The sequence below is a fragment of the Paenibacillus sp. Y916 genome (assembly GCF_056786435.1).
On record NZ_JBXCJA010000014.1, the window covers coordinates 57,672 to 115,342 of the forward strand.

Sequence of the window (57,671 nt, forward strand, 5' to 3'; positions counted from 1 at the left end):
TGAAGGTGATCAAGAGACCGCTTTTGGAAATCTACTTGCCCAATCAATACGTCAGTTTACAAAAAGTGAACTATCGATGGTTAATACAGGCCAATTGTTAGGATCTCTACCGACAGGTAATATTACGGTAGGTATGCTACACGGATTATGTCCTTCCCCGATTAATCCATGTACCCTCAAATTAAAGGGAAGCGACATACGATATACATTCGAACAAAGTCTACTATCTGAGTATAAAGAAAAGAAAATCATGGGCTACGGATTTCGCGGAAAAGTGTTAGGTAGTATTGCGATAGATGGTGCAGATATTTTCTATGATCCCAATAAGGATCCCTTTGATAGAATTACCAATATTTATATAAATGGGTACCCGTTGTCGGAGGATCAGGACTACAGAGTAGGTACTATAGACATGTTTATTTTTGGAGTAGGTTATGACAGAATAGCTACAGGCAGCGAAATAAAGTTTATTTTACCAGAATTTCTGAGAGATCTATTAAGTGATGAGCTTCAAAGACCAGGTAGTTTTAATGAAAGTCATGTAGTAAGATGGAATAAGTTAGTATAAAAACTACCAACAACACATAACAATAGTCAGTTCAATGGAAACCAAATTGGGAGGGTATTATGGATATTATTACGGCAATTATTCTTGCGATTGTAGAAGGGATCACGGAGTTCATACCTGTCTCTTCAACCGGTCACATGATTTTAACAGCTAAATTAATGGGCTACAACGATCAATCAGATATTATGAAAACATTTGAAATTGTAATTCAATTGGGTGCCATCCTTGCCATCGCTATAGTATACTGGAAACGCTTATTAAGCCTTATCGGATTGAATAATAAGCCAAAGGCATCGTCTAATGGGATGCAGTCAAGTAAGAGATTAGATTTAATTCATGTTATTTTGGGGATTACACCTGCACTCATTGTCGCTTTTTTTGCAAGGGATTTTATCAAAAGCTTATTTAACGCTAATACGGTGGTATGGGCATTGGTAGCTGGTGGTATATTTATGATTTTTGCAGAATGGTTCAATAAATCCAAGTTGACTATAACTGCTCATGAGCTGGACGATTTGACTTACAAACAGGCATTCATGATCGGGATTTACCAGATTATATCTGTTCTATGGCCGGGATTCTCTCGTTCAGGTTCCACGATCTCAGGCGGAATGTTGAGTGGAGTTAGTTATAAAGCATCTGCAGATTTCTCCTTTTTGATAGCCATTCCAATCATGTGTGCTGCTTCGGGTTATGAATTACTTGATTCATACCGATATTTTAATAGAGAGACTATTGGTGCCTTTGTTATAGGCTTTTTAATATCATTTATTGTTGCATATTTCGTAGTATTAGCTTTTATGAAACTAATACAGCGAATTAGTCTTACTCATTTTGCTATTTACCGATTTATACTTGCAGCTATATTCTGGATATTTATATTGAATTAATCTCAATGAAGTGTATATTCTTGAATGGATTCAATTATAACTACCGAGATTAGATTGTCAGGACGATTCTTCATGTAGGAGGATACACATTGCGACTAGTACCTGTACCGATGCTTCAAAATGGAATGAAAATAGGTAAAAAGATATTCAGTATGGAAGGCGTTACTCTATTGGCAGAAGGTGTAGAGTTAACGGATAAGCTGATTCGTAGATTGAAAGAAATAGATATTGGATACGTATATATTCAAGATAAGTGGACTGAGGACATCATTATCCCCGATGTTCTACACGAGGAGACACGTCGTAAAGCAATGCGTGCGATTACTTCAAACTTTCAAAGAATATCGGAAACCTCAAATTCCGCTCCTATCACAGGAGGATACCGTCATTTAGGTAGAGAGTTCTCTGCGGTGATGGATTCTATTCTAGAAGATCTCGGAAGCCAAGAGTTACCAATGATTATGCTTATGGATATGAATACTACGGATCATTTCTTATATAAACATTCTTTAAATGTATGTATATATACCTTAATACTTGGTGCTGCTAGTGGGATGACTCAAGATCAGCTGAAGGTATTGGGAATAGGATCACTTTTACATGACATAGGGAAAACTCAGATTCCTGTTAAAGTCTTGATGAAACCTGGTAAACTTGATGATGATGAATTCAAACAGATGCAGAATCATACGAATATTGGATATCAAATATTAAAAGCGGAATCCGATATTCCATTACTCGCTGCTCACTGTGCGTTACAACATCATGAACGATTAAATGGTACAGGGTATCCCCGTGGGCTTAAAGGTTCTGAAATACATGAGTTCGCGCAATATTTGGGAATGGCGGACTCATTTGACGCGATGACATCGCACCGGGTATATAAGCCTGCGATGCTTCCTCATCAGGCTATGGAAGTGCTGTATACGGGTTCTGGTACACTGTTTGATCAGCATAAGTTGGAAATATTCCGTGATAAGGTAGCTATATATCCACCAGGGTTGAGTGTTAGATTGAGTACAGGTGAATCTGGTGTTATTTGCAAGATACATCCTATGATGCCACAACGACCGGTCGTTCGTGTTATGACTGGCTGTAATGGGGAAGTATTGAGGGCCCCTTATGATCTCGACTTAACAAAAGTTCTGTCTACTGTCATTACACATGTTGAAGGGTTGGAAGCAACGGAATTGGTAGTACAATGAACCGTAATGAAGAAATCGGTGAAATCGCGATATTGAGAAGATCCTTACGATAATGGAACAGTATGATGTGTTTCGTTATCGTTGGACAATTGATATTACGCGGTTTTTTTGTGATGAGAAGTAAGGTAATGTATGAATACGGTGAACTACTCTTCATGATATGATATTAATTATTAAATGAAATAAGGTGGTAAATATGATTACAGACAATGCGAAGAAAGCACAATTACAACAGATATCACCAAGTTATGATCCATGGGAACCTATAAATTCACTTCGGAAGCATGGTAGACATGTCCTGACTAGCGTAGAGATGACAGTTACCCACTTATGTAATATGCGCTGCGAACATTGCGCAGTGGGTGATATGCTTGTTATGAAAGAGTCGGATTCCTTATCATTGGATATAATGTTAAGAAGATTAGACGAGGTGGAGCATCTAGAAACGATAAGCATGACAGGCGGAGAACCTCTATTTCGTAAGCAGACCGTTGATGAAATTATCGTACCTCTACTGAAATATGCTAAAGATCGTGGGATCAAAACCCAGATAAACTCTAATTTGACGATGGGGATGGATCGCTATGAGAAGCTACTCCCCTATCTAGATGTTATGCATATGTCATTCAACTACTTGAATGGTGATGATTTTCATGAGATTGGTTTTGCGAATAGCGCACGTCCTGTAAGCAAGGCGGCTGCGTATCGTCTATATGATACGATGATCGAGAATACTCGTGTGCTTAGTGATGCAGGGATGTATATATCAGCTGAATCTATGATTAATTATCGAACACATACGAACTTGGATAAGATTCATCAACTGATTGTTGAAATGGGCTGTCAACGTCATGAAGTACATCCAATGTATGCATCGAATTTTGCCTCAAGCTTACCTGTATTATCTTTAGATGATATGCGTAAAGCTATATCCCTTGTACTTGATACGCGCGATGAGAATATATGGATGTTGTTCGGGACACTTCCATTCTATGCATGTAGTCATTCTGAGGAGGATATGAATCTTCTTCGTCGTTTAAAAGAATCAAAGAATGTAACGGTTCGAAATGATCCGGATGGTCGAAATAGGGTCAATGTGAATTTATTCTCCGGTGATGTCTATGTCACTGATTTTGCAGAAATCCCGCCGTTTGGTAATATTAAAAACGAAGCGCTTGATGACGTTTTCGATAAATGGGTGAATGGTCATCCTTTGAATCAAAAGATAAATTGTCATTGTGATGCCGTAAGTTGCTGTGGGCCTAATCTTCTTGTGGCAGATATGTACTATAAAGACGTGGACTTTAAACAAAGAACAGCGAACAGTCTATAGAAATGGGGGATTCATATTGCCTACTGAGTTTGCAATTGGGCAACTTATTGTGAATATAGCTCTAGTATTGCTTCTTGTATTGTTAAATGGAGTGTTCGTTGCGGCGGAGTTCTCACTTGTGAAGATGCGTCAAACACGTATTACACAATTGGTCAGTGAAGGGAATAAATTAGCTGGGTTCGCTCTTAAAGTAAATAACAAACTCGATTCATACTTATCAGCAACTCAGTTAGGGATTACTTTGACATCATTGGGGCTTGGTTGGATAGGAGAACCAGCTATTTCAGAGCTTCTTGTTAAGCCAATCATGTTTAAATTAGGTGTTACAGATCAGGCACTGATCACAACAGTAGGAGTTACAGTAGGATTTAGTATGATAACGTTCTTACACATCGTATTGGGAGAATTAGCACCGAAGTCGATTGCTATTCAGAGAACGGAAGGAACGGCACTCGCACTTTCCGCACCCCTGATCTTCTTTTATAAAGTATTCTTTCCTGTAATCTGGGTGTTGAATGCTACTGCAAATGCTCTTCTGCGTATGATTGGGATTCAACCAGCAAGTGAGTCAGAAGCGGCTCACTCGGAAGAGGAAATTCGAATCCTGATGAGTCAAAGTGCTCGAAGTGGTGTGATTGATAAAGACGAAATGAAGCTAATGGACAATATTTTTGAGTTCTCAGATCTATTAGCACGTGAGGTCATGTTGCCTCGAACAGATATGGTCTGCTTGTATGCAAATTTATCTTTTGAAGATAACATCAAGATCATAAGTGAGACCAAGCATTCGCGATATCCTGTTGCATTGGAAGATAAAGATCAAATTTTAGGATTTATTCATATTACAGATCTTCTACTTGCAGATAAGGAGCAACAAGAGGACTTCACATCCATGGTTCGTCCGATTTTAAATGTCCCTGAGTCTATGGAGATAAGTCATGTGCTTCGTCTGATGCAGAAGAAGCATTCGCAATTGACACTTGTTGTAGACGAGTATGGAGGAACGGCAGGGATGTTGACTGCCGAAGAAATCCTCGAGGAGATTGTAGGGGAATTGTATGATGAGTTTGAGGATGAACGTGAAAGTGTTGAGGTTGATGGGGACTCTATTTCCGTTGAAGGTAGGATGCTGATTGAGGCCGTACATGATCTTACGGGTGTTGTGATTGAGGATGATGAGGTAGATACTATTGGTGGATGGTTGTTTAAAGAACTTGAAGGTAGTCCTACCAAAGGTGAAAAAGTACAGGTAGGAAATTTTATATTTCAAGTCGAGGAATCAACCCGATTGCGTATTACGAGAGTTATGATACAGCGAGTGGATCATCAGGAGAACATGAAGGAACAATTAGAAGAAGATCTGTCATGAGATATGGTTTGATCATCGGTTCTATATGAGCGCCTAGGCTTGACTGAAGATAGATCTTCGGTCAAGCTTAGGCACTTTTTTATTATATTTTAGTTCATTTTCTAGGCTGGTGTCATATGCTATTTACTAAGAGATGATCAAGATAATTAATATGAATCTAAAGGAGGAGACTTTTATTGAACTCACAAATACGCAGTTACACACCATTTGTTGGACCATTTGATCCTTGTCCACCCTTGCTCTGTAGGACATATGTAGTACCACCTAATCAATTTATTAATTTCCAACCAACGGGTTGGCCGCAGTTCAGCCTTCCGGAAGCGTTGAGACGGGGGACGCTCTGGCCTGCACTTTATAGCCCATATACTTCTGGACAATCACAAGGGGGGGCTTCTTGATGGAGGGAACACCTGTAGCATGTGATCAACAATTTTATGAATGGCTTGAAGAACTGCAAATTGTAGATTTTGCGCTTGTAGAGCTAAACCTATTTCTCGATACGCATCCTGAGGATCTACAAAGCATTCAACAATACAACCAGCTTTCCCAAGAAAGAATGCGGCTTGCGAAGCAATTCCAAGAAGTATACGGACCTCTTATGAATTTCGGTCATGCTTTTTCAAAGTTTCCATGGCAATGGTCACAGTCCCCTTGGCCTTGGCAAGTATAGAATCTAGCGGAGGTGAGGTTTATTTATGTGGGTTTATGAGAAAAAGTTACAATATCCTGTAAGGGTTAGTAAGTGTGATCCCCAAATGGCCAAATACTTGTCTGAACAATATGGTGGTGCAGATGGCGAGTTGGCGGCAGCGCTTCGTTATTTAAATCAACGTTATACGATACCCGAAAAGGTTATTGGTCTATTGACGGATATTGGAACAGAAGAATTCGCTCACCTTGAGATGATCGCGACGATGATATATAAACTAACTAAGGATGCGACTGTGGATCAACTTAAAGCCGCGGGACTCGGTGCCCATTACGCCGCTCATGATAGTGCACTGTTCTATGAGAACGCCAGTGGAGTTCCATTCACCGCGGCTTACATTCAAGCGAAGGGTGACCCATTAGCTGATCTGTATGAAGACATTGCTGCTGAAGAGAAAGCACGGGCTACATACCAGTGGCTAATTGACATGACCGATGATGTTGATCTTCAGGATAGCTTGAAGTATTTACGAGAGCGTGAAATTGTGCATTCATTACGGTTTAAGGAAGCGGTTGAGATGATTAAGGGGGATCGGGAGCAGCAGAAGGTATTTTAAGGACAGAGACGGATAAAATTAGGCTGATCAGGTCCGATTAAATAACGAATTAATTTAGAAGCTGGTGCCAATAATGATATGGCATCAGCTTCTTTTTGACATATTAAGAAAGTATAAATTTCTTGGAGGACTTCCCGCTCTACGCATAAAGGTGGGACTAGAGCAGATGCATAAACTGCATTTAATTAGCAGGAAAAGTGGTGGAAGAGAGAGTTAGTTGTCTAAATTGCAGTTAAAAATGGCGATAACGCGGAAAAGTGGAGTTTCCAGTAATCTAGATGTACTCCATGCAACTAAAGTTAGCTTCAGAGGAAATAAGCTGAATGATAGAGACTAAGTATTGGACAAAGAAAAGGCCCCGAGATGTTATATCCGGGCCCTCTTTGTTGTAATCATCGCTCTTTTACCTCTACTTGCACGCGATTTACTTTTGTTCGGTAAACCCAAAGAGCATACTCTAAGGGTTTTACGATAGATTGACGATAAATATCCCTTTGACCACTTCTTGCGAATACTTCCCTTGCCGGTTTGGGGTTAACCTCTAGAAGGAAGACCTCACCTTTTTTGTTGATGGCTAAATCAAGAGCTAGTTCGCATAAAGCCCCATAGGACTTTTCTAGATAGGCCGCGGTTTCAAGCCCTAACTTTACTGATGTTTTCTTGACATGTTCCTGGGTTTCTTTATTGGTAATCCACTGTGGGAGTAAGGTATCCATTGGGATGGCTTGCCCCCCGCCATGGAGATTAGAGGTGACACTTCTCATAGCCCCCACTCTGCCAACGATTCCAGTTAGCTCCCAATGACCTTCCCGGTTTTTCTGTACCAGCATACGATAGTCATGTACGCGTCCATTAGGTAGTATTACTGGAATCCCTTCCTGTACAATATAACAGTTATTAATATTCCAAGTTCTTAGAATGCCTCCTAAAGTTGCGGCATGTATTCTTTGTGGTGTAATTATTTTACGTTGTTGATTGCGTCCTTGAATATAATATTGATGCTTACTATTCTTCATCTGCTCAATACGAAGAATTCCACGTCCACCCGTTCCATTAATCGGCTTTAAGTAGATGACAGATTTACTTTTAAGCATTCGTTTAATATCGGATAATTGGTTTACTAGCTTCGTTTCTGGTAAGTGTAGGCGGAAGCTTTCCTTATTAGAAAGTATTTCGTGAATCGTCCACTTGTTACGAAGCGGACGATTCAGAAAAAGGTGATGCCCATATTTTTTTCGGAAGGACAGTAGCTGTTCAAAACGAATGCCTTTTTGAATTCGACAGCGATCATAGATCATATCGGGGAATTCACGTAATCGGCGGGTCCACTTTTTTTTTGATGGATCATATTCCATAGCCATGATCTTCTGATTTCTTACATCCATTGGGGTGAATACGAAGATGTCAAGTCCAAGTTTTCTTCCCTCGATAATCATTTTTTGATAAATCATTCGTTCTTCAAGTTGTTTTCGGTCATTGAGGTAAAGTGTCAGAATACCTAAGACGGGAAGTGCCATATCGATTCACCTCCTCAGTGGTGTTTGTTATGACGTATGAGATATTGGCTGTATTCAAATATCCGTTCTAATGATTTTTTGCGAATATGTGATTCATCAAATTTCATTGGCCGTGCGTTCGCTTCGAAGAACCAGACTTTTCCGAAGCGGTCGAGTCCGAGATCCATGGACATTTCTCCAAGGTTGAATTGAGATGCTCTTTCAATCTGCCGAGCAATAATGAGAGCAGTTGTTTTTATTTGACTTATTTTCATAGACGACATATCCGATCCAAAGAGTGTAGAGATCAGTTTAGTAGGACTTTCAATCGTTCCACCACGCGGCACATGAGTCGTTATACTTTTTAATCCAGCCATTCTAGCTCCAACACCTGTAACTCCCCATTGACCTTTGCCTGTCTTTTGTAGCAAAATTCGTAAATCGAAGGGGCGATTATCTACCGTTGCCAGTTGGATTCCCTGCTGAACAATATAAGGAGAACTACCTGTTTCTTTCTTAAGACGAACCCAGAGCCTTCTCATGCTAGCCGTTTTATAGGTGATACTTGATCTACTATTTTGGATTTTTAGCCTATATGGCAATGATTTTTCTTTTTGGATTTTCAACATCATAATGCCCTTACCAGCTTTTCCGCTTTCAGGTTTCAAATATAAATAGGGTTGTTTATCAATAATACTGGAAAGTGATACCTCTCCAACTAAGCGTTTCGTCTTGGGCACTAAATAATCAGTGGACTTAGAAACCTTGAGCCATTCGAATAGATCCCATTTATTAAAGAAATAAGGATTGTAGAAATGAATACTCGGATGCTCTAAATAGCTTTTTATTTTACTTTGTACCCAAGGCTTCTCCTCATCTTCACGCATAGGAATTCGGTTGTAGATGACCTGTGGTAGGGGGAACTGTTGTGCCTCCCAATCTTTGTTATTGGCCTTTAGTGTATATCCTTTAACTGTGGGTGAGGTTAACTTTAAATCACGCAGTGTAACCACATAGACAGGGAAGCCCATTTCTTTCCCTGTCCGGACGATATCCATAAAATTAGCATGATTGCCCCGGAAACCTCTTATGGAATCGGGCATGGTCAGTATGGCAACAACCGGTTTAATATCTTCAGAATTCCGGCTGTTCACTGGCTTATCCTCCTACGAAACTTACTGAGATACAGACAATGCTCCAAGATATGCTCGATCGAGGCTTTCCCTTCATTCTTTAGTGACGGATGATGGAATATGGATCTACCTGGTTTAGCGTTCGCTTCGAACATCCAAATCTTCTCATCTTGATCAATTCCTATATCGAATCCAATTTCACCAAGCAGATGTTGATGGTGGAATTCAATAGCCTCGGCAAGCGCTATAGCAACTTGTTTTGCTTGCTTGAGCACTTCGTCTGAACGTGACCCAAAGCTACGGCTTAGTGCCTGTTCCGGAGTCAAGAGAGAGCCACCACTTTTCAAATGTGTGGTCACGCTACCCCGACCAGCCTTTTTGGCACCAATGCCGACAACAACCCATTGGTTATTACCGTTTTTATGCATGTGGAAACGGAAATCAATAGGACAATTGTCGATCTCTATTAAACGAATCCCTTGTTGAATAACATAACCTTGTAGTATTCGACCATGTTTTGAGTTCAGCATACGCATGAGACTATTGAAATTACTGAAACGAAGGAGAACATTTTCTTTGTTCTTGCGATAGCGTACGAAATAGCCACGTTTGGGTAAATAAGTAATCCGATAGATTCCATTACCCAGACTCCCACCGGAAGGTTTGTAATATACAAATTGATGACGCTGCAACATATCTTTCAACATCTCAGTACTTGGGTTCATATGGGATTCAGGAACGTAACGGTTAACTGTATTATCATTTTCAAGAAGAGTATATATGTCTGATTTATTAAAAAAGCTCCAGTTAAAGAAAGGAATTCTTTTGCGACCGAAACGATCTCTCAATTGGCTGATGGATGCTGAGGTTTCTGCCTTACGACTCGGTAGTCTATTGTAGACCACATCCGGAAGGGGGACCGTTTTACGGGTGAACACGCCAGCATCTGAAAGAAAGTATCCGCGAACGGTCTCCTGCTGCCAATTAATATCTTTAGGAGTGAATGCAAAAACATAGGCTTTCTTACTTCCTTCCCTAAGCAGTTGTTTGATGAAACCTGTTCTAGAACTAAAAGGTCGCGTGATTGAGTTGCTAGGTCCGTCCGAAAGAATACCAATTAAGGGTCCAAGTTGAAATTCGTTTTCTTGAAGATTACGAAGAAATACTCCCCCTGATTTGGGGATGTGAATAACATTTCGAATTCCAGATCCTAAATAGAGATGGTTACCATCTTTCTTTATAGATCTGACGCGTGCAGGAACAACCTCTTTCCCCAAGCGAAGCTGTATACTTTTTTTGTTGGAGAGTTTGAGGCTTTTCATTAAATTATTTGAAATGTAGACGACTTTCTCGGGTTGTTGTGAAAAGTGGACATTGCAAAAAGTCAAACTCATGAATTTACCCTCCTAAGTTGTCGAAGCAATAAATAACGAGCGTAGCGGATTGGATTCTCAGTAGCGAGAATTGCGATTGTCTGATCCTCGACGTGTTCAAAAGAGGAGCGACCTGGTTTAGAGTTGGCTTCAATAATCCAAACATTTCCTTTTGGATCGATACCGAAATCGATACCAAGCTCACCCAATCGACCGAAATTGCTCTCAAGGATTGGCGGAATATCATTCGACAGTTTATGAAGAATAGTCATGATATGCTCAGCTAAAGTCGCTCCATATTCCCGATCCAAGAATGGAGGGACTGGTCTAGCCGTCCCACCTCCGTGTAGATTGGAAGTGACTCCGCCAAGTTGGCCTTGTCGTACTGCCATGCCTGTGAGCATCCATCGTCCTGCACCATTTTTTTGCATGAGTGCTCGTATATCAAAAGGATGACCTTGTTTATTGGATAAATGTAAATAAGGCTGAATGATATATGGACGATGATGAATGAATTGGTGAATCCATGCTAGGGCTTCAGTGACATGATCAAAGATTTGGATAAGTTCTTTATTATAGCGATCGCGCCCTCTAATCATTAATCTGTCTTTACCAGGGGATATTTGTACATGTAGAGTTCGTTTCCCTTGTGAACCTGCTTGTGGCTTTAGAAACACCTGGCCTTGATACGATTCTAAGCAGGTGATCAGAGATTTAGGACCTGAGTAATAAGTGGTGGGTGGAAGATAGGGAATTAAAGTAGAGCTAGCTTTCAACTTGTTGTATACTTGCCATTTCCCAGGTAATCCTCTGGCCCACAATAGCGATTGATTCTGTGTTCCAGATAAGGTAAGTAGCTTAGATATCATTCTTTTTTCTGTTCCTTGTTTATGAAAGCAACGATCGTATAACAAATCAGGGATAGGAACAATGACTTTCTTCCAACCTCCACTCCCATAAACATAGCCACTCACTTGATGATGAAAAAGTTTCATCGTCCCAGGGATCAAGACAACGACGGATAATCCGTATTTGGCACCTGCCTGACTTAAGCGACGGCAGTAATGTTGTTCTGAGAAAGGCTGGTGTCCTGATCTGTCGCTACATAGAATGCCAAGTGAACCAATGTGTTGAGGAGTCATGATTAACAGCTCCTTAAAATCCAGATAAAAAACAACAATATTGTATGAGTTGTTTGACAGATGGTCGAACTTTTTGTTCATTAAGTGGTGTATTATCATTTTTGGAAGGCTTAGAATTGACTTCGAGCAGCCAGATACGCCCTGAAGTATCCATGGCTAGGTCAATTCCCAACTCACCAAAATGGGCAGGTATGCTGTTATCAAGACTTTTAGCTATTTGCATAGCGGCTAATTTCAGATTCGCGTGAGCTGAATTTTTGGCGGTCAGTGGCATATTGCTTTTCATAACAGCTTCTTTCACATGGCTAAGGCTGCCACCCCTAGCTAAATTGGATACAAAGTGATTTCCTCCAGCTATGCGTGCCACAATAGATGTAATACTCCATTGGCCGCTACCATTTTTTTGTACTAATGCACGAAAGTCTACTGGGTGTTTACCATGGTCAATCAGAGTTAATCCTTGTTGAATTTGATAACGTGTGCTTTTCATTTTCCCTGAAATACTATTGAATAGCTTAGGAAGAGTGGGATACACATTTTTGTGAGTACCGCCTAATGTAGTGGATAATGTTTGGAATGTACCGTCAGATTGCTTAGAGACACGTATAATACCCTTACCTAGACTGCCTCTAACGGGTTTGAGAAACACGACTGGATACTGCGTACACATTTTCTTCAGAATATTATATCCATTTAATAAATAAGATTCAGGCATGTAGCGTTTGAGATTTGACTCTTTTTTTAATGCATCGAAAACTTCGGTTTTGTCTAGAAATTTTTCGTTGAAAATGTGACCACCATGTAAGGATTTTACTTCCCTCATAAAATGCTGTACGCTTGGTTTATTCTCCAATTTTCGCGAAGTCAGACGATTGTTCACGACATCAGGGATTGGCATTTGAGTCATGCGCCAGCCATCATCATAAGACCAGCCTTCCATGCTGCTGGAATTGGATGTGATATGATTTGGGGTGAAGAAGTAAACATATGCTCCTTGCTTTTGGCAGGCATTGACTAGCTCACGACAGAACATTGAGATAGAACCAAAGGGGTTATTAGGCGTATTCGGGAAATCACGACTGATCATGATACCGATGAGCGGACCTAATCGTAGCGTTCGGCTCCCAGCATGATAATTGATTCTTAAAACCGGTCGAGATGATAACCCCATTTGCTTAGATAACGCTGCACTGATTCGTAGGCCGCTATACTTTGGTATCGAGATGACGATAATCTCCTGTTTAAAGGAACCGAATACCAATTGTAAAGGGCGATCTGTGGGTATTTTCCACAGTTTGATTAACCTCTCACCCAACATGATTGCGTTCGCCTGCACAATGCCTGGTTTGAATAGTTGGATCGATATCTTTTTTGTGGACATCGTGAGTCTCCTTCCAACAACAACTTGATGTCATAAGTCATATTTGGACTGTGCATATTGCATGTAATTCATCATATGAGGACATATATCCCTTGGTGATTGACCATTTCTCAGAATTGGAGAGTAATTTTAAAGGAGGAACAAATAATGAACATTTATGACAAGGCCCATGATTTAGCAAAAGCACTTAAGGATAGCCAAGAGGTACAGGAGATCAATTCGGCTATGAGTTTGATTGACAAGGATCCAGAAGGGAAAGACATGCTTGAAGATTTCCGTAAGCGTCAAATGGAACTTCAGCAACAGATGATGACTGGTGAGATGCCTGCTCCAGAAGAAATGGAGAAAATGGAGAAGGAGTTCGAAGTGCTTAGCTTGAACTTAAATATCCGTCGTTTATTTGAAGCAGAACGTCGGTTGAGCGTTATTATTGAAGATGTGAACAAGATTATTACAGATAGCCTTCAGCATTTATATGGCGGATCAAATATATAATATCAGCTTCTCTTAAATTCTATTCATATTGTATTTGCTATCTTCATAGACTAGATATATAGATTTAGAAATGAAGGAGTTGCATATGGATGAAGAAGGGAAGAAAGTTCGTGCATGTCCTGTACATGCTACTTGCTTTAGCGATGTTATTGTATGCTTTACCTATGATTACGTTCAGTAGTGGGGATGTTTGGATATCTGCGTTCGGAGTAGTGTGGGTTTTATTCGCATTCCTAGTCATTGCTGCCCATTGGCATGTTATTCTCGGCGTAGATGAAGAGAAGAAGAAAGCACTTGAGCGGATAAGACAAGCTAAGTTTCAACAATGGCAAATGAAGTGGTCACAAGAGACCGAGAGAAACGAGAGTATGTAGTTGTTATGCGCTAATAATACTAAGTATTTAATAGAGCGGGGTTGTCCAAAGTCATTGAAATGGCTTTGGACAACCCCGTTATTTTAACAAAAGAGAAAGTATAATTTTCTATGGGAAACACCTCGTGTAGTGGCATCATGGAGAGTAACCGCGTACAATTCCTAACAGAAATAGCAGCCTCTATTCTGCCTAAATCGTCACTTTTGGAATTCTAACGGAAGTGAGTGACCTTATTTGGCCTTTTTCTTGGGATTTGAGCTGTTAATACGCATATAGAGGTCTGTATTTCCGTTAAATTTTCATTTCAGTGTTTTTTCGTGGAATAAGGTCTCTGGCTTCCGTTAGAAAGGTTAGAAAGTCTACCGCCGGCGAATAAGTGTCTAAACAACACTTAAATTAGCGGAACAGGTTGGCTAGCAAAAATAGGTGCACGAATGACATCTAATTTCCTCGAAAACTCGGATTTTCCCCATTTTCCTACTTTTAACTACCACTTTTACATCTATTTCCTCACCTTTCGCCCTTTCCGACCTAATAGATACATGTTATGTAGCTATTTGATGAACCTACCATAGAAACTGCTTATTTCTTCATTTTTCATAGTTCACGATGCATGATATAATAGGTACAGAATAGTACAGATTATAGTGCGGGGGTGTAACAGTTGGAGAGTCGAGACGATACGATCACGAAACATGAACAGTTGCTCCAATACATTGAGAGATTAAAGGTAGGAACGAAGATATCGGTACGTAAACTGGCTAAAGAAATGGGGGTCAGCGAGGGAACCGCTTATCGTGCCGTGAAGGAAGCTGAGAATCTCGGAATAGTTATTACTAAGGAAAGGATAGGTACCATTCGGGTTGAGAAAAAGCCACGTAACATATCTGAACAGTTAACCTTTTCTGATGTGGTGGAAATTGTAGAAGGCCAAATGTTAGGTGGAGCAGATGGACTTCATAAAAATCTTCACAAGTATGTTATTGGTGCGATGAAGATTGATGCGATGGCAAAGTATATAGACGCAGGGAGTCTTTTAATTGTTGGAAACCGTGACAATGCACATTTGCTGGCACTTAAGCAGGGGGCGGGTGTACTCATAACTGGAGGATTCGGAATTAGCCGTGAAGTAAAGGTATTAGCTGATCAGCTCAATCTACCTATTTTCTCTTCACGTCATGATACATTTACTGTTGCTTCAATGATAAATAGAGCTATTTTTGATAGAATAATAAAGAAGAAAATAATGATTGTTGAAGATATTGTGGTCAATAAACCCAAAATTAGCGCCCTCAAAATATCAAGTACTCCCGAGGAATGGAGAGCACTTGCTAAGCAAGTTGGAGAAGAGAGGTATGCAGTCACAGATGAATGGAATAGGGTGATCGGTATCGTGAACCTGAGGGATATTGAATGCTTAACGGAAGGGCAATCGATCGAAAAGGTACTCATTCGAAATCCTATTACAACTAGTTTGCAGACATCTCTTGCATCCGCAGCACAACTAATGATGTGGGAAGGGATTGATTTCTTACCTGTTGTCGATCGCAATCGGAAGCTGATCACAACCATTAGACGTAAGGAAGTTCTACAAGCGATGAGAGATGCGCAGCAGCATTCGCAGCTAGGTGAGACGTTTGATCAATTAATCTGGAATGGAATTGCTGAGGAGCGGGATCAGGAAGGACGATTGTATTTCCACGGCTTTATTACTCCTCAAATGGCGACTGACCTGGGTACTATTTCGGAAGGCGTATTAGCTACAGTGATGACCCAAGCCGCATTTAAATACACGAAAGATATTTCGGGAAATGATTATGTGTTAGATAATATGTCTACTTATTTCTTGCGACCGGTTCAGATAGAAGATCAGATTGTTATCGTTTCTAAGTTATTAGAGATGAGTCGGAGAACATGCAAAATAGAAATTGAAATGTCTCATGATGACACATTAGTCTGTAAAGGCGTCATGACGCTTCAATCGATTGAACATGGCTAAAATTATTTTTGAACAGGTACTCTTACTTAGATAGGTTGAGCTTTGGATTTCTGCTGCACATAATGTTTGCGATTCCGTATGCCTGCGAATAAATTGAATACACCGAGGACCATGAATAATGCCTCTACAATGACTGCGGGTGTAGATCCCTGGAATACAAACATAAAGGTGATGGATAATATGATGAGCATGAATCCCATCAATATATTGGTAATAGCGCCAAAGAGTCCGCGATCGATTGGATCAGAGGAACGGTGTGAACGTAGGCTGTAATATGCTGAAGTAATGCATGTTGCGACCAATAATATCATGAGAATAGTCTTAATTATAGAAATCATTACCTTCTATTCACTCCTTAACAAATGATAATTTTGCTTGTATTGTACCATAAATGAGAGACTAACGGACAGGAATACTAATACTAATCCATATTTGCAACACACTATCTGCGAGTAGCATCGTTTTGATCTGAATGACGTAATCTTTCTCACGAACAAAGTAGGATTTACGATCGAGAAGTGCTCTAGTTAGTTTACTATCGGTGTCGATCTCATACACACTTCTACCACGTAACACCTCTACATCTTTTCCAACTTTAAGTAAGATCTCCTTCACAATCAAGGAATCGAGAGGGGGGTCTTGTTGCTCAGCACGTATCTTTATTTCTTTGATCACCGTCTGCTGAGTACTATATTTTTTTAATGTTTTGTTATCCTCTTCGAATTGCTTCTTCTGTATAAGTAAGTCTTGATTCTCAAGCCAAAGCTGATTATAGCTCGCATGAAAAATAGCATTATATAGGATACTACCAATGACTATTCCAAGTACGAGAAAAGCAGTTAGTTTTGAACGAAACATAAGAGTTGGAGGGATTCGCATCGTTATCGCCTACCGTTGCATATCCATTTGACTAATTCGCTGCCGGCGTGAGCACCTAGAAAAGCGAATAGAAGAAAGAGAATCTGTTTGATTGCAGGTGATAGATTACCGATGAAGAAGTTGCTTTCGATGACGCGCATAGGATCGATCGTTCCACCTACAGCCGCTGCTAATGCCCAAATCTTAATTCGATCAGCAATATCAAGCATAGTTTGAGTGGGAGGTTGTAAGGAAATGACAGCCCCCATGCCTCCAACCAAGGCACCCCCGAGCACAATACCGAAGGCGATGAAGAAGTCTAAAATCGCTTTTGATAAAAAAGTACTCATAAACCCGTCCCCTCTCTTGAACAATGGTTCGTATAGCGCTTGTCCTTTTTATTTCAATATAAATATCGTTTATACTTGCTGTTACCCATTCTATGGGCGTTCCCTATAGGAATATGATAAAATAAGAGAAAGTCTTTTAAAAAAATATTGAACTAGCGATGAAAGGGAGGGCGAACATGGCTTCATTTGTACATCTACATGTTCATAGTGAATTTAGCCTCCTGGACGGAGCCGCACGTATTACGGATCTCGTGCAACAGGCTGCTGATTTAGGAATGAAGTCGTTGGCTCTTACTGATCACGGGGTTATGTACGGTGCAGTTCCGTTCTATAAGGCGTGTAAAAGTAAAGGTATCAAGCCCATTATAGGCTGTGAAGTTTATTTCACCTCGGGTTCTCGTAAAGAGAGAGGTAGTCGAAAGGATCAGCCGATCTATCATTTAATACTGTTAGCTAAGAACGAGATAGGCTATCGAAATCTGATGAAGCTATGCTCTATTGGACATTTGGAGGGCTTTCACTATAAACCACGGATAGATTTGGATGCACTTCGAAATTACAATGAAGGAATTATATGTCTTAGTGCATGCTTAGGTGGCGAAGTGCCACAACAATTACTACATGGTCGTTACGAAGAGGCGCGCAAAGCAGCGCTTCGCTACAAAGATATATTTGGTGATGATTTCTATTTAGAACTTCAGGACCATGGGATATCAGAACAGAAGAGGGTCAATCCTCAGTTGCTCGAGCTTAGCAAAGAGACAGGTATTTCCTTAGTGGCGACTAATGATGTACATTATTTAAAGCATGAGGATGCCGAGATGCAGGATGTTCTTATCTGTATCGGAACAGGAAAGACCGTAGATGATGAGCAAAGACTACGAATTCCGACAGACCAGTTATATTTCAAAAGTGGGGAGGAAATGGCCCGCTTATTTCCTCATGTTAAAGAGGCTTTGGAGAATACGAATCTTATTGCTGACAAATGTCAGCTCGAGCTTGAATTTGATCGTTCAATACTGCCACAGTATAGCCCACTACCCGAAGGGATGAGCTCGGAGCAATATTTACATGCGTTATGTTCAGAAGGGCTTATAGCGCGTTATGAGAAGTCAGACAGATGGCAGAATGCAGATGGTAGACGAGAGATAGAAGAAAGACTTTCCTATGAGCTTGGAGTCATTGGCAGCATGGGATTTGCTGATTACTTCCTTATCGTGTGGGATTTCATTGCGTTCTCGCATAAGAATGGGATTGCAACAGGGCCTGGTCGTGGATCTTCTGCTGGAAGTATTGTAGCCTACGTGCTGAAGATCACGAATGTGGATCCTATGAAGTACCATTTGCTCTTTGAACGATTCTTGAATCCAGAACGGGTGACGATGCCAGATATAGATATCGATTTCAGTGACGAGCGGCGAGATGAAGTGATTGAGTATGTGGTAGATAAATATGGTCGAGAGCATGTAGCTCAGATTATCACTTTTGGTACGATGGCTGCGCGAGCTGCGGTTAGGGATGTCGGAAGGGCACTGAATATACCCTTTGGGGATGTGGATAAAGCGGCTAAGCTAATTCCTAATCAACTTGGTATTCGTATTGACAGAGCGATGGAAGTAAGTGCTGATCTAAAGAAATTGTACGATGCTAGTGGTAAGACGAGAGAGATGCTGGACATGGCAATGAAGGTAGAGGGAATGCCGCGACATTCGTCTACACATGCGGCAGGTGTCGTTATTTCACGTGATCCTCTAACAGATGTTGTACCTTTACAAGAAGGTAGTGAGAAGACAGCGCTCACGCAGTATTCGATGGAGATTCTGGAGAGTATCGGTTTGCTGAAGATGGACTTTCTAGGACTTAGAACTCTTTCGATCATTGAACGTTCGATGAAATGGATTGGTGAAATGACGGGGAATACTCCGAATTTCGATCATATCTCAGATGATGATTTACAGACGTATGCCATGCTTGGACATGGAGATACAACGGGTGTGTTCCAGTTAGAATCAGCCGGTATGAGACGAGTATTGAAGGAGATGAAGCCTTCAACATTTGAAGATATTATTTCCGTTCTTGCTCTATATCGCCCAGGTCCGATGGAGTTTATCCCGAAATATATTCAAGCGAAGCATGGTCTGTTGGAAGTGGAATATCCACATGCAGACTTGGAGCCGATCTTGAAAGATACATATGGCATCATTGTGTATCAAGAACAGATTATGAAGATTGCATCCACGATGGCAGGATTCTCACTAGGTGAATCAGATCTACTGCGTCGTGCTGTTTCGAAAAAGAAGCGGGAAGTGCTGGACCGAGAAAGAAGTCATTTCGTAGATGGAAGTATGAAACAGGGTTATACCGGAGAAGAAGCTAATCGGGTCTACGATATGATTGTGCGTTTCGCTGATTATGGATTTCCACGAGCGCATGCTGTAGCCTACGGAGTACTTGCATTCCAGACGGCTTATCTAAAAGCTCATTACCCTGCTCAGTTCATGGCCTCGATGTTGACAGCTGTGATGGGGAATCATCGGAAAGTAGCTGAGTATGTGCTTGAATGTCGGAGGATGGACATCGGTGTGTTATCTCCTGACGTTAATGAAAGTGGCGTGCTCTTCACACCTGTTCCAGCAATGGGAGAGGGAGACAGTCCTACTGATAAGTTAGGTTCTGATCATATCCGGTTCGGGTTAGGCGCAGTGAAGAACGTAGGTACCCAAGCGGTGGAGAATATTCTTCTTATGAGGCAAGACAAGCCCTTCGAGAGTCTTCTTGATTTCTGCAGACGAATTGACCTAAGGGTATGTAACAAAAGAGTTATTGAATCACTCATCCAGGCGGGGGCCTTTGATTCCTTACCTGGACATCGTGCTCAAGTGTTAGCTATGTTAGATGAAATCGTTGATGCTGCAGTGAAGTGGCGCAAGGAGCGCGATGATTTGCAGATTCAAATGTTTGATTTCGTAGAGAGTGCGAATTGGGATATTGCTTATCCTGATATAACGCCATTTACCGCAGGACAGCAGCTTGAACTGGAACGCGAATTACTCGGATTATATTTGTCTGGACATCCACTTGACGATTATGATGAATTGTTAGATCAGATGACGATGGTTGACCGTCTAATGGATCTTAGTGAACTACCAGATGACACGCGGACAGTTGTTGTTGGGATGGTTGTTTCCATTAAGACAATAACGACTAAGCAAGGAAAGGCTATGGCATTCATAGAGTGTGAAGATCAGATTGAGCGCTGTGAGGTTGTCTTATTTCCTGAAGTGTGGAGACGTAGTTCTGCATGGATTGAGAAGGGTGCTTTACTTGGTCTAAGAGCTAGAGTGCAACAACAAGATGAAGGATTTAAATTGCTTGCGGAGGAAGTTGTACCTCTAGATAGTAAAGGGTTAGTGCAGTTAGTGAAACGTAACAGCGTCGTTCTGAAAGGGAGTGAGCAACCATTAGGGAAGACTGCTTCACAGGGGCGAACCTCGAATACAGGGGCGAAGGTAGGTCAACATGAAATTTCGAGTGAGCCGAAGGTTATCGAAGAAAACTCGAAGCCTACGACTGAACAACGTGTATTCGTAAAGATTGGTCATCATGCGGAGAATGCACAGCTATTGACTGGATTGAAAAAGTTGCTTCAGATGCATCCGGGTACGGTTGCGACGGTACTCTTTTATGAACAAAGTCAGAAGTTGCTTGCATTAAGTGATAAATATCGAATTAAACCGTCCCCAGAGCTGTTTAAGGTGATGGAACAAATGTTAGGTGAAGGTACAGTACGAATGAAATAATTGTGAGAGCCAATTATATCCAATACTATTTCTTGCGGTTAAAAAGATAAATATGGTATCATGGGTTCATTATATGTACTTAGAATTTGAGTGTAGGGGGCTTTGCGAAAGTGTGGACGGTTATTTATATTGCACCTACCGCTAAGTTTGCAGAAATGATCGAGACCAAATTAACAGAAGAAGGTTTCTTGGTTCGTGCACGTCCCATTAATTTGTCCAAGCAGCAGTTCGAAATTCAGGTTCCTTCTAGGGAACTTGAGGAAATTCAGGAAGTTCTGAACACTATTCTACATCCTTTAACTTAATACAATCAATAAATGGTGTATAATAGAAGATTATCGGAAAGAACGGCCAACAAATTAACGGCTGGAGAGGTGTAGTTGTGTTTAAAGACATATTTCAGAAAAAAAGAAAATACGCGACCATTCCTTCAGATCGTGTGGGACGTGACAATAGCCCAGAGGGTGAGCGTCCGAAGCGTGAAATTCCGGAAGGCCTTATGAGCAAATGTGCTAAGTGTGGTATCATTCAGTATAGTAAGGAACTGGAGAAGAACTTGAAGGTATGTACTTCTTGTGGATATCATATGCGTCTAAATGCTATGGAACGAATCCAGATTACTTTGGATGAGGAAGGCTTTGAAGAATTCGATAGCAACATGATCTCTGTGGATCCACTGAAATTTCCTGGCTATGCAACCAAGTTAGAAGAGCAAGCGATGAAATCAGGTTTGCGTGAAGCTGTTGTTACCGGACAAGGAACTCTTTCTGGGCTTCCAGTAGTCGTAGCTGTTATGAGTTTTGATTTCTTTAGTGGAAGTATGGGATCAGTCGTTGGTGAGAAAATAACACGTGCGATTGAGATCGCAATGGAACGACAATTGCCTCTCATTATTTTCTCTACCTCTGGTGGTGCTAGAATGCAAGAGAGTATTCTTAGTTTAATGCAGATGGCCAAAACAAGTGCTGCACTCGCACGCTTTAATGAACAGGGTGGTCTATACATTTCTGTCATCACCGATCCAACAATGGGTGGTGTTTCTGCTAGCTTCGCCACACTCGGAGACATTAATATAGCAGAACCTGGAGCTGTATTTGGGTTTGCTGGACGACTCGTTATTGAACAGACTATTCGTCAGAAGCTTCCTGATGAATTCCAAACGGCCGAATATAATATGGCGCATGGACAATTGGATTTAGTGACACATCGCAAAGAAATGTGCGGAATGCTTGCTAAGCTTATTGAATTTCATACGATGAAGGGGGAATTTTAAATGGCTGCGGAGATGCCCTTTGAATTACCTCTCGTAGAGATGCGTAAAAAGATCGATGAGTTGTATGTGTTCGGACAGGAAAAAGGTATTGATTTCACGGATGAGATTTCTAAACTTGAGGAACGATATATGAAGTTGGAAGAAGAAATCTATTCCAGTATTTCAGCGCCTCAAAAAATACATCTTGCAAGACATCAACAACGGCCAACATCATTAGAATTAATAGAACTTATTTTCACTGATTTTGTTGAATTACATGGAGATCGTTTATTTGGTGATGATCTTGCTATTGTTGGTGGAATTGCGACATTGAATGGTGTTCCTGTAACGGTATTGGGACAGCAACGAGGCAAGGATACGAAAGATAATATTGCACGATTCTTCGGGAGCGCACACCCAGAGGGCTTTCGAAAAGCATTGAGACTTATGAAGCAAGCAGAGAAGTTTAAACGTCCTATTATTACATTTATTGATACAAAGGGTGCTTATCCGGGTAATGCGGCTGAAGAGAGAGGCCAATCTGAAGCGATTGCTCGAAACCTCAGAGAGATGTCTATATTAGGAGTTCCTGTTGTCTGTGTCATTATTGGGGAGGGTGGTAGTGGCGGAGCACTGGGTATGGCTGTAGGTAACCGTGTTCTCATGTTAGAACACGCGATCTATTCTGTTATTTCCCCGAATGGTGCTGCTTCCATTCTATGGAAAGATGCAAGCAGGGCTGATCAAGCGGCTGAGGCGATGAAAATCACGGCTGAAGATCTGCTGAAGTTTGAAGTGATTGAAGACATTATCTCTGAACCCAAAGGTGGGGCTCATAGGGATTATGAATTAACAGCACAGCATATTAAGGAAAGCCTGTGTAAGCATCTGAAGGAGCTCTCCGTTATGGATAGCCAAGAGCTGAAAGAAGATAGATATTTAAAATTCAGGAAACTAGGTCAATATACATTTGAACCTATTACCCCAACTGAGAATGTGAACGCCCAAGTCACAGAAATTGAGTAATGTGACAAAGTTACTATACAAAAGCTTCATAGTGTAGTAAATTAAGTAGTTGAAAAGAAGATAAAGAGAGATCTTAAAAAACGGAGGAAACATAATGCGTAAAACAAAAATTGTATGTACAATCGGTCCGGCAAGTGAATCGTTAGAAAATATTAAGAAATTGATTAATGCAGGTATGAATGTAGCTCGTCTGAACTTTTCTCATGGTGATTTTGCTGAACACGGAAATCGGATTAACGTTATTCGTCAAGCTTGTCAAGAGTTAGGAAAGACAGTGTCAATTCTTTTAGATACGAAAGGCCCAGAAATTCGTACAGGTACACTTGGAGTTGATTCAATTGAACTAGTACAGGACGAATTCATTACACTAACTACTGAGGAAATTTTAGGTGATAAGAACCGTGTTTCGATTACTTATGCTAATCTTCCAAATGACGTAGAAATTGGATCGACTATTCTGATTGATGACGGTTTGATTGGTTTAACGGTTGTCGAAATTAAAGGAACAGAAATTAAATGTGTCATCGTTAACGGTGGTACAATTAAGAGCAAGAAAGGCGTTAACGTACCAGGAGTTCGTATTTCTCTACCAGGTATTACAGAGAAAGATACTGCTGATATCATTTTTGGAATTGGACAAGATGTCGATTTCATCGCAGCTTCGTTCGTTCGTAAAGCGAGTGACGTTCTTGAAATTCGTGAATTGTTAGAAAAACACAATGCAGGTCACATCAACATTATTTCTAAGATCGAAAACCAAGAAGGTGTCGATAATTTAGATGAAATTATTGCTGTTTCTGATGGGTTGATGGTTGCACGTGGAGATCTAGGAACAGAAATTCCTGCAGAAGACGTACCATTGGCACAGAAGAGCATGATTGCTAAATCGAACCGTGCTGGTAAACCAGTCATTACAGCTACGCAAATGTTGGATTCTATGCAACGTAATCCACGTCCAACTCGCGCTGAAGCAAGTGATGTAGCAAACGCGATTTTTGACGGAACGGATGCTATTATGTTGTCTGGTGAAACAGCTGCTGGTAAATACCCTGTGGAATCAGTTCTTACGATGTCTCGTATTGCTGAGAAGGCAGAGTCAGCTTTGAATTATCGTGAATTATTTGCGAAACAAAGCACATTCCAAGAAACAACAGTTACGGATGCAATTAGCCAAGCAGTTGCTATTACTGCGATGGATTTGAATGCTAAGGCTATTATCTCTTCGACTGAGACAGGTCACACAGCTCGTGTAGTAGCTAAATACCGTCCAGAAGCTCCTATTATTGCTGTGACGACAGAAGATCGTACGATGCGTCGTCTGACTCTTACATGGGGAGTGACACCTGTTAAAGGCCAATTGGCTTCCACAACGGATGAAATGTTTGATTATGCCGTTCAAGGTGGTCTGAACTCAGGTATGGTTAGCGAAGGAGACCTTGTTGTTATTACAGCAGGTGTACCATTGGGACGTTCAGGTTCTACGAATCTTATTAAAGTAAGTGTAGTTAATAAAGCTTAATTCTTTAATTCAGTGGGCGATATGAACTGAATGTTAAATAGATGAAGTGACGGTCTAATACAATTAGATCGTCTTTTCTTTTCAGTAATATCTACTAAGGGAGTCCGTATTTGCTAAACTGGATAATTGTTTGTGAGTATATTATGCTTATTAAACATAATCTGAAGGGGAAGGTAACTAAGGAGGGTTCCTAGAATATGTGGAAATGGGCATGGGGAATTATAGTCGTTATTATCATCATTGAGGTATACTTGTTTAACTTGGTTGTTGGAAACTTCGGGGGAACCAAATCGCTACTCCTTACGTTATTTACTTCAGCAATTGGACTGGTTATGATGCGTTTTGAAGGGAGAAAAGTGTTACAGGATGCTCGCTTACAAATGAATAGCGGTCAAATTCCTGGGAGAACTTTGGTTGATGGATTAAGTATTTTTATTGGGGGAATCTTATTAGTGCTGCCCGGTTTCCTTATGGATATTGTCGGCTTCAGCATGATATTCCCACTAACTCGTCCAATCTATCGTATTCTCATTTTGAGATGGCTGAAAAGTAAGATGAAGAACGGGAACATGAAGGTGTATAAAAGGTAAAAGATAATATCTCGTAATAGCAACAAGAAATTGGTTATAAATACGATAAAACATTTTAATGTAATAAATACGTCGCATGATGTTCACAAATCAGACAATTTCCAGTATGATGGTAGAAGGTTTGTTTTTTGCGTTTTGATTTATATTATTTTCATTTAATGTTATGTAAATGTTTTCATTGTTGTAGACAGCTACTTATAAAATATGTTTTTTACAAAGGAGAGACGTACGATGACAGCTACCAAAGGATTAGAAGGTATTGTTGCAGCAACCTCTACCATCAGTTCAATCGTGGATGGTGTACTTACATATCGCGGCATTGATATCGATGATTTAGCATTACATGCCAGCTTTGAAGAAGTGGCTTACCTGTTATGGTTCGGTAAGTTACCCAATGTACAAGAGTTAAGTGATCTGAGACAAGATCTAGACACTTTCGCACCAATTCCGCAATTATTAATTGAACAAATGAAATTATATCCTAAAGATGTGAACACAATGGCTACTCTTCGTTCTGCGGTATCTGCTCTTGCTTTGTACGATGATGAGGCGGATGACATGAGTCGTTCCACGAATGAGAAAAAGGCTATAAGACTACAGGCGCAATTGCCTACAATCGTGGCAGCACTCTCACGTATTCGCCAAGGTAAGGAACCAATCGCACCTCAGAAAGGTCTATCCATAGCGGAGAATTTTCTGTACATGCTAAGAGGCGAACGACCGGATGAGACTTCTATCAAGGCATTGGATCAAGCGCTCGTGCTTCATGCTGATCATGAACTGAACGCTTCTACATTCGCTGCGCGTGTAACGGTGGCGACGCTCTCAGATATATATTCAGGTGTTACTTCAGCGATTGGTGCCCTGAAAGGCCCATTGCATGGTGGAGCAAATGAAGCTGTTATGAGAATGCTAGATGAGATTGGTGACATTGATCAAGTTGAGAGCTATATTCAAGAGAAGCTGAATAATCGCGAGAAGATTATGGGATTCGGTCATCGGGTATATAAGAACGGAGATCCGCGGGCGAAATTCCTGCAGAAGATGTCACGTGATCTTGGTGAGATGAAGAATGACACTAAACTCTATACCATGTCTATAAAGATAGAAGAGATGATCACTGGACAAAAAGGTCTGAAGCCAAACGTCGATTTCTATTCTGCATCTGTATACACACAACTTGGTATTGAAAGTGAGTTATTTACTTTGATCTTTGCAATTAGTCGAGTATCAGGGTGGACAGCGCATATCCTTGAACAATGGGTTGATAACCGTATTATTCGTCCACGGGCTGAATATATAGGATTAACTGATCAGAAGTATATACCTATTGAATTACGAGCATAAAAGACTTAGTTGTAATCCACGCGAAAAACTAGATAATGCTTACGATCCATGTTTATTTGTGAAGAATAATCATGAAGGAATGCTAAAAAAAAATTTTAGGAGGATACAAAAATATGTTTAAATTAGAAAAATACTCACTACCAACAGAGGGCGACAAGATTGAGATTCAAGATGGGGTCTTAAAGGTTCCTAATTTCCCGATCATTCCATTTATTGAAGGTGACGGAACAGGACGAGATATTTGGAAAGCTTCCAAACGTGTGCTTGACGCTGCTGTAAACAAGGCTTATGGCGGTTCTAAGAAAATTGCGTGGTATGAAGTGTTTGCAGGTGAGAAAGCCTTCAATGCGTATGGAGAGTGGTTACCAAATGATACTCTTGAAGCTATTCGTGAATATATTGTAGCTATTAAAGGACCTTTGACAACACCGATTGGTGGAGGAATTCGTTCATTAAACGTGGCGTTGCGCCAAGAATTAGATTTGTATGTATGTTTACGTCCGGTTCGTTATTTCAAAGGAGTACCTTCTCCAGTGAAACGTCCTGACCTTGTAGACATGGTTATTTTCCGTGAGAATACAGAAGATATCTACGCTGGTATTGAATACAAAGAGGGTTCTGATGAAGTGAAGAAGTTGATCACATTCCTGCAGGATGAAATGGGTGTGAAGAATATCCGTTTCCCAGAAACATCAGGAATTGGTATCAAGCCTGTATCTGAGGATGGCTCCAAACGTCTAGTGCGTGCTGCGGTTGAATATGCGATCGAACACGGACGTAAGAGTGTCACTTTGGTACATAAAGGTAACATCATGAAATATACAGAAGGTGCATTCAAGAACTGGGGATATGAAGTAGCTGAACAAGAGTTCGGAGACAAAGTATTCACATGGGCACAATACGATATTATTAAGGAAAAAGATGGTGAAGCAGCAGCAAATATAGCTCAGGATGAAGCTTTAGCGGCTGGTAAGATCCTTATTAAGGATGCTATCGCTGATATTGCTTTGCAACAGGTTCTGACACGTCCAACTGACTTTGACGTTATTGCTACACTTAATCTAAACGGTGATTACTTATCTGATGCTCTTGCAGCACAAATTGGTGGAATTGGTATTGCTCCGGGAGCCAATATTAACTATTTGACTGGACATGCTATTTTTGAAGCGACTCATGGTACAGCTCCGAAATATGCAGATAAAGACCTTGTTAATCCAGGTTCTGTTGTACTATCGGGAGTTATGTTACTTGAACATTTGGGCTGGAAGGAAGCAGCAGATCTTATTTACAAAGGTATGGAGGCATCCATTAACGATAAGATTGTTACTTATGATTTCGCTCGTCAAATGGATGGAGCTACAGAAGTTAAATGTTCAGAGTTCGCAGATCAAGTGATCAAAAACATGTAATTTATAGGGGGATAATTAATTATGGCTATCAAGCGTAATAAAATATCCGTAGTAGGAGCTGGATTTACTGGTGCAACTACGGCACTTATGTTGGCACAGAAGGAACTTGGTGACGTTGTACTTATTGATATTCCGCAACTAGAGAATCCTACTAAAGGTAAGGCTCTTGATATGATGGAAGCTAGTCCTGTTCAAGGATTCGATAGCCAAATTATAGGTACCTCTAATTATGAAGAAGCAGCTGACTCTGATATTGTCATTATTACCGCGGGTATTGCTCGTAAACCGGGAATGAGCCGTGATGATCTTGTGAATACGAATGCAGGCATCGTGAAGTCTGTTTGTGAGAACATCAAGAAATATGCCCCGAACTCTATCGTTATCATTCTAAGTAATCCTGTGGATGCTATGACTTATGTGGCATATCATGCTCTTGGATTCCCTAAGAATCGCGTTATTGGTCAATCGGGCGTACTTGATACTGCGCGCTATTGTTCTTTCATCGCTACGGAATTGAATGTTTCCGTTGAAGACGTACGTGGATTTGTACTAGGTGGGCATGGTGATGACATGGTACCTCTAGTTCGTTATTCAAGTGTTGGAGGAATACCGATTGATACGCTAATCAGTGCTGATCGTATTGAAGCGATCGTTCAGCGCACGCGTGTTGGTGGCGGTGAAATAGTAAACTTACTAGGTAATGGTAGTGCTTATTATGCGCCTGCAGCGTCCTTGGTTCAAATGACAGAAGCTATTTTGAAGGATAAGAAACGTATTATTCCTGTGATTGCTCTGCTTGAAGGAGAGTATGGATACGATAACCTATTTATGGGTGTACCTACGATTCTTGGTGGCGATGGAATTGAGAAAATTTTTGAACTAGAGTTAACTGCAGATGAGAAGTTAGCATTGGATAAATCAGCAGCGTCTGTTCAGAGTGTTATTTCGATTTTGAGTGAATAATCGAATAAGATATCCATGTAGATTAAAGAATTATAAATGTGACAAAGCTATGAAGAAAGAAACCTCGTTGTTTCGTAATAACAAGGGGTTTCTTTCCTTTTATTATGTTATTAAGGTATACTTGATATGATAATAATCATAGACGAATTTAATGGAGGTTTTTTAATTGGAGAAAATCATGGATTTTGTACATATTTTAGGAGCGATATCTGTTGGGTTCTATCTTCTACTGCCATTCGTAATAGGTAAAATGACAACATTGTCACTAGCCGCTAAAGAAGGTAGTGCTGTGGCTATTCGCAGTTTTAATATCTTTGCTCAAATTGGATTGTTGATCCAATTTATTACAGGCGGTTATTTAATGAGTAAAGGTAGTTATTCTGTAGGATGGATGATTGTCGTAATTGTGCTTATGGTTGCTTTGTTCGCAATTAGCGGAATGATGACTAAACCATTGAAGGCTACCGTTGCAAATACTAAACTAAACAAAGATGTTTCAGCTGAAATTAGCAAGATGCGGATGATGAGTTCCCTAATCGCGGTTTGTTTACTCGTGATGGTAATCTTCATGGTGTATCCAGGAATCATTTAATACAAAGTAAAAAGGAGTGCCTTGTCATTTATGATAATGATAGGGTACTCCTTCTTTTTTGTCCTAATTTCCAAATCAGCTATAATCAATCGAAAAGTAGATAGCGTGGCACTGTACCATTTGGAAGAACACTTATATATGAAGGTCGCTAGAATAAGATGAAATAGTTGCATAAATGGTACTTACTCAGAAGAAAAGGGTAGGTGACGGAATTGTCCTGAAGAAGCGGTAGCGTTCGCCTACAAGCTTTCCTACGGAAAGCTACTTCGGAAGCATATGCTTTGCCCTCTGATTTCAACCGCTAAGCGGTATATAATCAAGAAATCAGAGGGTAACAGCGATCGTAAGGACAATCCGTCATCGTATATTTAGGATTGGGGATAGGAAAGTTCATCTAGTGACATCTCGAAGCTTGGAGCAATATGCTGGAGAAAGTAATCCAACTCAGGCAAATCTAGTAGTTGTAACTTATCATAGGTCTGGTTCTTGGCTACCGTAAATTCCCGATTACCAGAAGCGACTTCCAACGTACATTTGAGATAAGCGTCCAATCGATCGGCAGCCTTTACATATTTATTTAACTCATGATCTTGAATGTCTAGCTGATTATCAGGTTTGAGTAGCCCTTCATAAATATCTTGTAGACGGGGTGGAGTCATACTGAGTAGACGTTCAGCTGCAAAGGTCTCCATCTCACGGAAGCTTGCGAGTATAAGTGGGTTGTCATGTTTAACTGGTGTAGCAATATCACCTGTGAACACCTCGGTAGCATCATGGAATAGAGCTAAAGTGACTGCCCGATCAGCATTCAACTCACGCTGGAAATAATGATTCCCAATGGTGCAGAGCATATGGGTTAGTAAAGCAACATGGTAAGAATGCTCAGCTACGTTCTCAGGCATGTGACTTCTCATCAGACTCCAACGCTGGATATATTGAAGACGATACATATAAGCAGAGAAATGATAGTTCATAAATATAAAACTCCTCTCGAATAAATCTTCTTATGCTATTATAATACCAATGGAAGTATTATAAGAGAAGAAATGAGTCTCTAAACTATAATTAGTATGTTCAAGAAACAATGGAATATATTCGAAGTAGCGAAGATGACGGAATTGTCCTGAAGAAGCGGTAGCGTTCGCCTTTGCCCTCTGATTTCAACCGCTATGTGTTATATAATCAAGAAATCGGAGGGCAACAGCGATCGTAAGGACAATCCTTCATCGTAGCGGCATCATACACAAATAGTTGTGAAGTACTAGTTATAGAATTGAGAAGAAATGATGAACGACATTGGAGAGGATATATACAGAATGAGAAGATGGAGTGAGTCTTTTACGCAATGGTATGAGAAATATATGTTTCTAATTATTCCTGGATCGCTGTTCATTGGATTCTTACTTAGTCATTCTTTACTACCCTACGTTTCTTGGTCACCTTATATATTTGGTTATGTGACACTTGTGATGGCATTAGGATGTGGGGTGGGGCACTTGAAATGGGTCATGAGACGTCCAGCACCTATCGTTCTTGTGCTCGTACTAAGTCATATTGTTGCTCCAATCTTAGCCTTCGGACTAGGATCGCTACTCTTTGGGGTCTATTCTGATTATACCGTTGGGTTGGTACTATTTACGATTATCCCGTTTGGAGTTTCTTCTGTCCTGTGGGTTGGACTATCGCATGGTAATGTGGCGTTAATGCTTGCTTTGGTCGTTCTAGATTCCGCACTTAGCCCGTTTGTTGTTCCTTTTCTCATTGAATTTTTCTTTGAGACGCAGATTATATTTGATAGTTTGAGTTTGATGAAAGATTTGTTTGTGATTGTCGTTCTTCCTACTGTCATAGGTGTTGCTTTGTATGAATTGTCACGAGGAAAGCTTAAGAATGTTGTTGCACCTATAGCTGTTCCTCTTTCAAAGATTGGATTTACATCGGTAGTCATGCTGAATGCAGCAGCTATCGCACCGCATCTTATAGATTTGAAGAAGGATATGCTGATCGTTATCCCTGCGGTGCTTATTATCGTGACCGTTAGTTACATACTGGGTTATTTAGGTGGTAATGTCCTGACAAATCCTGAAAGAGAAATAAAGGTAACGATGTCTTATGCAACGGGGATGCGCAATATATCGCTTGGAATGGTGATAGCTATGAGTTATTTCTCTCCAAAAGCCTCAGTTCCAGTAGTTTTAGGGATCATGGTGCAACAACCACTAGCTACGCTGTTTCATGCTTATCTTAGAAGATGGGTTCCTTTACAAGAAGTAAAGAGCCCTCAATGGACTAGTAAAACTGAACAAGGGAGAAATGGTTTATGAAGTCTTTTCGTACAAATTTAACCATAGTATTAATGATTATGATTGGATTTACTATGATTGTTGCTGGTATTGCTATGGCCAAAGTATTCAGAGATTCCCATGTCATCATCCTTGAGGAGAATATGTCCCGGGAAATAAAACTGCTTGGCAGTACATTCGACTTTCATCCAACTGGGGATGAAAGGGCTTTGCGATATTACACTGAGGAATCTAAGAAAATAGGGGAGTTAATAGACTCACGCGTGACTTTTATTAATCATAATGGTGTTGTGATTGGTGATTCGGAGACAGATCCGTTATTAATGGATAACCACAACGACAGAGAAGAGATTATTTCAGCTAGAGAAGAGGGTGTGGGACATGTTATAAGATATAGTACCTCTCTTGGACAAGATATGTTGTATGTAGCTGCACCGATCAAAGTGGGTAATGAATTTGATGGATATATTCGATTGTCGGTTAGTCTTCAATCCATTAATCAGGGGTTACAGCACGGATGGACGCTTATGGCGGTATGGTTACTCATCCTTTTTGTGATTGCAACAATCGTCAGTTATCGTATGGCGGCGAGTCTAACGGCACCTTTAGAACAGATTATTAAAGTGTCTAGAAAAATTTCCCATCTGGACTACGATTCTCGTGTGCAATTGGATCGTCATGATGAGGTTGGGCATTTAGGTAAAGCCATTAATGCAATGGCGGATAGTTTGCAGAATCAACTGAAGAGAATTCGAGATAACGAGGGGTTAATTCAAAGTGTATTAGATAATATGACTAGCGGTATTTTATTAATTGATATAAAGGGGAATATTGCAGTTATTAATCCAGCTGCGGAAAAGATGCTCAAAGTTAAAGCTGAACGAGTACTAGGTAAGCCATATTTGGAAATGAAAGAACATTATGAATTAACAAAGCTTTTAAATGAAGGTCTGACGTCTATGCAAGCTATCCATGAAGAACGAAATTTATATTATCCTGAGGAAATATTGATGCGCGTGGATGGGGTTCCGATGTTAGAAGAGGAAGGTACTTACAAGGGAATGTTGTTCTTATTACAAAATATTACGGCTATCCGCAGGTTGGAAAATGTTCGCAGTGAGTTCGTTACGAATGTCTCACATGAGTTGAAAACACCAATAGCTGCAGTGAAAGGATTCGCTGAAACATTGCTGGGTGGTGGCGTGACAGATGAGAAGACGGTGCGATCTTTTCTACAAATTATATATGATGAAAGCGAAAGGTTGAACAGGCTGATTAGTGATATTCTAGATCTATCTAAAATTGAATCAAAGAGTATTCATATGGAGTGCTCCCCTGTTCATTTATCATCATTCTTCGTGCCCGTACTAGATACATTAGGCGCAGTCGCATCTAAAAAAAGGATACTTCTCCAAGCTGATGTTCCAGATGAGTTATATATTGAAGCAGATGAAGATAAGTTGAAACAAATATTTCTGAATATTCTATCTAATGCTGTCAATTATACGCAAGAAGGTGGGAAGGTAAAAGTAACAGTTGAGCATAAAGAGCATGAAGAAGGTCATGATACAATTCAATTCACAATCGCAGACACTGGAATGGGAATTCCTAAAAAGGACCTTTCACGAATATTTGAACGTTTCTATCGGGTCGATAAAGCACGATCAAGATTTTCTGGTGGGACAGGTCTGGGTCTGTCTATCGTAAAACATTTAGTTGATATGCATCATGGGATTGTGATGGTAGAGAGCGAGTTGAATATAGGTACATCCTTTATTATTGAACTACCGCTTCTACAAGGAGATGGGGAATAATATAGAATGTTTACACTCTGTTAACATTACGGTGTTATGATTATGAATAAAGATCGTCTGCAAGTGATGAAATATAAAGAATGGGGGGTTCACATGTCACAACGATTGTTGGTTATTGAGGACGAGCCGACATTGGCGCGATTATTATCCTATAATTTAACACAAGAAGGTTATGATGTAACCGTGGAAGATCACGGGACGATAGGTTATGAACGTGCATCTCAGGAAATGTTTGACCTTATTCTACTGGATATTATGCTCCCCGGAATGAATGGTATTGATATTTTAGGTAAATTACGCGCACAAGGTGTAGTGACGCCCATTATTATTCTAACTGCTAAGAATGCTGAAGAGGAAGTTGTACAAGGACTTAAATTAGGTGCTGATGATTATATAACAAAGCCCTTTGGTGTCTCGGAATTATTGGCTAGAGTGAGCGCTGTTATAAGAAGAGTATCAGGTAAAAGTGAAGAAGTGATAACAACGCAGACTACATCCACGATGATATCATTAGGTCAGTTAGAAATATTCCCAGAGAAATATGAAGTGATATTAGGTGGACATAATATTAATCTACGGCCCAAAGAGTTTGAAGTGCTTCTATACCTTGCTCGCAAGCCTGGGGTAGTTCTCACAAGGGATGATTTAATGAACGAGGTTTGGGGATTTGATTATATTGGGGGTCAGAGAACCGTTGACGTGCATGTTAGTTCCCTTCGTAAAAAACTTGAACTTGATCCTGACTCTGTCCACATTGATTCTATTCGCGGTGTTGGTTATAAATTAGTTGTTAATAAAAAGAGAAATGTTCCCCATTAATATATTTTACATGGACCTTACAAATGTAGGGTGCAGTATTTACATAAAAATAGTAATATGTTAGGGAACAACTCGTATAGATAAGGAGATAAGAATATTAAATGGAAGATATTATCCATATTAAGCAATTAAATCTATTCTACGGAAGTTTCCATGCTCTCAAGGATGTTGATCTAACGATCCCAGAGAAGACGATTACGTCATTTATTGGACCTTCTGGTTGTGGTAAATCAACATTGTTGCGTACATTGAATCGTATGAATGATATGATTCCAGGAACTCAAATTGTTGGTTCTGTCAAAATTAATGGCAAAGAAATATATGGTGAAGATGTTCAAGTTGAGGTTCTCCGTAAGCAAGTGGGTATGGTATTTCAGCAACCCAATCCATTCCCTAAATCGATTTATGATAATATTGCTTATGGTCCTCGATTGCATGGAATTGTGAATAAAGCAGAACTTGATAAAATAGTAGAACAAAGCTTGCATCAAGCGGCGCTATGGGATGAAGTGAAGGATTATTTGAAACGTTCAGCTCTAAGCCTTTCGGGCGGGCAGCAACAGCGTCTGTGCATCGCACGTGCATTATCTGTCCAGCCTGATATTTTATTGATGGATGAAGCAACTTCAGCTCTCGATCCAATCTCGACTCTTAAGATTGAAGAGTTAGTGCAGGAATTGAAGGAAATGTATACAATTGTGATGGTTACTCATAATATGCATCAAGCAGCACGTGTATCTGGGCGAACGGTTTTTTTCCTCAATGGGGAAGTCGTTGAAGCGGATGAAACGGATGTCTTATTTACGAATCCTCAAGATTCCCGAACGGAAGACTATATTTCAGGACGATTTGGTTAAATGAAGAGTATTGATGGGGGGATAATGGACCTATGATTCGAAGAATAGGATTAGACCAAGATCTAAATGAATTGCGTACATTGTTACGGAAAATGGGCGAACATGTTATTCAAGCTTTAGATGGCGCTATTACAGCACTGCACACACTGAATGTAGATTTAGCGCAACAGATCGTTAAGGATGATGTGTTACTCAATGCAATGGAAGATCAAATTATGGACATTGGATCACGCTTGATTGTTACCCAGCAACCTGTTGCTAAGGATTTACGACGTATCCTTGTTGCTTTTAAAATTTCAAGTGACTTGGAGCGGATGGGAGATCTTGCATTAGATGTTGCTAAAGTAACGATGCGTCTCCAAGGGCAACCTTTAATTAAGCCACTTATTGACATCCCTAAAATGGCTGAAATTGTTGATGTAATGATTTCAGAAGCTATTACCTCCTATCTTGATGAGAATACGGATCTGGCTTTAAAGATGGCACGAGATGATGATGAAGTGGATCATTTATACGGACAAATCATTACAGAATTGTACACCTATATACCGTCACATCCTGAATCTATATCTCAAGTGATGTTATTGACATTAGTAGCTCGCTACATTGAACGTATTGCAGACCATGCTACTAATATTGGGGAAAGTGTTATTTATCTAGTGACAGGAACACGACCTGACCTAAACGAATAATAGAGGAAGTTCAAAAAACCGACTTTTTGAACATGTATTAAAGAGGTAGCTTAAAACTTAGCATCGACAATTGTCGGTGCTTTTTTCTCGATTTGTGGGTTCCTATGGTATCATGATAGAAGAATGTTGTAAAGGGAAGGTGTTTTATGGAAAAGTTAATTCTTATTGATGGAAATAGTATTATTTATCGTGCCTTTTTTGCAATGCCACCACTTACGAACACCAAGGGATGGCATACGAATGCCGTATATGGATTTACGAATATGTTACTTCGGATCATTGAGGATCATAAGCCGACACATATGATGGTGGCCTTTGATGCTGGAAAAGTGACATTCCGACATGAAAGTTATAAAGAATACAAAGGTGGACGGGCAAAGACGCCGCATGAGCTATCTGAGCAGTTTCCTTTGCTAAAAGAGTTATTAGAGGGATTGGGAATTGCCCAATATGAATTGGGTGGATTTGAAGCCGATGATATTATTGGGACTATTGCCAAGCAAGCTGATGCAGCAGGCCGCGAAGTATTGATCATATCGGGAGATAAGGATATGTTTCAACTGGCATCAGAGCATGTACAGATTGGGATGACGCGCAAGGGTGTTACGGATATTGAGATATACAACCCAGCATTAATTCAAGAGAAATATGGTCTAGAACCACATCAAATTACAGATTTGAAAGGGCTAATGGGAGATACATCGGATAATATTCCAGGCGTTCCAGGTGTAGGTGAGAAGACGGCTCTTAAGCTTCTACATCAATTCGGATCGGTAGAAGAGGTTCTAGCCAATACGCATGAGTTAAAGGGTAAAATGAAGGAAAAGATTGAGGCCCATGCCGATGATGCCATTCTAAGTAAGAAGCTAGCTACGATTTATCGGGAAGTCCAATTAGATAAGACATTTGATGAGCTGGTGTTCAATGGTCTGCAGGAGGAGAATGCTGGTCCGGCACTCGCTAAATTAGAGTTCAAATCATTGTTGGAGCGTCTTTCTTTCTCGGCAGAAGGAGAAGAAGGGGTGGGTGCTACGGCGCAACCTGTTCTGGATGTAGAGGTTACTGTCATTAACGAAGATAATATGGACGAGTTTATTACACGGCTCCCACAAGTTGAAGTGTTGCATGTAGAGACGTATGGTGATAATCCGCATCGTGCAGAGATCATTGGTATCGTGTTCTCATCCTATGAGCGCCATGATTATGTATCATTGGATCTCTTGAGAATAACTTCTGCTGCACCTATTCTGAATTGGCTACAAGACCCTGCGTATCCGAAAAGAGGATATGATCTGCATCGAATGGATCTTGCGTTGCATTGGAATGATATTCCCTTTGCTGGTGTAGACTTTGATGTTCAATTAGCTGCATACTTGCTTGATCCAACAGAATCCAACCAAACGGTAAGTGCATTGGCTTCCAAATATGGCTTATCAGCCGTAGCTAATGAAGAAGATGTATTCGGAAAAGGTGCGAAATATAAAGTGCCTGATGTAGATGTTCTGAGCAATCACTTGGCACGTAAATCAGCTACCATCCTTAGTATTATTCCGAAGCAGGAGGAAGAGTTGGATAAGAATGAGATGAAGTCATTATTTCATGACCTTGAGATGCCGCTATCACGTATTTTGGCAGATATGGAGAAGCAAGGGATCCAAGTTAACCCAGAGGGCTTACAACAGCTTGGTAAGGAGCTTGCGGAGCAGATCCATCATCTTGAAGAAGAAATATACCGTATTGCAGATGCAAAGTTTAATATAAATTCACCGAAGCAGTTAGGTGAGATTCTATTCGTGAAGTTAGGTCTTCCAGCAGTGAAGAAGACGAAGACTGGATTCTCAACTGATGCTGAGGTACTTGAGAAGCTAGCGCCTTATCATGAAGTTGTCCAACTCATTCTACAATATCGGACACTTGCTAAATTGCAATCAACTTATGTAGAAGGATTACTTAAAGAGATCTCTCCTAAGACAGGTAAAGTGCATACGTATTATCGTCAGACCATTGCTGCAACGGGTCGATTGAGTAGTCAATTTCCGAATCTACAGAATATTCCGATTCGACTTGAGGAAGGTCGCAAAATCCGTAAAGCTTTTGTACCTTCTGAACCAGGGTGGTCTATTCTAGCGGCCGACTATTCGCAGATTGAATTACGTGTGTTGGCACATATCTCTAATGATGAGAACCTTAAAGAAGCCTTCATTCAAAATATGGACATTCATACGAAGACGGCTATGGACGTATTTGGAGTGAAGCCAGAAGAAGTAGATTCTAATATGCGTCGTTCTGCTAAGGCAGTCAATTTCGGTATCGTGTATGGCATTAGTGATTATGGATTATCGCAGAATCTGAATATTACGAGGAAAGAAGCTTCTCAATTTATCGAACAATATTTCGAGGTGTTCCAAGGCGTCAGACAATTTATGGGTGATATTGTGAAAGAAGCCAAGGAGAATGGTTATGTCACGACGCTATTAGGCAGAAGAAGGTATCTTCCTGAGATTAATTCCAGTAACTTCAATCTTCGATCATTCGCAGAACGTACGGCGATGAATACACCTATCCAAGGTACGGCAGCAGATATTATTAAGTTGGCAATGGTGCATATGGATCAGGCGCTCTCAGATAAAAAATTAAAGAGCCGTATGCTTCTACAAGTTCATGATGAATTGGTATTCGAAGTTCCTGAAGATGAACTTGAGATGATGAAATCACTTGTCCCTGAAATTATGGCACAAGCTCTTCAACTTGTTGTTCCACTACAAGCTGAAGTTAGCTTTGGTAGTAACTGGTATGAAGCTAAATAGTAGCCCTAAAGGTCAGAATTTCGTTATAATGGGTTAGAGGTGAGAGCATTATGCCGGAATTACCGGAAGTAGAAACGATAAAGAACACATTGAATGTATTAATTAAAAACAAAACGATTGATCGTGTTAGTGTTCATTTGGGGCGAATTATTCAGCGTCCTGATGATATAGATGAGTTTTCCTTTTTGATTGCAGGACATACTGTTCAAGGTGTGGAACGACGTGGGAAATTTTTACGTATTCTGATGGATGGGCTTGTACTCGTATCCCATTTACGGATGGAAGGAAGATACGGTCTTTACTCTAGTCAAGACCCAGTAGAGAAGCATACGCATGTTGTCTTTCATTTCAACGACGGTACAGAATTGCGTTATAAAGATGTCCGACAATTTGGTACAATGCACTTGTTCGCAGCAGGTGAGGATCTTGTGAATTTACCGTTATCTAAGCTAGGTGTTGAGCCATTAGATGAGTCATTTACGCTAGAGCAATTCAAGAAGATACTAACGGGGAAGAAGACTAAGATTAAATCAGTCCTCTTGAACCAGGTATATGTCGTCGGAATTGGTAATATCTATGTAGATGAATCTTTATTTAAAGCGGGAATCCATCCAGAGCAACCAACAAATTCTATAGAGGACAAGCAGCTTGGGATATTACATGGCTCCATCGTCAGAATATTATTGGAATCCATTGAAGCGGGAGGATCCTCGATCAAATCATATGTGGATGGCCAAGGAGAGATGGGGATGTTCCAGCAGGAACTTCAAGTGTACGGACGTGAGAACAAACCTTGTATCAACTGTGGATCACTTATCGAAAAGATAGTTGTGGGCGGAAGAGGTACGCATTTCTGTCCGAGATGTCAAAGGCTCCAAGTGCGAACGATCTCTTAAGCAGTAATAATGATGTTAATGTGCACCCACCCGTTTCGTCTTCCATATAATAACGGAGGATACATCAATGGCTACGGAAGAGTTTCGGATGAAATATTCGATGCTTCCGTACGAGATAGGGAGGGGACAGGGGTGCACAGTCATATTTTTGCACTGATGTTGCTGGCTTTTGCGGTAAGTTTGGATAGTTTTGGAGTGGGGATTACATATGGCTTGAAGCAGGTGAAGATTCCCTTGCTTTCGATTATGATCATATCTACTCTTTCGGGTGTTGTTATTTACATTTCGATGCAAGTGGGTGTTATGTTAGCGAACTTTATTACTCCTACTGTAGCGTCTGTTGTAGGGGCTATTATTCTCATAATTATGGGATTATGGTCTTTGGTCCAGATGGTTGTGCAGAAGGAGAAGGAGCAAGTGGTTAAACCTGTAATTATTGAGAAGATGGAGGGAAATCCTCAACTTCCAGTGGAGCGCAAATTGTTCACATTTGAAATTCGCAAAATGGGGCTTGTTATTCAAATATTAAGGACTCCATCCTCCGCTGACGTGGATAAATCGGGTAGTATCTCGGGTTATGAGGCGATGTGGTTGGGGATCGCGTTGTCTTTAGATGCATTCGGAGCAGGTTTGGGTGCAGCTCTACTTGGTTTTTCGCCCTTGTCCACATCGCTAGTTATAGCTGTCTTTAGTGGTAGTTTTCTCGTTATGGGTATGAATACAGGGTTTCGATTTGCTATGAAATCATGGACACGGCACATGACGGCATTGCCAGCTTTAATGTTAATAATAATGGGAATAATGAAGCTATTATGAGGTGAAATATGAATATAGGATTAACCGGAGGAATTGCTACAGGGAAGAGTACCGTGTCCTCTCTTCTGGTGAAGAAGGGGGCTTTGCTAGTTGATGCAGATGCCATTGCCCGGGATGTTATGCTCCCGGGTCAGCCTGTTCTTACTGCAGTGACGAATTTTTTTGGACAAGCTATATTACAAGCAGACGGTACTTTAGATCGGAAGAAGCTCGGGAGTATTGTATTTAATGATAAAGAAGCTCTTAAGATATTGAATGATATTAGTCATCCTGAAATTCGCAAACAATTGAGTGAACGTATGAAGGAACTCGAGAAGCAGAATCCGGAAACGCTCATTGTGGTTGATATCCCTCTATTGTTAGAATCAGGACTACAATCGATGTTCGAACAAGTGCTGGTGGTATATGTATCAAGGGATATACAGAAGCTAAGGTTGATGCAAAGAGATGGCTTGTCTAATGATGAAGCGGAAGCTAGGCTCCACGCACAAATGGATATAGAAATGAAGAAGACTATGACAGATCTCGTAATCGATAACAGTGATAGCTTAGCGACAACGGAGCAACAAGTAAATGAATTATGGCTCCAGTTAGGCCAGTTATGAGACTTTTTCGTAAAAAGAGGGTACTTATGCTTCTTTTCACTACATTTGTCATGTTGTTATTCTTCAATGGTAATTGGATGTCTTGGTTTTATCCTATTCATTTCAAAGAAGAGATTAAACTTCAAGCTGAAGAGTATGATGTTGATCCGTATTTAATTGCTGCTATTATCCGAGTAGAGTCAAATTTTAAGACGGGTAAAGAGTCGAGTAAAGGTGCGATTGGAATTATGCAACTTATGCCGACTACAGCGACTTGGGCTATGGAAATGGCTAAACTCCCTGAAGTATCTCTAGATCGGATTAAGCATGAAGTCAGTCCTAATATTCAGCTAGGTACCTGGTACTTATCCTCTTTATTTAAGCAGTTTGATGGTAATAGGGCGATAGCCATTGCCGCATACAATGCAGGTCCGGGTAATGTGAAAAGCTGGATGAATAAAGGTCTATGGGATGGACAAATTGAAACGGTTAAAGAAATTCCGATTGATCAGACTAGGCATTATGTACAACGTGTATTATATTATTACGAGAAATATACGGATGTGTATGATAAGTTCTAATGTTGATGAACTAAAAAGAAGTGTTAGGCTAGATATTAATCCGGCCCAACACTCCTAATCTAAATTATACTAGCTGTATTGACCAGCCAATTGTTGTTCTGCAATGGTTACTAATCGTTTGGTAATATACCCTCCGATTGAACCGTTCTCATATGAAGTCATATTACCTTGATATCCATCTTGAGGAATGCTAATTCCAAGTTCTTGAGCAATTTCATATTTCATTTGTTCAAGGGCACCTGTAGCTTTAGTTACAACTAAGTTGTTAGAGTTGCTGTTTGAGCTCATTGTTGTTCACCTCCTCGCTGTTGGTAAAAGTATTATGTGCTTTAAATACAATCTTCATAACTAAATAAAGTGTGAAAATTAAGGAAATAAATATAAATGTTGGACTAATCCACTGTGAAAAGGAAGTGTTGAGGAAAATGAAGTGCCCTTTCTGTGACTATTCGGGAACTAAGGTGTTGGATTCGCGTCCGGCGAATGAGAATAAATCGATCCGACGTAGGCGTGAATGTGAACAATGTGCACGGAGATTCACTACGTTTGAAATGGTTGAAGAAGCCCCTCTAATTGTAATCAAGAAGAATGGTAATCGTGAGGAGTTTAGCAGAGATAAGATGATGCGCGGATTGATTCGAGCTTGCGAGAAACGACCAGTATCTGTAGAACAGTTCGATATGATCGTCTCAGAGGTAGAAAAGGCACTTCGCGATACGGCTGTACCAGAAGTGGAAAGTCAACAGATCGGGGAACTGGTGATGGAAGAGCTATATCAGGTGGATGAGGTTGCTTATGTACGATTTGCTTCTGTATATCGCCAATTTAAGGATATTAATATGTTCATGAAAGAACTGAAGACTCTTTTATCTAAAAGTACGTCTGAGGAATAAGAGGAATATTATCAAGGGGATATATTGATATTGACATAATCTTTATTGTTTGATAAGTTATTAGTTGTTGTCAAAGTCAATGGGGCCTTAGCTCAGCTGGGAGAGCGCATCGCTGGCAGTGATGAGGTCAGGGGTTCGATCCCCCTAGGCTCCACCAATAAAACAAATCAACCACGTCCATAGGACGTGGTTTTCTGTTTATTATGGTGGAGCCACAAGGCAGACCGCGCGCACGAAGCGAATGTGGAGGAGTACGGCGTCTCAATCTACCGCTAAAAGTCCTCGTCGAGTTGGCTATGTTAGCATATGAACAAGATTCGGACATCCTATGATGGAATAGCGAGTTAAACGAACTATATCCCGTTCCAATAGGTTTCCTTTCTTATCCGACAAGCAGGCAATGTTTTTCTTACCATAGTTTTCAAAAACATTAATTCAATTTATATAGATTGCTCTTTTTTTGTTTTTTGTAATCAGCACTACATTTTATTACAAAAAGATATGTTATAACTATATTGAAGGAATGCTAACGATGATTGTTTTCATTTATTTAAAATAATATGTATATCGAGGGGAGTAAGATTATTTTGATCATTGAAAAGAAAATGAAATATGAATTGATGGGTGGGTATAATAAGATTAAGAAGCAAATGAGCGCTTTGCTTGTTTTTATTTTGATTGCTTCTAGTTTGATTGCTTCTAGTATGTTTGCATTACCCGTTGCAGCAGCGACAGAAAATACGCTAGGGAAGGTAACAAATACTCCAATTTATGTAGATGGTAAGAAGGCAGAACAGGATATCCTTTCAATTTCTATTGATAACTCATTATATTTGCCACTTCGTGCGACCTCTCAGCTACTCGGATTAAAAGTAGACTGGAGTCAAGCAGAGCAAGCGGTTTACATTACAACTAGCTCTATCTCATTTACTGCCTCCCCTAATAATGATACTGGATTGAACACAGGGTCTACAATTTCAGGGAAAGTATCCAATGCTACTCTTTCTGTAGATGGCAAGCAGATTCAATTGTTAGATACAAACGGTAATAAAATTTCTCCTCTATCGTTCCATGGCAGTGTATACTTGCCGATTCGAGCGCTCGCCACTTCTCTTGGGTTGGAAATAGCTTGGGAGGGTGATGGTGCTAAGGGACAAGTCAATATTAATACTCAGTCAGCAAGTGAAAAGCCAACAGGTGAAAAGGGTGATCAGGGCGAGCAAGGTGACGCAGGAGCAACAGGACCAACAGGACCAACAGGATCGCAAGGTGATAAAGGAGCTAAAGGCGACACAGGGTCAGCAGGACCAGCAGGACCAACAGGATTGCAAGGTGATAAAGGAGATATAGGCGACACGGGAGCAACAGGACCAGCAGGACCGCAAGGTGATAAAGGCGACACAGGCGACACAGGGCCAGCAGGATCAACAGGATTGCAAGGTGATAAAGGAGATAAGGGCGACACGGGTGCAACTGGAGCATCGGGACCGCAAGGTGATAAGGGAGATAAGGGCGACACGGGTGCAACTGGAGCTGCTGGCCCACAAGGCGAGTCAGGAAGTAACTCCATTCCTTGGGCAAATGCTGTCACGCAAAATACAGCGGTTTCTGTCACTTATGAGGGAATAAAAATACCTTGGCCGTCGGCTTCACTTAATACAACAAACTACACTCATTTATCTGACGGTATAGAAGTTAAACAAACGGGATTTTATTACATTACCTACCATGTTAATTTGACGGAGGCAAAAAGCATTGGAACCCGGTTACTCATAAATGATTTTTCACTTTTGACTTCTACCATTCCTCCAGGTCATGCTCAATCAAATTATTCAGCTACTGTGATAGAGTATATTACTGCAGGAAGCAAAATTTCTCTTCAATTATATGGAGCTTCAGAACTTGTGGAATTGGTAACTCGAGGTCAAGGCGCTTCAATATCTATTATGAAGCTTTCCTAATATACTTTCAATTTGGCTATACGAAGCAGGAAGGTCATCATTATGTGAAAAATGATGACCTTTTTATTTTGCGCCCAGCATGGGCGCTATCTATAGGGTGTGAGTCCCGAATGGTGAAGGAAAATGATGGAGTTTAAGCACTTAAAGTTTATGGTGAGAAGCTATTATTAGTATGAGTCGAACAGTTCGTGAAAAATGGCAAGAATAAAAATACTATAACATCTTTATCCTCACTCTATTTTATGGTTGTGTAAATGACCATCCGTGGTAGAGCGCATCGCTGGCAGTGATGAGGTCAGGGGTTCGATCCCACTAGGCTCCACCTTAAATTTTATCCTTCAAACCCTTACTCTGTAAGGGTTTTTTTGTTTTAGGTAAATGCTTTATTAGTTAATGAGTTTTTTGAATTTGGTGTAATGGGGACGAATTGGGGACGAAATAATATGGAGAGTAATCTGCTTATGACATTGCATATGCTAGTTCTCTTTTAGTTGATAAGGTTCTTATCGGTGGCGATACCAATATATTCAGACCCAATACAAATATTAATGGTGCTTATTTAAGCTATTCAATAAATTCTATTTTAAAAGATCGCTGAAATTCTTTCAACAGCGGACGAGAAAATTGAAAATACGGAATATAAGCAGACTGAATTGGGTGAGATACCGATTGAATGGAATACCGTGACTCTAGGAAGTGTTGCGGATCGTATAACTAGAAAAAATACGGAACAAATATCGAATAATATTCTAACGATTTCAGCTCAACACGGTTTAGTTAGTCAATATGAATATTTCAATAAAAAGGTAGCTAGTGGCTCATATAATTCTCCTTTGGTATTGTCTTTTATGATTTTCTCTAGCAAGTTGTTTATCAAACCTTCCGCCGTGATGAGTCAGTGATTCGTTTCATATGCCAGAAAATGGCATGTTCTACAGCTGTACTTATTCTCATTCAACAGGTGCTTGATTGAATATCTCACGTAATTTTTTATTACCATCTTTGCTAAAAACACCTCTCTTCACGCCTTTGTCTACGAGTTGTTCGATCTTCTGAAAGAGCAAGGAACGATGGTGGAAAGTATTGACCGTATAACCATCGATTTTGAACAAGTGTTTATTCAGATTGTAAAGGGAGGGAACAGCCACTATATTCAATGAAGCTATTTTTTATCGAATATTATTACCGTTTTGGAGTTCGCAATATATTCTACGGAGGATTCCAGCAGCTCCGACACAAAGCGTACCGGTACAAACGTACTGTCCTTCTTCAATAGCAACGGCGTATCAAAAGAAACCGTTTGTCCATTCACGTTTGCTTTCTTCTCATTAACGATCCAGCGGATCGTTACCTCTTTTTTGTTTTGGTTCCACAATACCTCCGAACCCAACCGCTCAGACACAAACCGAATCGGGACATATGTGCGGCCCGATTCAATAAACGGGAAGCTATCACTCTGCTCAATGAATAAACTCCTTTCATTTGCTATATAAAATCCTTAAAAATTATATTTTGGTAAAAGATTACCAATATGTTTTTCTGATTTAAAGGCATTGTTAACTGATTGTTAATGAGGTTGAATATGAATATAAATTGAATGAATTTTAGAATATACTAAAAGCGCTTTGCAACTGTATGATTAGTTTGTGAACAAATAGCATAGAAAGAATGGGGTGAATTTTTGGAAATACAAATTGAGAAAGGGTACAAGGAAAATAAGTTTTCTTCAATAAAAAAATCTATGAAACAATATTGTATTAAGTTTTTAAAGCAATGGCAATTGCATGTCATTATCCTTCCTGTATTGCTCTATTTTGTAATATTCGAATATTACCCTATGTATGGGTTGCAAATTGCATTTAAGGATTTCATTGCTTCAAAAGGGATCTGGAATAGTCCGTGGGTAGGTATAGAGCATTTCCAACGATTTTATGAAAGCTATCAGTTTTGGAGACTGGTTAAGAACACATTAGAGATTGGTTTATTTCAGCTTATCGTAGGATTTCCTTTGCCTATCATTCTAGCTTTATTGCTCAATGAGGTTAGAGTAAGCTGGTTCCGTAAAACTGTTCAAACGATAACGTATGCTCCACATTTTCTATCTTCAGTCGTTGTTGTAGGGATGATTATAATGTTTCTTGATCCAGATTCAGGTATGATTAATCGCTTATTAGTCGTGTTAGGGATGGAAAGTAAAGATTTTATGACTGATCCTGCATGGTTCAAAACGATTTATGTATTGTCTGGAGCATGGCAATCACTTGGATGGAACTCAATTATTTATTTGGCCGCACTAACAGCTATTGATCCTCAGCTATATGAAGCTGCAAAGGTTGATGGAGCAAACTTATTCAATCGCATTAGACATATTAATTTCCCTGCGTTAATTCCTACGATTGTCATTTTGCTTATTCTAAATGTAGGACAAGTGTTAGGTGTAGGATTTGAAAAGGTATACCTAATGCAAAATAATTTGAATCTATCCTCTTCAGATGTTGTAGCAACCTATGTATATCGCACAGGTATTTTAGGAGCTCAGTACAGCTATTCCACAGCGATAGGATTCTTGAATTCAGTCATTAGTTTTATTCTGGTAGTTATGGTCAATACGATTGCTCGTCGTATGAAGCAGGCTAGTTTATGGTAGAGGAGAGGTGATCGATGTGGTACGTGATACATTAAGCGATAGAATAACGAATGTAGTAATTATTATCTTGCTTTGTTTGATCACGGTAGTCGTATTATATCCTCTTATCTTTGTAGTCAGCTCTTCCCTTAGTGCGCCAGAGAACGTGCTTTACGGTAAAGTATGGCTTTGGCCCGTGGATTTTACCTTTGAGACGTACCTAAAGGTATTTGATAATAAAGATATTCTAGTTGGATATATCAATACGACTCTTTATACGATTGTAGGTATAATTATTAATCTTGTTTTGACAACCTTAGGTGCGTATGTGCTGTCACGTAATGAATATATTCTAAAAAATATCGTTTCAGCTTTGTTAGTATTTTCAATTTTCTTTAGTGGTGGCATTATCCCTATGTACCTTCTAATGAAGGACTTGGATTTACTAAATACGATGTGGGCTGTTATTTTCCCTGGTGCTGTATCGGTATGGAACTTGATTATCATGAGGACATTTTTCCAAACAGCGATTCCGTATGAAATTCAGGAGTCTGCTTCCATTGATGGATGCTCGCATTTCGGAATTTTATTTCGTATTATTCTTCCGTTATCTTTGCCGATTATGGCAGTAATGTTGCTGTTCTATTCCGTTGGTCACTGGAATTCTTATTTTAATGCTTTGATGTATTTTACAGATCGAGGAAAGTACCCACTGCAATTATTTTTAAGAGAAATATTGCTCCAAAATCAGATGGAATCGATGACTAATTTTAATGATGGCGATGCACTTGTGCATCTCATGCAGGTAGAGTCATTAAAGTATGCGATTGTTGTCGTTGCTAATTTGCCCATGCTTGTTTTATATCCATTTTTACAAAAGTACTTCGTTAAGGGCATGCTAGTAGGTTCATTGAAGGGTTAGTTATTAATGAATAAATTCATACTTTTGAGGAGTGTTAAAATGAAAAATGTAATGAATAAAAGCGCAGTTTTATTGATGGCTTCTAGTATTTTATTATCTGCATGTGGTAGTAGCGGAAATGCTGTAAATAATAATAGCAGCACTAATGCAAATCAAGCTGCAGCCACAACAGACATTGCAGCATCAAATGTGAATTCAACAGGTTTTCCAATTGTAAATGAAGCGGTTGACTTAACTTTCTTTGGTGGGTATGCCTATTCCTCAAACCCAGATTGGAACACAGTTCCCTTGTTTGAAGAGTATGAAAAAATGACGAATGTTGATATCACATGGGAAATGGTTCCAGCAGATGCAGTAGCAGAGAAGAAAAACTTATTGCTAGCTAGTGGTGATTATCCAGATGCTTTCCACACTGCAAATTTTACATCTTCTGAAATCTTTAAGTATGGTCAGCAAGGTATTTTAATGCCACTAAATGACCTTATTGCAGAATATGCTCCAAATTTCCAAAAGATTTTAGCTGAAAATCCTGAAATTAAGCAAGCATTAACTATGCCAGATGGTAACATTTATTCATTCCCAACGTTCTATGATCCAGAGTTCACTTCTGTTTTAACGCCTGCTAAAGGCTGGATTCGTGAAGATTGGTTAGAAAAATTAGGAATGGAAAATCCAACAACGACTGATGAATTTTATCAATACTTAAAGGCTGTAAAAGAACAAGATCCGAATGGTAATGGAAAATTTGATGAGTTGCCGTATGTAGGTCGTGGATATGATGCTCTACTATTATATATACAAGGTGCATGGGGACTAGGCAATAAAGGTACTTCTCATCGTTATGTGGACATTAATCCAGAAACGAATGAGCTTCGCTTCTACCGTGCTTCTGATCGTTACAAGGAGGTACTTCAATATGCTAATCGTCTTCATTCAGAAGGCTTAGTGAATGCTGATATCTTTACGCTTGCAAGTGCAGAGTTCTACGCACAAGGTGCTGAAGGTGTATACGGCTCTGCTATTGCTTATAACGCAAATGATCCAATGAGCTCTGATAATTTTATAGGTATGAATGCTTTGGAAGGACCATATGGAGATCGTGAATTTACTTATACTTCATCATCATTAGTTAAAGAGGGCGCATTTGTTATTACAGATAAGAATGAGAGTCCAGAAGCGACTGTTCGCTGGATGGATTATTTCTACTCCGATGAAGGTATTAAAATGTTCTTCATGGGTCTAGAAGGTGTTACTTATGAGGAGCAAGCTGATGGTTCAGTGGAATATCTAGATTTTATTAAAAACAATCCAGATGGTTTGACGCAAAACCAAATACTCGCTCAATATGTAACTTGGTTAGGTGGAGGTTACCCGAGCGTAGTAAAACAAGAATACTTTAAGGGTGCTGAAACTTATGAGGATACATTAGCAGCTGTTGAGGTTATTGAGGATTATATTATTGATGAAGTATGGCCACCATTCAACTTCTCTCAAAATGAGTTAGATGAGCTTGCTCTTCTTCAAGAGGATCTATATACCTTTATTTCAGAAAAAGAAGCAGCGTTCATTTCTGGTACTGAATCCTTTAATAACTGGGGTAAGTATGGAGCTGAGTTAGAAAAAATCGGTCTATCTCGTTATATGGAAATGTATGAAGCAGCATATCAACGTTTCTCTGGTAAATAAATAGATCACTATACTGTGATTCAAAGCCTGTATACAGTGACGCCCGGCACCTGCACTATGAAGTGCAAGTGTCGGACATCTTTATTTGTTAAGGGAACAATAACCGAATTGACTATTTTCCTAATTGATTTAATTTCTCTTTGAACTTTTTCGGTGTACATCCATTAAATCTTTTGAAAAGCTCATAAAAATGGGCCATATTATTTAAACCAACTTTTTCGGCTATATCGGTAATATTCATATCATAGGTTAATAATAAGCGCTCTGCCTTTGCAATTCGTTGGCGGTTCACATAATCGGTAAAGGAGATACCTACTTTTTTTTTGAAATATCGCGAAAAATAAACATAGCTCATACCAGCTTTCTTACTAATTTGGTTCATATCAATTTTTCCATATAGATGTTCATTTATATAGGTCATAATACGATGAATCAATTGTGCGTCACTATGATTAGCATAGAAAACAGGTTTCTGTTCACTGCGTAAAAGCGTTAAAAGAATATGCTTTATATGCATGCTAATGGCAATCTCATAGCCCTTTTTCTTTTCCATAATTTCCTTGTGAATACTGAGAATGCACGTGCCAATTTCAGCTTGAATAAGGGAATTCTGCTGAAATAAATAATTCAGTCTTTCTAGCGGATTAATGGATTCCAGGAAAAAATTGGAATAGTGCATCATTGCTAAATCCATGTAAGGCTCAAGATTGAAATGGAGCACAATATAGGTTACCTCTTGATTTGGTAAAATAGAAGGTTTATGAACTTGAGAAGATCCAATTAGAACAATATCTCCTTTATTCATTGTATAGCTTTGTGTGGACGTAAATATTTTATGAACGCCATCCAATACTAAAACCATTTCGATTTCCTTATGATAATGCCAAGGTGAGTCAGCTACTGTATCAAGGTTATGAGTAAACTCCCAACTTTTAATTTCTAATAATGAATTTTGATAGCTAATGGGTTCATTAATCGTATTCATGATATCACCTTCTGACTTAGATAGAATATGGATACAAATTAAATGAATCATGGAATAAACTTCAAAGATTTAACTTTAAAATTTAAACTTTTTAGTCGAAAAGGAGAAGAAAATGAAAATTGCTGTTTTAGGTTGCGGTGAATTAGGTAAAGTTCACGCAAATGTGTATTTAAAAATGAAAGAAGTAGAGTTAACGGGAGTTTGTGATCTAAGCGTGAAGCAAGCCGATTTATTATCTCAAGAAACAGGCGCCCCTGCTTTTTATTCCTTCGAACAGCTTTTATCAGAGGCTGATTTTGATGTTATTAGTATAACTCTACCAAGTTATTTGCATAAAGAGTATACCATATTATCGGCAAGAGCAAAAAAGCATATTATTTGCGAAAAACCAATAGCCCTTACACTTGAAGATGCGGAAGAAATGATTCGATGCACTGACGAGAATAATGTTCGTTTATTTGTAGGTCATGTAGTCAGATTTTTTCCTCAATATGTAAATATAAAGCACGCAATAGATAATGATTTAGTGGGTGCAACTGGTGTCGCTCATGCTTCTCGAGTGGGTTCTCATCCAGGTAACTCTAGAGCTTGGTATAGAGACTATAGTAAAAGTAAGGGAGTCATCGTGGATCTTATGATACACGACTTGGATTTTTTAAGATGGACAATGGGTGAGGTTGAATCCGTGTATACATTAAATACGGTGAGTGAGAACTTGGATTATGCACTCGTTACGCTTCAATTCGAAAATGGTGGCTTTGCTAACGTTGAAGGAAGTTGGGGGCATCCTGTTCCATTTCACACAAAAGCAGAAATTTCAGGAGATAAAGGAATTATTGTGGCAAATAGTCTAAAAAGTCATTCGTATGAAGTTCATAAATTTGCCTCAGAAGAAACTCATTCATATGTTAATGTGTATAATAGTCCGGTTGCTAACAGTCCTTATCATCGGGAGTTGGAGCATTTTATAAACTGTTTGATGAGTGGGACAGAACCTATAGTTAATGCTCATGATGCATATAAAGCACTAGAGATTGCATTAGCTGCCGTGGAAAGTGCAAAAACTGGACAAGTTGTCTATCTTGCAAAAGGAGGTAGCATACATGAGTAAATTAAAGGTTGGTATGATTAGCTTTGCACACAGCCATGCATTCACTTACTTAAATGTTTTGCTTTCCTTATCAACGGTAGAGGTTATTGGTATTGCTGACAACATTGAAAGCCGTGTACAGAAGGTGATTGCAGAGCATGGAATTGCTTATTATTCCGATTATAATGAGCTACTTGAACAGGACATAGATGCTGTTGTTATTTGTTCAGAAAATGTTTTTCATGCAGAGTTAACTATATCAGCGGCGAATAAAGGTAAGCATATTTTATGCGAGAAGCCTCTAGGTATTTCTATTGAAGACATGCAGAGCATGATTGATGCTTGTGCAAGAAATAAGGTGCAGCTAATGACTGCCTTTCCTTGCAGATATATAACGGCTGTTGCAAAGGCAAAGCAATCTATTGAAGAAGGTGAAATCGGAGAGATTGTTGCCTTTAAGGGAATGAATAGAGGAACAGCCCCTACCGGCTGGTTCACCGATAAACAATTATCTGGCGGTGGAGCTTTATTGGATCATACGGTTCATGTAATGGATCTTATGAATTGGTTTACTGGCAAAGTACCTATAGAGGTTTACGCACGAGCAGCTACTCTTTTCCATCATGATTTGGACATTGATGATGCGGGTATGATTCATGTGAAGTATGATAATGGTGTATTTGGTGTACTAGACACAAGCTGGTCCAGACAGAAACCGTATCCAACTTGGGGCGACGTAGCCTTAGATATTATTGGTACAAAAGGTGTTATCTCCGTAAATGGCCTAGCTCAAACTAATGAGCTTTATAGCAGTCAACTTAGTACAGAAAGTTGGAGATACTGGGGAGATAGTATGGATCAACGAATGGTTGAAGCATTCGTGGAAGCTTTAATGACTAGTCAATCAGTACCTATTACTGGAGAAGATGGCATGCGTTCTGCCCTTGTAGCTTTAGCAGGATATCGCTCTGTTCATGAGGGTAAGCCTGTAATTATGAAATAGATCAAATCTTGCTGTAATAGACGCACGGAAGAGAGTTGGGCTTGGGGAAACGGTATTGAATCTTATCCTTGATTTGATTTTTATAGCCTTTAAATTTCACCGTTAGAGATGATAAGATGAACCGTATCACAAGTAGGGCGAAATCTTTATTATGAATTACTTGCTGGAATCGTATTATGCGCTGGATATTGCTCAGACCAGTGTCGATAGCATCACTTTTGAATAAGGCTGTAAACAGCTAGGGATCATAGAAGACAACTATATCGACCAGGCATTTGAGCTAGAACAGCTATATAATGGAGATTTATTCGGAGATCGTGCATTCCCTTGGGATCGGGGCAAGGTTGAACGATTATCGCTGCTATATACATCCTTAACCTATCGGTTGTGCGACGCCTTATTAACTAGAGGGGATACGCAAGTCGCATTCCGACTCTTAACGAAGCTAACGGCTCATAATGAGTTAGATGAAGGGCCCATTTTATTTTTATAGAAGGGCTCTTTTTGTTTCATTTTGTCATTCTGTTGTCATTGGGGGTGTGTATACTTATCTCTTAGAAGGATAAGAAACATCATCTCAAGGAGGAATTTGCATGCGAGTTTTTGTTCAAAAGGGGATTTCAGTCATCTTAGTGATGGTATTGGTTTTAGGTGGATTGAGTGGGTTAATTGTTGGTGCAGGTAAAGCCCATGCGGCAGTAGCGTTCGCTGGAGGAACGGGGAGTCAAGGTGATCCGTATCAAATTGCTAACGCTGATCAGCTCAACGAGGTTAGGAATCATCTAGGAACAGGAATCTACTATATACTGACGTCAGATATTGACTTGAGCTCCTACTCAGAAGGTGCCGGCTGGACGCCAATCGGTGCTAACAACAGTAATGCTTTTTTCGGACATTTGGACGGTAAGGGTTTTACAATAAGAAATTTAACAATCACAAGTAGTGCGGGATTTGTAGGACTCTTCGGTGTTACTATTTTGGGCACATTTACTAACATTAATCTTGAGGGTGTTAATATACAGGGTGGAAATTCCGTTGGAGGGTTAGTTGGATTGGCCGAGGGGATGTCTATTAGTAATATCTGAAATTAATTCATGTTGATCCAGGTATGGAATATTCGCTTGACCGTGAAAGTTATTTTCCTATGTAAGCGTCAAATAGCCCCCACCTGTTCAACAAGATGAGGACTCATGTATGCTGTACTATAACTAGCTTGAATACATAATAGTCTATAAGTACAGGTGACCCTGTGGGTGACCTGTTTTCTCACGGCATGCTTAAGCATATATGCTTAGCTTGAGTTAAGATTGTTTAAACAACGTAATGCATATAATCCCCCGGTTCATCGTCCCTAAATATCAAGCGAACCTGGGAAAGGAACCCAGTTTCCATTGATATTTTTAACGGGACTAGCAAGGTAGTAGAAGAGCTTTAGGGTAATGAAGCGTTAGCGCAGTGGAATCCTGCTTCCGTTCTTCTTTACGCTGTTGCTCCATCTCGGCCATAATTGTAGAAGTGTAGGTCGATCGAAGTTGGCATATAAACATCAAAACTGATTCGCTACGCTACTCGTCATCATGTTTATATGCGAAGAGCAGCACCAAGACTTCGCGTACGCTGCGTCATCGTGAATAGAGTTCGTGCTGCCTTTGTAAATCAATTGTGTTGTTAATTATTGGATCTACATGAACTAGGCGCAAATTTAACCCGCTAAGAGGACCGCCGCAAGAAACACGAGCTGCAGCAATGTACGGACTAGTATCTTAGGTGTAGGTCTCCCACCGATAGTTAGTTTTTTTCGGGCTGCCCTTACATTGGCAGGGAACATGGTCACAAGTAGAACCGCCAAGCAGACGGAAGACGCGCGGGAGGTAGTGGGGAAGAGAATGCCGATGGCTCCCGCAATTTCCAGCCACCCGGTGGCCGTCACAATCCAATCCGGTTTTGGAAAGGCAGCCGGGATCATCCGGATGAGATCAGGCCGTCTTTTTCCCCAGTGGGCGGAAGCCGTAAGCAGTAGCATGACGGCCACTGCTCCCTGAAGCGAAGAATGCCAATTGTCGAAATAAGGCCAGCCGAACAACCCGAGAACCCAGAACAGAAGAAACGAAACAACAAGCGCAAATAAAGGTACCATCTTTATCCCTCCGTTTAGAAGCTTTTCGTTATCATGAGAAATAATATGATGATCGGCAACAATGTCGCGGCAATTCCGAAGATGACCCAATAGCGGGACGCTTGATAATCATATTAGCCGAGATAAAGAAGATCACGAGATCTGAGAGCGTAGATACATAATCGGCAAGCATGACGTCTTTTACCGTTGCTTGGATAAATGCACAGACCGCTCATAATACTGATTGAGTACTTCTGCGACGAGAGGCTGATCTTACTTTCCAAGTAAATATATCAGCACCTTGTTCGTTACGTCCTGACCAACTTCCAGCACCGGAAGACTGTCAATGATCTTCTGCATGGGTCCATCGAACGTTTTTTCGCTTTGTTCCACTACGTTCATAAAATGTTCGTTTGTCTCTTCGAGTCGCTCCTGCAGCACCCAGGCAAAGATCTCGTCCTTGCTCTTCACGTAATGGAATATAGCGCCCTTTGACAATCCCGATTTTTCCATGATGTCCTTCATAGTGACAGAGTGACAACCTTTTTCTAGTATCAGCTCTTTGGTCGAATCAAGTAGCAACCCTGTTGTTTGCTGCCTCCGTTCCTCTTGCTTAAGGTAATCCCTCCGTGTTCTTTTGACAACCTATACGTCGATTGATTAGTGTCTAGATTTTTATTGTAAATACAGACCGTCGGTTTGTAAATAGTTATTATCATATCTCATTTCCATCATTTAGCTGAAGCATGCTAATGAGCTATCGGAACACGATAGCAATACACATCAGGAAAAGACTTGCCGACAGCAATGAATCGGCAGGTCTTTTCCGCTAACGGGCAGTTTAGTTTAACCTTTCGTAACAAAAATGGAACCACATTCGTTTAGTTTATGGAGGCGAATAGATAATGAGGTATTTAAAGATGTTGATGATAGTAGTAATGATAATTGCTTTGTTGGGATGTGAAGAGAAACTAACTTCCGAACCCTCTGGTCAAGGTTATGTATTTGAAATTAGTGAAGGAAGAGTTTTAATTTTAGATAATGTTAAAGAGAGTGATTTCGGGAAAGGTTGGAAAGATAGAGATAATTAAAGAATATGAATTGACACCATCTTCATTAGATAAATGGATCATGCAAAGCGAGAAAACAGGCTCCTTCAAGGAAAAGGACAACTTGTCGAAAGAAGATGCAGAACTTATTAAACTTCGAAAAGAAAACAAACAGCTACTTATGGAAAATGACATACTAAAGCAAGCTGCGCTGATACTAGGACGAAAGTAAATGTGATTCGGAATAATCAACACAAATACTCGATATCAGCCATGTGTACAGTCCTTCAACTCCTAAGAAGCACATACTATTATGAAGCGAGCGAGCCGTTTTCAGAAGATGAGATTTCCTCTGTTATCGTCAATATATTCCAAGCAAGTCGTCAAAACTATGGAACACGTAAGATCAAAGTAGAATTAGAAAAGCTAGAGTTAACGGTATCCAGACGAAGAATTGGGAGAATCATGAAAGAACAGGGTCTCGTTTCTTCGTATACTGTAGCTCAATACAGACCACACACAACGGGCTGTAATGACTCAAAACAAGCTAATGTATTAAATAGACAGTTTGTTTAGGAGAAGGAATTGTCTGTTGTCGTGAGTGATCTAACCTACGTAAGAGTCAACCAAAAGTGGAATTACGTATGTGTATTTGTGGATCTCTTCAATCGTGAAATCATAGGTTATAGTGCAGGTCCAAACAAAGATGATCGGCTCGTCTACCGTGCCTTCGCATCGATTAAAACCAACCTCAATCGGATTCAGCTCTTTCATACAGACCGTGGGAATGAGTTTAAAAACAAGCTGATAGACGATGCCTTAGATACGTTTAAGATCAAACGATCTTTGAGTATGAAAGGTTGTCCCTACGACAATGCAGTTGCAGAAGCAACGTTCAAACTCTTCAAGACAGAGTTTGTGAAGCGACGTCATTTTGATAGTCTGGATGATCTAACGAGAGAACTATATGACTATGTACACTGGTTCAACCACATTCGTATTCACGGGACTCTTGGCCCACAAGGGGTGTTCGATCAGACTAGTACCCAAATGATTTGAACATGACAAACAAGCTTGGACGGTCCATAAGGACTACCCAAGCTTGTTTTGTGCACAGTCCCCACGAATATCAATTAGGGATGAATGCTACGACATACGTGAATGAACTTTTTTCCCCTATACCTAACATTTAGGCATTCTACAAATTAAGAACCATATACCTCAAAATCAAAGAGTGAATACCCATACGTTGTACCTCGCGCGGAACATTGTACACGTACATATCGTCCATTTTGGGGTGTAAATGTTATATCATCTATCGCTCCATTACCAGTTGTTGTTGAATAAACATCCGTCCAAGACGTTAAATTGGAGGACACTTGAATTTTGTAGCTTTTACCGTAAGCGGCTTCCCAGTTTAATTTCACCCGGTTGATACTCTT

General features: G+C 40.0%; 58 protein-coding genes, 1 tRNA gene and 1 pseudogene (2 of these 60 cut by a window edge). 44 read left to right on the forward strand and 16 right to left on the reverse strand.

Translation table 11 applies throughout. The features are described 5' to 3' along the window. The 8 genes from AC1TO9_RS21455 to AC1TO9_RS21490 form a co-directional block, all read left to right on the forward strand. Positions 1-568: the final stretch of a bifunctional metallophosphatase/5'-nucleotidase gene (locus tag AC1TO9_RS21455; RefSeq protein WP_482060501.1), read on the forward strand. It extends 872 nt beyond the left edge of the window; 568 of the gene's 1,440 nt are visible here — the last part of the coding sequence; the start codon falls outside the window, past its left edge; it ends in the stop codon at positions 566-568. Between the two features lie 59 nt (positions 569-627). After that, a complete protein-coding gene (locus tag AC1TO9_RS21460) occupies positions 628-1,458 on the forward strand; it encodes an undecaprenyl-diphosphate phosphatase (protein ID WP_482054397.1) in 831 nt (276 codons plus the stop codon). Between the two features lie 89 nt (positions 1,459-1,547). Continuing rightward, positions 1,548-2,663 (forward strand): HD-GYP domain-containing protein, encoded by a 1,116-nt coding sequence (locus AC1TO9_RS21465; protein WP_482054396.1) that lies wholly within the window; start codon positions 1,548-1,550, stop codon positions 2,661-2,663. Positions 2,664-2,859: 196 nt separating this feature from the next. Further along, positions 2,860-3,996 carry a radical SAM/CxCxxxxC motif protein YfkAB gene (gene yfkAB / locus AC1TO9_RS21470; RefSeq protein ID WP_482054395.1) on the forward strand — a complete coding sequence of 379 codons (1,137 nt, stop codon included), beginning with the start codon at positions 2,860-2,862 and terminating at the stop codon, positions 3,994-3,996. Positions 3,997-4,012: 16 nt separating this feature from the next. Next, positions 4,013-5,365, forward strand: coding sequence for a hemolysin family protein (locus tag AC1TO9_RS21475; RefSeq protein WP_482054394.1), 1,353 nt, complete (start codon positions 4,013-4,015; stop codon positions 5,363-5,365). Between the two features lie 176 nt (positions 5,366-5,541). Beyond that, positions 5,542-5,763, forward strand: coding sequence for a spore coat associated protein CotJA (locus tag AC1TO9_RS21480; protein WP_482054393.1), 222 nt, complete (start codon positions 5,542-5,544; stop codon positions 5,761-5,763). Then, positions 5,763-6,035, forward strand: coding sequence for a spore coat protein CotJB (locus tag AC1TO9_RS21485; RefSeq protein WP_482054392.1), 273 nt, complete (start codon positions 5,763-5,765; stop codon positions 6,033-6,035). The genes AC1TO9_RS21480 and AC1TO9_RS21485 overlap by 1 nt, the downstream gene beginning before the upstream one ends. 25 nt (positions 6,036-6,060) lie before the next feature. Beyond that, the gene (locus tag AC1TO9_RS21490) at positions 6,061-6,630 is read left to right on the forward strand and encodes a manganese catalase family protein (protein ID WP_482054391.1); all 570 of its coding nucleotides are present in this window, start codon (positions 6,061-6,063) and stop codon (positions 6,628-6,630) included. A gap of 392 nt (positions 6,631-7,022) precedes the next feature. On the opposite strand, the gene AC1TO9_RS21495 is transcribed toward AC1TO9_RS21490, so the two are convergent. Genes AC1TO9_RS21495 through AC1TO9_RS21515 form a run of 5 tightly spaced genes read right to left on the reverse strand, consistent with a single transcriptional unit; the run spans position 7,023 to position 13,155 of the window. Next, a complete protein-coding gene (locus AC1TO9_RS21495; RefSeq protein WP_482060476.1) occupies positions 7,023-8,147 on the reverse strand; it encodes a YheC/YheD family endospore coat-associated protein in 1,125 nt (374 codons plus the stop codon). 14 nt (positions 8,148-8,161) lie between these two features. Continuing rightward, complete coding sequence (locus tag AC1TO9_RS21500) at positions 8,162-9,280, reverse strand: YheC/YheD family endospore coat-associated protein (protein WP_482060477.1); 1,119 nt, start codon at positions 9,278-9,280, stop codon at positions 8,162-8,164. Next, complete coding sequence (locus tag AC1TO9_RS21505; RefSeq protein WP_482054388.1) at positions 9,277-10,653, reverse strand: YheC/YheD family endospore coat-associated protein; 1,377 nt, start codon at positions 10,651-10,653, stop codon at positions 9,277-9,279. The genes AC1TO9_RS21500 and AC1TO9_RS21505 overlap by 4 nt, the downstream gene beginning before the upstream one ends. Continuing rightward, positions 10,650-11,774 (reverse strand): YheC/YheD family endospore coat-associated protein, encoded by a 1,125-nt coding sequence (locus tag AC1TO9_RS21510; protein WP_482060478.1) that lies wholly within the window; start codon positions 11,772-11,774, stop codon positions 10,650-10,652. Before AC1TO9_RS21510 ends, AC1TO9_RS21505 begins: the two co-directional genes overlap by 4 nt. 13 nt (positions 11,775-11,787) lie before the next feature. After that, entirely contained in the window at positions 11,788-13,155 is a 1,368-nt protein-coding gene (locus AC1TO9_RS21515; protein ID WP_482054386.1) for a YheC/YheD family endospore coat-associated protein, read from the reverse strand. 147 nt (positions 13,156-13,302) lie between these two features. Here AC1TO9_RS21515 and AC1TO9_RS21520 point away from each other — a divergent pair, with 147 nt between their 5' ends. The 3 genes from AC1TO9_RS21520 to AC1TO9_RS21530 all read left to right on the forward strand — a co-directional run bounded on the left by AC1TO9_RS21520 (position 13,303) and on the right by AC1TO9_RS21530 (position 16,023). Continuing rightward, positions 13,303-13,650 carry a YlbF family regulator gene (locus AC1TO9_RS21520; RefSeq protein WP_482060479.1) on the forward strand — a complete coding sequence of 116 codons (348 nt, stop codon included), beginning with the start codon at positions 13,303-13,305 and terminating at the stop codon, positions 13,648-13,650. Between the two features lie 89 nt (positions 13,651-13,739). After that, positions 13,740-14,024, forward strand: coding sequence for a hypothetical protein (locus AC1TO9_RS21525; protein ID WP_482054384.1), 285 nt, complete (start codon positions 13,740-13,742; stop codon positions 14,022-14,024). A 664-nt stretch (positions 14,025-14,688) separates the two neighbouring features. Continuing rightward, positions 14,689-16,023 (forward strand): DRTGG domain-containing protein, encoded by a 1,335-nt coding sequence (locus AC1TO9_RS21530; RefSeq protein WP_482054383.1) that lies wholly within the window; start codon positions 14,689-14,691, stop codon positions 16,021-16,023. Between the two features lie 26 nt (positions 16,024-16,049). On the opposite strand, the gene AC1TO9_RS21535 is transcribed toward AC1TO9_RS21530, so the two are convergent. The 3 genes from AC1TO9_RS21535 to AC1TO9_RS21545 form a co-directional block, all read right to left on the reverse strand. Then, entirely contained in the window at positions 16,050-16,361 is a 312-nt protein-coding gene (locus tag AC1TO9_RS21535) for a YtpI family protein (protein WP_482054382.1), read from the reverse strand. Positions 16,362-16,422: 61 nt separating this feature from the next. After that, positions 16,423-16,902, reverse strand: coding sequence for a sporulation membrane protein YtrI (locus tag AC1TO9_RS21540; RefSeq protein WP_482054381.1), 480 nt, complete (start codon positions 16,900-16,902; stop codon positions 16,423-16,425). A 2-nt stretch (positions 16,903-16,904) separates the two neighbouring features. Next, complete coding sequence (locus AC1TO9_RS21545; RefSeq protein ID WP_482054380.1) at positions 16,905-17,231, reverse strand: YtrH family sporulation protein; 327 nt, start codon at positions 17,229-17,231, stop codon at positions 16,905-16,907. Positions 17,232-17,407: 176 nt separating this feature from the next. Here AC1TO9_RS21545 and AC1TO9_RS21550 point away from each other — a divergent pair, with 176 nt between their 5' ends. From AC1TO9_RS21550 to AC1TO9_RS21595, 10 genes are all read left to right on the forward strand, one after another. Beyond that, on the forward strand, positions 17,408-21,031 hold the full coding sequence (locus AC1TO9_RS21550) for a DNA polymerase III subunit alpha (RefSeq protein ID WP_482054379.1): 3,624 nt from the start codon (positions 17,408-17,410) through the stop codon (positions 21,029-21,031). Between the two features lie 110 nt (positions 21,032-21,141). Continuing rightward, on the forward strand, positions 21,142-21,336 hold the full coding sequence (locus tag AC1TO9_RS21555; protein WP_482054378.1) for a glutamate decarboxylase: 195 nt from the start codon (positions 21,142-21,144) through the stop codon (positions 21,334-21,336). A 77-nt stretch (positions 21,337-21,413) separates the two neighbouring features. Next, a complete protein-coding gene (gene accD / locus AC1TO9_RS21560; protein WP_438349617.1) occupies positions 21,414-22,304 on the forward strand; it encodes an acetyl-CoA carboxylase, carboxyltransferase subunit beta in 891 nt (296 codons plus the stop codon). Next, the gene (locus tag AC1TO9_RS21565) at positions 22,305-23,309 is read left to right on the forward strand and encodes an acetyl-CoA carboxylase carboxyltransferase subunit alpha (RefSeq protein WP_482054377.1); all 1,005 of its coding nucleotides are present in this window, start codon (positions 22,305-22,307) and stop codon (positions 23,307-23,309) included. Positions 23,310-23,403: 94 nt separating this feature from the next. Continuing rightward, entirely contained in the window at positions 23,404-24,828 is a 1,425-nt protein-coding gene (gene pyk, locus AC1TO9_RS21570; protein ID WP_482054376.1) for a pyruvate kinase, read from the forward strand. Positions 24,829-25,025: 197 nt separating this feature from the next. Beyond that, positions 25,026-25,418, forward strand: a complete 393-nt coding sequence (locus tag AC1TO9_RS21575; protein WP_482054375.1) for an FxsA family protein — start codon at positions 25,026-25,028, stop codon at positions 25,416-25,418. A 231-nt stretch (positions 25,419-25,649) separates the two neighbouring features. Further along, the gene (locus AC1TO9_RS21580) at positions 25,650-26,765 is read left to right on the forward strand and encodes a citrate/2-methylcitrate synthase (RefSeq protein ID WP_482060480.1); all 1,116 of its coding nucleotides are present in this window, start codon (positions 25,650-25,652) and stop codon (positions 26,763-26,765) included. 113 nt (positions 26,766-26,878) lie between these two features. Beyond that, positions 26,879-28,174 carry an NADP-dependent isocitrate dehydrogenase gene (gene icd / locus AC1TO9_RS21585; protein WP_482054373.1) on the forward strand — a complete coding sequence of 432 codons (1,296 nt, stop codon included), beginning with the start codon at positions 26,879-26,881 and terminating at the stop codon, positions 28,172-28,174. 21 nt (positions 28,175-28,195) lie between these two features. Beyond that, entirely contained in the window at positions 28,196-29,137 is a 942-nt protein-coding gene (gene mdh / locus AC1TO9_RS21590) for a malate dehydrogenase (RefSeq protein ID WP_482054372.1), read from the forward strand. A gap of 166 nt (positions 29,138-29,303) precedes the next feature. After that, positions 29,304-29,729, forward strand: coding sequence for a hypothetical protein (locus AC1TO9_RS21595; RefSeq protein ID WP_482054371.1), 426 nt, complete (start codon positions 29,304-29,306; stop codon positions 29,727-29,729). A 368-nt stretch (positions 29,730-30,097) separates the two neighbouring features. Here AC1TO9_RS21595 and yfbR read toward each other — a convergent pair whose 3' ends face one another. After that, complete coding sequence (gene yfbR / locus AC1TO9_RS21600; protein WP_482054370.1) at positions 30,098-30,703, reverse strand: 5'-deoxynucleotidase; 606 nt, start codon at positions 30,701-30,703, stop codon at positions 30,098-30,100. Between the two features lie 342 nt (positions 30,704-31,045). Here yfbR and AC1TO9_RS21605 point away from each other — a divergent pair, with 342 nt between their 5' ends. From AC1TO9_RS21605 to AC1TO9_RS21650, 10 genes are all read left to right on the forward strand, one after another. Next, complete coding sequence (locus AC1TO9_RS21605) at positions 31,046-32,053, forward strand: bile acid:sodium symporter family protein (RefSeq protein WP_482060481.1); 1,008 nt, start codon at positions 31,046-31,048, stop codon at positions 32,051-32,053. After that, the gene (gene pnpS / locus AC1TO9_RS21610) at positions 32,050-33,846 is read left to right on the forward strand and encodes a two-component system histidine kinase PnpS (RefSeq protein ID WP_482060482.1); all 1,797 of its coding nucleotides are present in this window, start codon (positions 32,050-32,052) and stop codon (positions 33,844-33,846) included. Before AC1TO9_RS21605 ends, pnpS begins: the two co-directional genes overlap by 4 nt. A 93-nt stretch (positions 33,847-33,939) precedes the next feature. Beyond that, positions 33,940-34,665 carry a response regulator transcription factor gene (locus AC1TO9_RS21615; protein WP_482060502.1) on the forward strand — a complete coding sequence of 242 codons (726 nt, stop codon included), beginning with the start codon at positions 33,940-33,942 and terminating at the stop codon, positions 34,663-34,665. 101 nt (positions 34,666-34,766) lie between these two features. After that, complete coding sequence (gene pstB / locus AC1TO9_RS21620) at positions 34,767-35,522, forward strand: phosphate ABC transporter ATP-binding protein PstB (RefSeq protein ID WP_482054367.1); 756 nt, start codon at positions 34,767-34,769, stop codon at positions 35,520-35,522. 32 nt (positions 35,523-35,554) lie between these two features. Next, complete coding sequence (gene phoU / locus AC1TO9_RS21625; RefSeq protein WP_482054366.1) at positions 35,555-36,214, forward strand: phosphate signaling complex protein PhoU; 660 nt, start codon at positions 35,555-35,557, stop codon at positions 36,212-36,214. 146 nt (positions 36,215-36,360) lie between these two features. Continuing rightward, the gene (gene polA, locus AC1TO9_RS21630) at positions 36,361-39,021 is read left to right on the forward strand and encodes a DNA polymerase I (RefSeq protein ID WP_482060483.1); all 2,661 of its coding nucleotides are present in this window, start codon (positions 36,361-36,363) and stop codon (positions 39,019-39,021) included. Positions 39,022-39,071: 50 nt separating this feature from the next. After that, positions 39,072-39,917, forward strand: coding sequence for a DNA-formamidopyrimidine glycosylase (mutM, locus tag AC1TO9_RS21635; protein WP_482054364.1), 846 nt, complete (start codon positions 39,072-39,074; stop codon positions 39,915-39,917). A gap of 132 nt (positions 39,918-40,049) precedes the next feature. After that, positions 40,050-40,733 carry a sporulation membrane protein YtaF gene (gene ytaF, locus AC1TO9_RS21640; RefSeq protein WP_482060484.1) on the forward strand — a complete coding sequence of 228 codons (684 nt, stop codon included), beginning with the start codon at positions 40,050-40,052 and terminating at the stop codon, positions 40,731-40,733. 8 nt (positions 40,734-40,741) lie between these two features. Then, a complete protein-coding gene (coaE, locus tag AC1TO9_RS21645; RefSeq protein ID WP_482054362.1) occupies positions 40,742-41,338 on the forward strand; it encodes a dephospho-CoA kinase in 597 nt (198 codons plus the stop codon). Beyond that, positions 41,335-41,898 (forward strand): lytic transglycosylase domain-containing protein, encoded by a 564-nt coding sequence (locus AC1TO9_RS21650; protein WP_482054361.1) that lies wholly within the window; start codon positions 41,335-41,337, stop codon positions 41,896-41,898. The genes coaE and AC1TO9_RS21650 overlap by 4 nt, the downstream gene beginning before the upstream one ends. A 69-nt stretch (positions 41,899-41,967) precedes the next feature. On the opposite strand, the gene AC1TO9_RS21655 is transcribed toward AC1TO9_RS21650, so the two are convergent. After that, positions 41,968-42,186, reverse strand: coding sequence for an alpha/beta-type small acid-soluble spore protein (locus tag AC1TO9_RS21655; protein WP_438349636.1), 219 nt, complete (start codon positions 42,184-42,186; stop codon positions 41,968-41,970). A gap of 137 nt (positions 42,187-42,323) precedes the next feature. Here AC1TO9_RS21655 and nrdR point away from each other — a divergent pair, with 137 nt between their 5' ends. The 4 genes from nrdR to AC1TO9_RS21675 all read left to right on the forward strand — a co-directional run bounded on the left by nrdR (position 42,324) and on the right by AC1TO9_RS21675 (position 45,654). Beyond that, positions 42,324-42,791: a transcriptional regulator NrdR gene (gene nrdR / locus AC1TO9_RS21660; protein ID WP_482054360.1), complete on the forward strand. Its 468-nt coding sequence runs from the start codon at positions 42,324-42,326 to the stop codon at positions 42,789-42,791. Between the two features lie 81 nt (positions 42,792-42,872). Further along, positions 42,873-42,948: transfer RNA gene (locus AC1TO9_RS21665), tRNA-Ala, on the forward strand. A 430-nt stretch (positions 42,949-43,378) separates the two neighbouring features. Continuing rightward, on the forward strand, positions 43,379-44,752 hold the full coding sequence (locus AC1TO9_RS21670; protein WP_482060485.1) for a BclA C-terminal domain-containing protein: 1,374 nt from the start codon (positions 43,379-43,381) through the stop codon (positions 44,750-44,752). A gap of 653 nt (positions 44,753-45,405) precedes the next feature. Next, entirely contained in the window at positions 45,406-45,654 is a 249-nt protein-coding gene (locus AC1TO9_RS21675) for a hypothetical protein (RefSeq protein WP_482054358.1), read from the forward strand. A gap of 48 nt (positions 45,655-45,702) precedes the next feature. Here the strand turns inward: AC1TO9_RS21675 and AC1TO9_RS21680 are convergent, their stop codons facing one another. Together AC1TO9_RS21680 and AC1TO9_RS21685 are read right to left on the reverse strand one after the other, a co-directional pair. Beyond that, positions 45,703-45,864, reverse strand: a complete 162-nt coding sequence (locus AC1TO9_RS21680; protein WP_482054357.1) for a hypothetical protein — start codon at positions 45,862-45,864, stop codon at positions 45,703-45,705. A gap of 50 nt (positions 45,865-45,914) precedes the next feature. Beyond that, positions 45,915-46,241 carry a copper amine oxidase N-terminal domain-containing protein gene (locus tag AC1TO9_RS21685; RefSeq protein WP_482060503.1) on the reverse strand — a complete coding sequence of 109 codons (327 nt, stop codon included), beginning with the start codon at positions 46,239-46,241 and terminating at the stop codon, positions 45,915-45,917. A gap of 252 nt (positions 46,242-46,493) precedes the next feature. On the opposite strand from AC1TO9_RS21685, the gene AC1TO9_RS21690 reads away from it, so the two are divergent. Genes AC1TO9_RS21690 through AC1TO9_RS21700 form a run of 3 tightly spaced genes read left to right on the forward strand, consistent with a single transcriptional unit; the run spans position 46,494 to position 49,986 of the window. Continuing rightward, complete coding sequence (locus AC1TO9_RS21690) at positions 46,494-47,399, forward strand: ABC transporter permease (RefSeq protein ID WP_482054356.1); 906 nt, start codon at positions 46,494-46,496, stop codon at positions 47,397-47,399. Positions 47,400-47,415: 16 nt separating this feature from the next. Further along, positions 47,416-48,300, forward strand: a complete 885-nt coding sequence (locus AC1TO9_RS21695; protein ID WP_482054355.1) for a carbohydrate ABC transporter permease — start codon at positions 47,416-47,418, stop codon at positions 48,298-48,300. Between the two features lie 6 nt (positions 48,301-48,306). Continuing rightward, entirely contained in the window at positions 48,307-49,986 is a 1,680-nt protein-coding gene (locus tag AC1TO9_RS21700; RefSeq protein ID WP_482060486.1) for an extracellular solute-binding protein, read from the forward strand. Positions 49,987-50,098: 112 nt separating this feature from the next. Here the strand turns inward: AC1TO9_RS21700 and AC1TO9_RS21705 are convergent, their stop codons facing one another. After that, positions 50,099-50,971, reverse strand: a complete 873-nt coding sequence (locus tag AC1TO9_RS21705; protein ID WP_482054353.1) for a helix-turn-helix domain-containing protein — start codon at positions 50,969-50,971, stop codon at positions 50,099-50,101. Between the two features lie 112 nt (positions 50,972-51,083). On the opposite strand from AC1TO9_RS21705, the gene AC1TO9_RS21710 reads away from it, so the two are divergent. The 4 genes from AC1TO9_RS21710 (at position 51,084) to AC1TO9_RS21725 (ending at position 54,149) form a co-directional block, all read left to right on the forward strand. After that, positions 51,084-52,082: a Gfo/Idh/MocA family protein gene (locus AC1TO9_RS21710; RefSeq protein ID WP_482054352.1), complete on the forward strand. Its 999-nt coding sequence runs from the start codon at positions 51,084-51,086 to the stop codon at positions 52,080-52,082. Further along, positions 52,075-53,064, forward strand: coding sequence for a Gfo/Idh/MocA family protein (locus AC1TO9_RS21715; RefSeq protein WP_482054351.1), 990 nt, complete (start codon positions 52,075-52,077; stop codon positions 53,062-53,064). Before AC1TO9_RS21710 ends, AC1TO9_RS21715 begins: the two co-directional genes overlap by 8 nt. 262 nt (positions 53,065-53,326) lie before the next feature. Then, complete coding sequence (locus AC1TO9_RS21720) at positions 53,327-53,557, forward strand: bacterial transcriptional activator domain-containing protein (RefSeq protein ID WP_482060504.1); 231 nt, start codon at positions 53,327-53,329, stop codon at positions 53,555-53,557. Positions 53,558-53,657: 100 nt separating this feature from the next. Further along, positions 53,658-54,149 (forward strand): M26 family metallopeptidase, encoded by a 492-nt coding sequence (locus AC1TO9_RS21725; protein ID WP_482060487.1) that lies wholly within the window; start codon positions 53,658-53,660, stop codon positions 54,147-54,149. Between the two features lie 617 nt (positions 54,150-54,766). On the opposite strand, the gene AC1TO9_RS21730 is transcribed toward AC1TO9_RS21725, so the two are convergent. Then, complete coding sequence (locus tag AC1TO9_RS21730) at positions 54,767-55,201, reverse strand: DoxX family protein (RefSeq protein WP_482060488.1); 435 nt, start codon at positions 55,199-55,201, stop codon at positions 54,767-54,769. Between the two features lie 252 nt (positions 55,202-55,453). Further along, positions 55,454-55,762 (reverse strand): TetR/AcrR family transcriptional regulator, encoded by a 309-nt coding sequence (locus AC1TO9_RS21735; RefSeq protein WP_482060489.1) that lies wholly within the window; start codon positions 55,760-55,762, stop codon positions 55,454-55,456. 323 nt (positions 55,763-56,085) lie between these two features. Here AC1TO9_RS21735 and AC1TO9_RS21740 point away from each other — a divergent pair, with 323 nt between their 5' ends. Both AC1TO9_RS21740 and AC1TO9_RS21745 read left to right on the forward strand, forming a co-directional pair. Further along, a complete protein-coding gene (locus AC1TO9_RS21740) occupies positions 56,086-56,271 on the forward strand; it encodes a hypothetical protein (RefSeq protein ID WP_482054347.1) in 186 nt (61 codons plus the stop codon). Further along, positions 56,255-57,288 (forward strand): annotated as a pseudogene (locus AC1TO9_RS21745) (IS3 family transposase); the annotation flags it as partial. The gene AC1TO9_RS21740 and the pseudogene AC1TO9_RS21745, both read left to right, overlap by 17 nt. 146 nt (positions 57,289-57,434) lie before the next feature. Here AC1TO9_RS21745 and AC1TO9_RS21750 read toward each other — a convergent pair. Then, positions 57,435-57,671: the 3' portion of a discoidin domain-containing protein gene (locus AC1TO9_RS21750; RefSeq protein WP_482060505.1), read on the reverse strand. It continues 126 nt past the right edge of the window; the window shows 237 of its 363 coding nt (coding positions 127-363); its start codon lies beyond the right edge, outside the window — the gene reads right to left on this strand; it ends in the stop codon at positions 57,435-57,437.

Bases quoted from the DNA above. Each gene is read 5' to 3' on its own strand.
- pstB (WP_482054367.1), top strand. From the start codon at position 34,767: ATGGAAGATATTATCCATATTAAGCAATTAAATCTATTCTACGGAAGT.
- AC1TO9_RS21520 (WP_482060479.1), top strand. From the start codon at position 13,303: ATGAACATTTATGACAAGGCCCATGATTTAGCAAAAGCACTTAAGGAT.
- coaE (WP_482054362.1), top strand. From the start codon at position 40,742: ATGAATATAGGATTAACCGGAGGAATTGCTACAGGGAAGAGTACCGTG.
- AC1TO9_RS21515 (WP_482054386.1), bottom strand. From the start codon at position 13,155: ATGTCCACAAAAAAGATATCGATCCAACTATTCAAACCAGGCATTGTG.
- yfbR (WP_482054370.1), bottom strand. From the start codon at position 30,703: ATGAACTATCATTTCTCTGCTTATATGTATCGTCTTCAATATATCCAG.
- AC1TO9_RS21575 (WP_482054375.1), top strand. From the start codon at position 25,026: ATGTGGAAATGGGCATGGGGAATTATAGTCGTTATTATCATCATTGAG.
- mutM (WP_482054364.1), top strand. From the start codon at position 39,072: ATGCCGGAATTACCGGAAGTAGAAACGATAAAGAACACATTGAATGTA.
- AC1TO9_RS21490 (WP_482054391.1), top strand. From the start codon at position 6,061: ATGTGGGTTTATGAGAAAAAGTTACAATATCCTGTAAGGGTTAGTAAG.
- AC1TO9_RS21725 (WP_482060487.1), top strand. From the start codon at position 53,658: ATGCGAGTTTTTGTTCAAAAGGGGATTTCAGTCATCTTAGTGATGGTA.
- pyk (WP_482054376.1), top strand. From the start codon at position 23,404: ATGCGTAAAACAAAAATTGTATGTACAATCGGTCCGGCAAGTGAATCG.
- AC1TO9_RS21650 (WP_482054361.1), top strand. From the start codon at position 41,335: ATGAGACTTTTTCGTAAAAAGAGGGTACTTATGCTTCTTTTCACTACA.
- AC1TO9_RS21565 (WP_482054377.1), top strand. From the start codon at position 22,305: ATGGCTGCGGAGATGCCCTTTGAATTACCTCTCGTAGAGATGCGTAAA.
- phoU (WP_482054366.1), top strand. From the start codon at position 35,555: ATGATTCGAAGAATAGGATTAGACCAAGATCTAAATGAATTGCGTACA.
- AC1TO9_RS21550 (WP_482054379.1), top strand. From the start codon at position 17,408: ATGGCTTCATTTGTACATCTACATGTTCATAGTGAATTTAGCCTCCTG.
- AC1TO9_RS21495 (WP_482060476.1), bottom strand. From the start codon at position 8,147: ATGGCACTTCCCGTCTTAGGTATTCTGACACTTTACCTCAATGACCGA.
- mdh (WP_482054372.1), top strand. From the start codon at position 28,196: ATGGCTATCAAGCGTAATAAAATATCCGTAGTAGGAGCTGGATTTACT.
- AC1TO9_RS21710 (WP_482054352.1), top strand. From the start codon at position 51,084: ATGAAAATTGCTGTTTTAGGTTGCGGTGAATTAGGTAAAGTTCACGCA.
- AC1TO9_RS21505 (WP_482054388.1), bottom strand. From the start codon at position 10,653: ATGAGTTTGACTTTTTGCAATGTCCACTTTTCACAACAACCCGAGAAA.
- yfkAB (WP_482054395.1), top strand. From the start codon at position 2,860: ATGATTACAGACAATGCGAAGAAAGCACAATTACAACAGATATCACCA.
- AC1TO9_RS21700 (WP_482060486.1), top strand. From the start codon at position 48,307: ATGAATAAATTCATACTTTTGAGGAGTGTTAAAATGAAAAATGTAATG.
- AC1TO9_RS21605 (WP_482060481.1), top strand. From the start codon at position 31,046: ATGAGAAGATGGAGTGAGTCTTTTACGCAATGGTATGAGAAATATATG.
- AC1TO9_RS21485 (WP_482054392.1), top strand. From the start codon at position 5,763: ATGGAGGGAACACCTGTAGCATGTGATCAACAATTTTATGAATGGCTT.
- polA (WP_482060483.1), top strand. From the start codon at position 36,361: ATGGAAAAGTTAATTCTTATTGATGGAAATAGTATTATTTATCGTGCC.
- pnpS (WP_482060482.1), top strand. From the start codon at position 32,050: ATGAAGTCTTTTCGTACAAATTTAACCATAGTATTAATGATTATGATT.
- AC1TO9_RS21615 (WP_482060502.1), top strand. From the start codon at position 33,940: ATGTCACAACGATTGTTGGTTATTGAGGACGAGCCGACATTGGCGCGA.
- AC1TO9_RS21510 (WP_482060478.1), bottom strand. From the start codon at position 11,774: ATGACTCCTCAACACATTGGTTCACTTGGCATTCTATGTAGCGACAGA.
- AC1TO9_RS21460 (WP_482054397.1), top strand. From the start codon at position 628: ATGGATATTATTACGGCAATTATTCTTGCGATTGTAGAAGGGATCACG.
- AC1TO9_RS21690 (WP_482054356.1), top strand. From the start codon at position 46,494: ATGAAACAATATTGTATTAAGTTTTTAAAGCAATGGCAATTGCATGTC.
- AC1TO9_RS21715 (WP_482054351.1), top strand. From the start codon at position 52,075: ATGAGTAAATTAAAGGTTGGTATGATTAGCTTTGCACACAGCCATGCA.
- icd (WP_482054373.1), top strand. From the start codon at position 26,879: ATGTTTAAATTAGAAAAATACTCACTACCAACAGAGGGCGACAAGATT.
- AC1TO9_RS21540 (WP_482054381.1), bottom strand. From the start codon at position 16,902: ATGCGAATCCCTCCAACTCTTATGTTTCGTTCAAAACTAACTGCTTTT.
- nrdR (WP_482054360.1), top strand. From the start codon at position 42,324: ATGAAGTGCCCTTTCTGTGACTATTCGGGAACTAAGGTGTTGGATTCG.
- AC1TO9_RS21535 (WP_482054382.1), bottom strand. From the start codon at position 16,361: ATGATTTCTATAATTAAGACTATTCTCATGATATTATTGGTCGCAACA.
- AC1TO9_RS21705 (WP_482054353.1), bottom strand. From the start codon at position 50,971: ATGAATACGATTAATGAACCCATTAGCTATCAAAATTCATTATTAGAA.
- AC1TO9_RS21525 (WP_482054384.1), top strand. From the start codon at position 13,740: ATGAAGAAGGGAAGAAAGTTCGTGCATGTCCTGTACATGCTACTTGCT.
- AC1TO9_RS21730 (WP_482060488.1), bottom strand. From the start codon at position 55,201: ATGGTACCTTTATTTGCGCTTGTTGTTTCGTTTCTTCTGTTCTGGGTT.
- AC1TO9_RS21740 (WP_482054347.1), top strand. From the start codon at position 56,086: ATGAGGTATTTAAAGATGTTGATGATAGTAGTAATGATAATTGCTTTG.
- AC1TO9_RS21655 (WP_438349636.1), bottom strand. From the start codon at position 42,186: ATGAGCTCAAACAGCAACTCTAACAACTTAGTTGTAACTAAAGCTACA.
- AC1TO9_RS21580 (WP_482060480.1), top strand. From the start codon at position 25,650: ATGACAGCTACCAAAGGATTAGAAGGTATTGTTGCAGCAACCTCTACC.
- AC1TO9_RS21545 (WP_482054380.1), bottom strand. From the start codon at position 17,231: ATGAGTACTTTTTTATCAAAAGCGATTTTAGACTTCTTCATCGCCTTC.